Source organism: Pseudomonas sp. SO81, from assembly GCF_030374125.1.
In the GTDB taxonomy this organism is placed as follows: domain Bacteria; phylum Pseudomonadota; class Gammaproteobacteria; order Pseudomonadales; family Pseudomonadaceae; genus Aquipseudomonas.
The window spans coordinates 4,427,461-4,485,131 of sequence record NZ_CP126126.1 but is presented as its reverse complement, the minus strand read 5'-3'; the positions used below and the strand labels follow the sequence as shown (position 1 = coordinate 4,485,131).

The following is a 57,671-nucleotide window of genomic DNA, read 5'->3' as shown; positions in this document are numbered from 1 at the left end:
GGGTCTCGCGGTGGAATAGGATCTTCAGCATGCCCACCGGCTCGTGGGAGATCTGCGCCCGCGCCATGCCCTTGAAGAAGGCCTTGCCAACCTCGTAGGGAATCTTGGCCTGGGTCAGCTCCTTCTCGTTCTTGCCGATCGAGCTGATCTCCGGAATGGTGTAGATGCCGGTCGGCACGTCGTCGACGAAGCGCCAGCTGTCGTTCTCCACCGCGCTGCCGGCGGCCGACCGGCCTTGGTCGTAGGCGGCACTGGCCAGGCTCGGCCAGCCGATCACGTCACCGGCGGCGAAGATGTTGCTGATCTGCGTGCGGTACTGCTGGTCGACCTCGATCTGGCCGCGGCTGTTGACCTTGATGCCAATGTTCTCCAGGCCCAGCCGGTCGGTGTTGCCGGTACGGCCGTTGCACCACAGCAGGCAGTCGGCCTTGATCTTCTTGCCCGACTTGAGGTGCAGGATCACACCGTTCTCCAGGCCCTCGATGCGCTCGTACTCTTCGTTGTGGCGAATCAGCACGTTATTGGTGCGCAGGTGATAGCTGAGCGCGTCGGAGATCTCGTCATCCAGGAAACTAAGCAACTGGTCGCGGTTGTCGATCAGGTCGACCAGCACGCCCAGGCCGCTGAAGATCGAGGCGTACTCGGAGCCGATCACGCCGGCGCCGTAGATGATGATGCGGCGCGGGGTGTGGGTCAGGCTGAGGATGGTGTCGCTGTCATAGATGCGCGGGTGGTGGAAGTCCACGTCCGCCGGGCGATAGGGACGCGAGCCGGTGGCGATGACCACCTGCTTGGCCACCAGTTTCTCGACCACGCCGCTGGGGCAGACCACTTCCACGGTCTGCTCGTCGGCGAAGCTGGCGGTGCCGAAGAACACGTCGATGCGGTTGCGCGCGTAATAGCTGGTGCGCGAGGCGACCTGCTTGGAAATGACCCGCTCGGCGCTCTTCAGCACGTCGGGGAAGGAGAACCAGCGCGGCTCGCCGATCTGGCGGAACAGCGGGTTGGTGTTGTACTGCATGATCTGCCGCACCGAGTGGCGCAGCGCCTTGGACGGGATGGTGCCGAGGTGGGTGCAGTTGCCGCCTACCAGCGGGCGGTTGTCGACCACCGCCACCTTGCGCCCGGCCTTGGCCGCGTTCATTGCCGCGCCCTCGCCCGCCGGACCGGAACCCAGCACCACCACGTCGTAGTTGTAGACCGCCATGCTTACTCCTCATCGCGCACCGGGCCACTCGATAGAGATCGGCAAGGCCCGGATCGACCGCGCCCCCATGGCCGCGGCTCTCGAAACTCTTCACACAGCTTAGCCGTGCAATTTTGCCCGGCACATTAGCGCTTGGTCGCGGCGTAGGCGAGCTTTCTCTCCACTACATGCCCGCGCCAGGCGCCTGCGGGTCGCCGAAGCGGCGCACGAAAGCCGTGCTCGCCTGGGTGACGAAGCGCTCACCGGCGCGCCGGATAAACAGCGCGGCGACGCCCTCGCGCTCGGCGTAGGCCATGCCCGCCTCGGGCCCCAGCACCATCAGGGCGGTCGACAGGCCATCGGCGCGCAGCGCCGAGGCATCCACCACGCTGACCGAGGCCAGGTCGTGGCTGACCGGCCGCCCCGTGCGCGGGTCGAAGGTATGCGAATAACGCTGGCCGCCGGCCTCGAAGTAATTGCGGTAATCACCGGAGGTGGACACGCCAAGACCATCCAGAGCCAGGCGCAACTGCTCCTCGCGGCTCTCGTCGCGCGGAGCCTCGATGGCCACCGTCCAGGGCGAGCCGTCCGGCTTGCGCCCGACCGCCTTGAGCTCGCCGGTGACCTCCAGCAGGAAGCTGCGCACGCCCAGCTCGCTCAGGCGCGCGGCGATGTGATCCACCGCGTAGCCGGCGGCGATGGCGTCGAGATCGAGACGCACGGCGGCGTCCTTGCACAGCCTCCGGCCGTCGATGCGCAGATGACGCTGGCCGATGGCGGGTAGCACCGCGGCGATTTCCTCGGCGGCCGGCACGCGCCGGCCGCGCGATTGCGCGCCGAAGCCCCAGAGGTCCATCAGCGGCTGCACGGAGAGATCGAAGGCCCCCTCGCTGCCGGCGGACAGCTGGGCGCCGAAGCTCACCAGCTGCAGCACCGACTCGGGCATGGCCATGCAGGCCCCCGCCGGCAACTGGTTGAAGCGCGACAGGTCGGAGTCCGCGCGCCAGGACGACATCTGCCGGTCGATCTCGGCCAGCAGGCCTTCCACCTCGGCCTGCAGACGCTCGCGCGGCGGCACGCCTTCGGCTTGCACGTACTTCAGCGAGTAATGGCTGCCCATGGTCGGCCCGCCGAACTCCTGCAGCGCGTCACCACAGCCGCTCAGCAGCAGGATCAGGAACAGCGCGGAGAATCTGGCCACGAGGAAATTCCGTTGCAGTCAGGCGCAAGCCTAGGCACAGAAAACGAAAACGGGAGCCGAAGCTCCCGTTTGCGTATTGCCCTGCGCTTAGCGCGGGAAGGCCGGCGGGTTGACCCCAGCCATCTCTTCCATCACGCGAACCACCTGGCAGCTGTAGCCGAACTCGTTGTCGTACCACACGTACAGCACGACGCGGTTGTCGTTGCAGATGGTGGCTTCGGCATCGACCACACCGGCGTGGCGCGAGCCGACGAAGTCGGTGGACACCACTTCCTGGGACTGGACGAAGTCTATCTGCTTCTGCAGGTCCGAGTGCATGGCCATCTGGCGCAGGTACTCGTTGATCTCTTCGCGGGTGGTGGCCTTCTCCAGGTTCAGGTTAAGGATGGCCATCGAAACGTTCGGCGTCGGTACGCGAATGGCATTGCCGGTCAGCTTGCCCTTCAGGGCCGGCAGGGCCTTGGCAGCGGCAGTGGCGGCACCGGTCTCGGTGATCACCATGTTCAGCGGGGCGCTGCGGCCACGGCGATCGCCCTTGTGGAAGTTGTCGATCAGGTTCTGGTCGTTGGTGTACGAGTGAACGGTTTCGACGTGGCCGTTGACGATGCCGTACTGATCGTTGACGGCCTTCAGCACCGGCACGATGGCGTTGGTGGTGCAGGAAGCGGCCGAGATGATCTTGTCGTCAGCGGTGATTTCGCTGTGGTTGATGCCGTGCACGATGTTCTTCAGCGCGCCCTTGCCCGGTGCGGTCAGCACCACGCGGTCGACACCCGGGCAGGCCAGGTGCTGGCCCAGGCCATCGGCATCGCGCCATACGCCGGTGTTGTCGACCAGCAGGGCGTTCTTGATGCCGTACTGGGTATAGTCGACTTCGGTCGGCGACTTGGCGTAGATCACCTGGATCAGGTTGCCGTTGGCGGTCAGGGTGTTGTTTTCCTCGTCGATGGTGATGGTGCCATCGAACTTGCCGTGTACCGAGTCGCGACGCAGCAGGCTGGCGCGCTTGACCAGGTCATTGCTGGAACCCTTGCGCACGACAATGGCGCGCAGACGCAGGCCGTCGCCACCACCGGTTTTCTCGATCAGGATGCGCGCCAGCAGGCGGCCGATGCGGCCGAAACCGTACAGAACCACGTCGGTGCCTTCGCGGGCAGCGCCGTTCTGCTTGCCGACCACGTCGGCCAGCTCGTCCTTGACGAACTGCTCGACGGCGCGGCCGTTGCCTTCGGTCTTGAACTTGCTGGCCATCTTGCCCAGGTCCACGGAGGCGGCGCCCAGCTTGAGCTCGCTCATGGCCTTGAGAATCGGGAAGGTATCGTGAACCGACAGCTCGCTGCCTTCGTCAGCCAGGCGGTGACGGGCGAAGCGATGGGCTTTGAGAATGTCGATCACCGAACGGTTGATCAGACCACGGCCGTAGATCGAGGTCACCACGCTGTTGTTGCGGTAGAGCTGACCGATCATAGGAATCATCGCTTCTGCGAGGGCTTCACGATCAATCCACTCACCGAGACACTGGTCGGGCTTCTGGGTCACGGGCAATTACCTTCCACATGTAGGGGCTGAAAAAAGGGGCTACATTATGACGGCGCCCACTGCACTGAGCAATGTGCGCCCGTCGTAACTGACAGTAGATACCTCCGCTCGTTACAATCGCCCCCTTCTTTTCGCCTGGGGCCGTGACACCCGTGTCCGTACTGCACTTGCCGAAACTGCCGGGCGCCGCCGGCAAACAGCACTGGGGCAACCTGCCCGGGGCCGCGCTGAGCCTGGCCGTGGCCGAGGCCGCCAGCGCCGCCAAGCGCTTCACCCTGCTGCTGACCGCCGACAGCCAGAGCGCCGAGCGCCTGCAGGAAGAGCTGGCGTTCTTTGCCCCGGACCTGCCGGTGCTGCACTTCCCGGACTGGGAAACCCTGCCCTACGACGTGTTCTCGCCGCACCAGGACATCATTTCCCAGCGCATCGCCACCCTCTACCGCCTGCCGGAGATCAAGCACGGCGTGCTGGTGGTGCCGATCGCTACCGCCCTGCACCGCCTGGCGCCGACCCGCTTCCTGCTCGGCTCCGGCCTGCTGCTGGACGTCGGCCAGAAGCTCGATGTGGAAGAGATGCGCGCCCGCCTGGAAGCTGCCGGCTACCGCTGCGTGGACACCGTCTACGAACATGGCGAGTTCGCCGTGCGCGGCGCGCTGATCGACCTGTTCCCCATGGGCAGCGACACGCCCTACCGCATCGACCTGTTCGACGACGAGATCGAGACCCTGCGCACCTTCGACCCGGAGACTCAGCGCTCGGTGGACAAGGTGGAGTCGATCCGCCTGCTGCCGGCCCGCGAGTTCCCGCTGGAGAAGAAGGCCGTCACCGACTTCCGCGGGCGCTTCCGCGAGCGCTTCGACGTCGACTTCCGCCGCTGCCCGATCTACCAGGACCTGGCCTCCGGCATCACCCCGGCCGGCATCGAGTACTACCTGCCACTGTTCTTCGAGGAAACCGGCACCCTGTTCGACTACCTGCCGGGCGACACCCAGGTGTTCTCCCTGCCGGGCATCGAGCAGGCCGCCGAGCAGTTCTGGCTTGATGCGCGCAACCGCTACGAGGACCGCCGCGTCGACCCCGAGCGCCCGCTGCTGCCGCCGGCCGACATCTTCCTGCCGGTAGAAGACTGCTTCGCCCGCCTGAAGAACTGGCCGCGCGTAGTAGTTAGCCAGGAAGACGTGGAAGTCGGCGTCGGCCGCGAGCGCTTCGACGCCCGGCCCCTGCCGGACCTGGCCATCCAGGCCAAGGCGAGCGAGCCGCTGGCCGCGCTGCGCCGCTTTATCGAGGAATACCCGGGCCGCGTGCTGTTCAGCGCCGAGTCCGCCGGCCGCCGCGAAGTGCTGCTGGAACTGCTGGCGCGGCTCAAGCTCAAGCCCATCGAAGTGGCCGGCTGGAAGGAGTTCACTGACAGCCGCGAGCGCCTGGCCATCTGCATCGCCCCGCTGGACGAGGGCCTGCTGCTCGACCAGATAGCCCTGGTCGCCGAGAGCCCGCTGTTCGGCCAACGGGTGATGCAGCGCCGCCGCCGCGAGAAATCGCGCGATGGTGGCGACAATGTGATCAAGAACCTCACCGAGCTGCGCGAAGGCGCGCCGGTGGTGCATATCGACCACGGCGTCGGCCGCTACCTGGGCCTGGTGACCATGGAGTTCGACGGCCAGGCCGCCGAGTTCCTCGCCCTGATGTACGCCGAGGAAGCCAAGCTCTACGTGCCGGTGGCCAGCCTGCACCTGATCGCCCGCTACACCGGCAGCGACGACGCCCTGGCGCCGCTGCACCGCCTGGGCTCGGAGACCTGGCAGAAGGCCAAGCGCAAGGCCGCCGAGCAAGTGCGCGACGTCGCCGCCGAACTGCTCGACATCTACGCCCGCCGCGCCGCCCGCGAAGGCTATGCGTTCAAGGACCCGGCCGCCGACTACGCCACCTTCAGCGCCGGCTTCCCCTTCGAGGAGACCCCGGACCAGCAGGCCGCCATCGACGCGGTGCGCGAGGACATGCTGGCGGCCAAGCCGATGGATCGCCTGGTCTGCGGCGACGTCGGCTTTGGCAAGACCGAGGTGGCCATGCGCGCGGCCTTTATCGCCGTGCACAGCGGGCGCCAGGTCGCGGTGCTGGTGCCGACCACCCTGCTCGCCCAGCAGCACTACAACAGCTTCCGCGACCGCTTCGCCGACTGGCCGGTAACGGTCGAGGTGATGAGCCGCTTCAAGAGCGCCAAGGAAGTCAACGAGGCGGTGGCCAAGCTGGCCGAGGGCAAGATCGACATCGTCATCGGCACCCACAAGCTGCTACAGGACGATGTGCGCTTCAAGGACCTGGGGCTGTGCATCATCGACGAGGAACACCGCTTCGGCGTGCGCCAGAAGGAGCAGCTCAAGGCCCTGCGCAGCGAGGTGGATATCCTCACCCTCACTGCCACACCGATCCCGCGCACACTGAACATGGCGGTATCGGGCATGCGCGACCTGTCGATCATTGCCACCCCGCCGGCGCGCCGGCTGTCGGTGCGCACCTTCGTCATGGAGCAGCACGATTCGGTGATCAAGGAGGCGCTGCTGCGCGAACTGCTGCGCGGCGGCCAGGTGTACTACCTGCACAACGACGTGAAGACCATCGAGAAGTGCGCCGCCGACCTGGCCGCACTGGTTCCGGAAGCGCGCATCGGCATCGGTCACGGGCAGATGCACGAGCGCGATCTGGAACGGGTGATGAGCGACTTCTACCACAAGCGCTTCAACGTGCTGGTGGCCTCGACCATCATCGAGACAGGCATCGACGTGCCCAGCGCCAACACCATCCTCATCGAGCGCGCCGACAAGTTCGGCCTGGCCCAGCTGCACCAGTTGCGTGGCCGGGTCGGCCGTAGCCACCACCAGGCCTACGCCTACCTGCTGACCCCTCCGCGCAAGCAGATGACCGAAGACGCGCAAAAGCGCCTGGAAGCCATCGCCAATGCCCAGGACCTGGGCGCCGGCTTTGTCCTGGCCACCCATGACCTGGAAATCCGCGGCGCCGGCGAGCTGCTCGGCGACGGCCAGAGCGGGCAGATCCAGGCGGTCGGCTTCACTCTCTACATGGAGATGCTCGAACGCGCGGTGAAGGCCATTCGCAAGGGCGAGCAACCGAATCTGGAGCAGCCGCTGGGCGGTGGCCCGGAGGTCAACCTGCGGGTGCCGGCGCTGATCCCCGACGACTACCTGCCGGACGTGCACAGCCGCCTGATCCTCTACAAGCGCATCGCCTCGGCCGCCGACGAGGACGGCCTGAAAGAGCTGCAGGTGGAGATGATCGACCGCTTCGGCCTGCTGCCGGAGGCGACCAAGAACCTGATGCGCCTGACCCTGCTCAAGCTGCAGGCAGAGAAGCTCGGCATCAAGAAGATCGACGCCGGTCCCCAGGGCGGGCGCATCGAGTTCGCCGGCGACACCAGCGTCGACCCGCTGGTGCTGATCAAGCTGATCCAGAGCGCCCCGGCCCGCTACAAGTTCGAGGGTGCCACCCAGTTCAAACTCCAGGTGCCGATGGAGCGCCCGGAGGAACGTTTCAATACCCTGGAGGCGCTGCTGGAGCGCCTCGCCCCGCAATCCGCCTGAAAGGACTGACTCAATGCGCGCGTTTCGCCACCTCACCCTGCTGCTCTGCCTGCTGGCCCCCCAGGCCTTCGCCGACGGCCTGTTCCAGATCGAAGTGCTGGTCTTCCGCCAGGGCGGCGAAGCCCTCTCTTCCAGCCAGCCGGCGCCGGACGACTGGGCCGTGGGCGCCGCGCCCATCGCCGGCAACGAGCGCGGCACCGCGCTGAACGACGAGGCTGCCAAGCTCAACCCCGGCAATGGGTACGAAGTGCTGCTGCACCAGGCCTGGGCGCAGAACCTGGCGGCCGTGCCGAGCAAGTCCGCGCTGAGCACCGGCAACGAGCAGTTCGGCCACTTCCCGGTAGAAGGCGTGGTGTCCTTGAGCGAACAGCAGCGCCTGATCGACCTGGAGGCGGACTTCTGGATCAACCGTTTCGATACCGACGGCCTGCTCAGCGGCAGCGAGCGCGTACGGCAGAAGACCCGCCTCAAGCTGGGCGAGCTGACCTACCTGGACAACGGCAGCCTGGGCGTACTGGTGAAAGTCACCCAGCCCTGATTGTCAGCGCTGAATGAAAAAGCCCCGCGATGCGGGGCTTTTTTGTTTCTGGCCTCCAGGCTCAGGCGCTCAGCACCTGCCCCAGCACCGCGCGTACCTTGTCGATGCCACGGGCCAGCTCCGCCTCGATCTCTGCCATGGTGATGATGCCGCTGGACTTGCCCGCCGCCGGGTTCACCACCAGCGCCAGGCAGGCGTAGGGCAGTTCCAGCTCGCGAGCCAGGGCGGCTTCGGGCATGCCGGTCATGCCGACGATGTCGCAGCCATCGCGCTCCATGCGAGCGATCTCCGCCACGGTCTCCAGGCGCGGGCCCTGGGTGGCGCCGTACACACCGTGGCTGCTGTGCGGGTAGCCGCACGCCTGCAGCGCGGCGATCAGCCGGCCGCGCAGCGCCTCGTCGTAGGGGTAGCTGAAGTCGATATGGGTGACGTGGTCGATCTCACCCTCGAAGAAGGTGTGCGCCCTGCCCCAGGTGTAATCGATGATCTGGTGCGCCACGCACAGGTGACCGCTGCCCATGGCCGGGTGAATGCCACCCACCGCGTTGACCGCCAGGATCGCCTCGGCGCCGGCCTGTTTGAGCGCCCACAGGTTGGCGCGATAGTTCACCTGGTGCGGCGGAATGCGATGCGGATGGCCGTGGCGCGCGAGGAACAGCACCTCATGGCCGGCGTATTCGCCGCTCAGCACCGGCGCCGAAGGGGCACCGTAGGGCGTATCGATGTTCTGCGCCTGCTTTAGAGTCAGGCCTTCCAGCTGGGTGAGGCCGGTGCCGCCGATGATGGCGTAGGTGGTCATGGTGCTTCCTTAAATCAATCGATCAGCTGCGCCGCGCGCAGGGCGGCAATGGCCTGCAGCCAGCGCGGCTGCTCACGGTAATCTGTGCGAGCGAAGCCGCGGCCGCGCATGCGCGCCAGCCCCTTGGGCGGCTGCACATTGAGGCGCTGCAGGGCGCCGAGGGCCAGCTCGGCGGAGCCGCGGTCGTTGCACACCAGGCCCATGTCGCAGCCGGCATTCAGCGCCGCCTCGATGCGGCTGGCGGCGTTGCCCACCACATGGGCGCCGGCCATGGACAGGTCGTCGCTGAAGATCACCCCAGCGAAGCCCAGCTCGCCGCGCAGGATCTCCTGCAGCCAGCGCCGCGAGAAACCGGCCGGGCCGGCGTCCACCTGCGGGTAGATGACATGGGCAGGCATCACCGCCGCCAGCTGCTGGCTCAGGCGCTGGAACGGGATCAGGTCCCTGGCACGAATCTCGTCCAGGCTGCGCTCATCCACCGGGATGGCCACGTGGGAGTCGGCCTCGGCCCAGCCGTGACCGGGGAAATGCTTGCCGGTGGCGGCCATGCCCGCCGCATCCATGCCGCGGATGAAAGCACCGGCCAGGCGAGTCGCCAGCTCGGCGTCGCCCTCGAAGCTGCGGCTGCCGACCACGGCGCTGCGCTGGTGGTCCAGGTCCAGCACCGGGGCGAAGCTGAGATCCAGGCCCACGGCCAGCACCTCGGTGGCCATCAGCCAACCGCAGTGCTCGGCCAGCTGCTCGGCGTCGTCGTTGTCGGCCAAAGCACGCATGGCCGGCAGACGCACGAAACCGTTGCGCAGGCGCTGCACGCGGCCGCCTTCCTGGTCCACCGCCAGCAGCAGGTCCGGACGCACGGCGCGGATGGAGGCGCACAGCTCGCGCACCTGGCGCGGGTCTTCGATGTTGCGGGCGAACAGGATCAGGCCACCGACTTCCGGCTGGCGCAGGATTCGGCGGTCTTCAGCGGTCAGCCAAGTGCCCTGGATGTCCAGCATCAGGGAGCCGTAGAGAGGTGTAGTCACGAAGAGTCCTTAACAGAGTTCGGCGGTCGCCCACTCGGGGCGCGGCGCCTCGTCGATCAGCACCGCGCAGTGCGGCGGTACACGGGGAAAGAGATCCAGCAGGTCGGCGTTGCGCAGGCGCACGCAGCCGTGGGAAAGCGGCACGCCCATGGGCTGGGTATCCGGCGTGCCATGCAGGTAGATGTAGCGGCGGAAGGTATCGACCTTGCCCAGGCGATTGATGCCCGGTTCACAGCCGCTGAGCCAGAGGATGCGGGTGAGAATCCAGTCGCGGCCTGGGAACTGCGCATCCAGCGCCTCGGACCAGACCTCGCCGGTCCAGCGCCGCCCACGCAGTACCGCGCCGAGCGGCAGGCCGTCACCGATCTTCGCCCGCACCTGATGGCGACCTCGCGGCGTGCAGTTGGAACCACTCTGCTCACCGGCACCATTCAGCGCGGTGGATACGGGCAGGCGCACGATCAGCTGCCCATCGGCGAAGCCGTACAGGCGCTGATCGGCAATGGAGATATGCAGGAAATCGAGCGGGCGCATGGGCCGCTAGCTTAGCCCATCGGCCTGCCCTGGCACAGGGTCAGACGGCCTTGGCGGTGACCGGCGACTTGGTTCTCGGCTTGAATTGGGCGGTGGCCAACGTCTCGTCATTCAGCCCGCTCTCGGCACGCATGCCGGCGGCTAGGAACGGCACCATCAGACGCATCACCTGCTCGATCGAGGTATCCACGCCGAAGTCGTTCTCGGCGATGGCGCGCAGGGCCTTGATACCAGACATGCTGAATGCCGCGGCGCCAAGCATGAAGTGCACGCGCCAGAAGATCTCCAGCGGCGGCAGCTTGGGCGCCACCTCGTTGAGCAGCAGCATGTAGCGGCGGAAGACCTTGCCGTACACCTCTTCCAGATACTTGCGCAGGTGACCCTGGCTCTGGCTGAAGGCCAGGCCAAGCAGGCGCATGAAGATGGACAGGTCGTTGCCACTGCGCGGCTTCACCGCCAGGGCCTGCTCCACCAGCATCTCCAACAGCTCTTCGAGGCTGGCCTTGGCATCCGGCTTGGCCAGGCGACGATCCAGCTCACGCTCGAGACTGATGCAGAACGGCCCGAGGAAGCGTGAGAACACTGCCTGGATCAGCGCCTTCTTGGAGCCGAAGTGATAGTTGACCGCCGCCAGGTTGACCCCGGCCTTGCTGGTAATCAGGCGCAGAGAAGTCTCGGCGAAGCCCTTTTCCGCGAACAGCTGCTCGGCAGCATCCAAAATGCGCTCAACAGTTTCTGATTGAGCCATGACATCCCCACCTGACAAACACTTGTTTGAAACATACGTTTCAGGCTGGCGCCCTGTCAAGTCTGACAAGACCTTTCATGGCTGCTCGGTCACGTATTTAACCATAGGTGAAATAAGGAAAAGCCAGAGCCGCTCCGCTGGACGGCAGAAATGGCCATTTCACCCTCGAAACGACACAGGGGTTGCCAGCACCGAATCACTGTATATAATCACAGCAACTGTATAAACAGACAGACCGCCAGCATGCTCAAACTGACGCCGCGCCAATCCGAAATCCTCGCCTTCATCAAACGCTGCCTGGAAGACAACGGCTATCCGCCAACCCGCGCGGAGATCGCTCAGGAACTGGGCTTCAAGTCGCCCAACGCCGCCGAGGAGCATCTTAAGGCCCTGGCCCGTAAGGGTGCGATCGAGATGACTCCTGGGGCGTCCCGCGGCATTCGCATCCCCGGCTTCGAGCCGGCAGCTGCCGAAGAAGAAGGCCTGCCGGTAATCGGCCGGGTCGCCGCCGGCGCGCCGGTTCTGGCTCAGCAGAACGTCGAAGACTCCTGCAAGATCAATCCGGAGTTCTTCCACCCCAAGGCCGACTATCTGCTGCGCGTACGTGGCATGAGCATGAAGGATATCGGCATCCTCGATGGCGACCTGCTGGCCGTGCACACCACCCGCGAGGCCCGCAACGGCCAGATCGTGGTGGCCCGCATCGATGACGAGGTGACCGTCAAGCGCTTCCAGCGCAATGGCAGCAAGGTCCTGCTGATCGCCGAAAACCCGGAGTTCGCCCCGATCGAGGTGAACCTGGAAGAGCAGGACCTGGTGATCGAAGGTTTGAGTGTCGGCGTCATTCGCCGCTGAGCATTAGGAGAGCTTCATGCAGTTCCCACAGTCGCTGAATCGTTCGCAACTTCCGCTGTTTGAAGCCTTCCTCGGCAATCCACTGACGCCGCTGCTCGACGATGTCGTAGAAAACCCCTGGCTCGACGAACCCGAGCCGTTCAGCGAGCTGCGCCTGTCAGGCTCGCTCGGCAACTGCCGCCATCTGCTGGGGCCGGTGCTGCGCGAGCTCAGCCTGAATCAGGATGCTCGCTGGCTGACCCTGATCGCCCCGCCCGCCTCCCTCACCACGGCTTGGCTGCGCAGCGTCGGCCTCAACCTGGATCGCCTGCTGGTACTGCAACCCAGCACCGGCCAGGAGGCTTTGGATCTTGCTCGCGAAGCACTGCGCCTGGGCCGCAGCCACACCGTAGTGAGCTGGATCGGCCTGCAGCCCAATCAGCGGGCGAGCCTGACCAGCGCCGCACGCCTGGGCAGCGCACAGAGTCTGAATATTCGTCTGGATTAAGGGTTACAGGAGGCGCAGACGGATAGCGCCTTCGAATCAAGCGCCCCTCGCGGGCGCCCGACAATCAATGCAGCACGCGCGGCTGCTCATCCTGCTCGATCTCACCTTCGGCCAGTCGGCCGGCCATCTGCACGCCGACATTGAGCATGGCCTTGGCCACCTCGACATGATGACCCTGCAGGAAGGCCTTGGCATCCGCCGAGAAGTCCAGGGTCACCAGCACTTCCTCATCCTCGGCACGGCGCAGAATGATGCGGCCGTCGGGCAGTTCGACAATTTCGAGGAAGGAAGTGGGCATAACATCGATCTCCTAGCGGGCTGTCAGTGTAACAGCCCTGACTTGCCGGCCCTAGCCTCAGCACTCGCTGAGCGACTCGCGGTAACGCAGCACCAGTTGCTTGAGCTGCTGCCGCCAGCTCTCCAACTCGTCACGGCTCAGGGGGGCAACTTCTTCCTCGACACTGACCGCTGCGATCAATGGCAAGGTCGGATCGACCTTGGCGGTTTTCGGCGCCTGCGGTGGCAGGAACAGCGCGGCGTAGGCGGCCAGTAGGCGGGCGAGCCAGCTTTCCGGCTGCTGGGCAATCTCCACCATTTCCGCCAGCTCGGGAGTCGGAGAAGACTGCAGCACCGCCTGGTTCAGCAGCAGCTCCACACGCGGAGCATTGGCCTCGGCCAGCTTGTAGTAGCCGGCAACCTCATGGCACAGGCCGAGCACCGCTCCGTACAGGTGGAACAGCGCAGCCTCGCGTTCGGCATGGACCAGCGCCTGGGCATTCGCTGCCTCACCGGCTTCGGCCTTGCGCAGACTATCCAGGGCCAGACCGGCGAAGAATATCTTCTGATTGGTACGGGTATAGAGTTCGTGGGCCATGACAATGCCTCGCAAGCGGTGTTGCTGATACTCGGAGATGGGTAGCCGGCGCCCTCACCGGGGCGCGCGACTGCAACGCGATCAGCGCTTGTCTTCCACCTTCCACTTGCCGCCGTCGAAGAAGGCGCGCCAGCCGGTGGGCTTGCCGTCCACCTCGCTCTGCACATACTGCTCCTTGGTCTTGCGGCTGTAGCGGATCACCGCCGGACGGCCTTCCGGATCCTTCTGCGGCGCCTCCAGCAGGAAGTGGTACTTGGGATCGATCTCGTCCTTGTGCGGCACCAGCTCCAGCACCAGCGGCGCGCGGGTCTCGCGGTTCTTGGGGAAACCGCTGGCGGCGAGGAACAGGCCCGAGGCGCCATCACGCAGCACGTAGGTGTCGTCGACCTTCTCGCACTTGAGCTCGGGCATCTTCACCGCATCCATCTTCGGCGGCGCCGCCTCGCCGCTCTTCAGCAGCTTGCGGGTGTTCTTGCAGCTGGGATTGGTGCAACCGAAGAACTTGCCGAAACGACCGGTCTTCAGCTGCATCTCGCTGCCGCACTTGTCGCACTCCAGGCTCGGGCCTTCGTACCCCTTGATGCGGTATTGGCCCTGCTCGATCTCGTAGCCGGTGCAATCCGGGTTGTTGCCGCAGATGTGCAGCTTGCGGGTCTCGTCCAGCAGGTAGGCATCCATCGCCGTGGCGCAGATCGGGCAGCGGTGCTTGTTCAGCAGCACGCGCGACTCGGACTCGCCCTCGTCGTCCGCGGCGATCTCGTCGCCCGGGATCAGGTTGATGGTGGCCTTGCAGCGCTCTTTCGGTGGCAGGGCGTAGCCCGAGCAACCGAGGAACACGCCCGTGGAGGCGGTGCGGATCATCATCGGCCGGCCGCAATCGCGGCAGGCGATATCAGTGGGGGTCGGCTGGTTGGCGCGCATGCCCTTGTCAGCCTCGCCGGCCACTTCCAGCTTCTTCTTGAAGTCGCCGTAGAACTCGTCGAGCAGATGCTTCCAGTCGCGCTCGCCCTGGGCCACATCGTCCAGATGCTCTTCCATGGCGGCGGTGAAGCCGTAGTCCATCAGGTTGGCGAAGCTCTCGTCGAGGCGCTCGGTGACGATGTCACCCATCTTCTCGGCGTAGAAACGGCGGTTCTGCACCGCCACATAGCCACGCTCCTGGATGGTGGAGATGATCGCCGCGTAGGTGGACGGACGACCGATGCCACGCTTCTCCAGCTCCTTGACCAGGCTGGCTTCGGAGAAGCGTGCCGGCGGCTTGGTGAAGTGCTGGCTGGGGTCGAGCTTCAGCAGCTTGAGCGCCTCGCCCTCCTTCATCTCCGGCAGCACGTCGTCATCGCCCGGCTTGCCCTGCTGCGGCAGCACCTTGGTGTAGCCGTCGAACTTGAGGATGCGACCCTTGGCGCGCAGCTCGAAGCCGCCGGCAGCCACGCTGACGCTGGTGGACAGGTATTCGGCCGGCGGCATCTGGCAGGCCACGAACTGGCGCCAGATCAGCTCGTACAGGCGCTCGGCGTCACGCTCCATGCCGGACAGCTGGGTCGGGCGCAGGTTGACATCGGACGGGCGGATCGCCTCGTGCGCCTCCTGGGCGCCCTCCTTGCTCGAATAGAAATTCGGCTTGGCCGGCAGGTACTTCTTGCTGAACTCGCTGTCGATGAAGCCGCGCACCATGTCGATGGCGTCGTTTGACAGGTTGGTCGAGTCGGTACGCATATAGGTGATATAGCCCGCCTCGTAGAGACGCTGGGCCATCATCATGGTCTTCTTCACGCCGAAGCCGAGGCGATTGCTCGCCGCCTGCTGCAGAGTGGAAGTAATGAACGGAGCGGTCGGCTTGCTCGAGGTCGGCTTGTCCTCGCGCTTGACCACGCTGTAGCTGGAGTCCTTGAGCTTGGCCAGGGCGGCCATGGCCTGGGCCTCGTTGAGCGGCTTGAAGGCCTCGCCGTTCTCGCGGACCACCTCGAAGCGCACCTTGTCGTTCTTGGCGGTGCCAAGGTCGGCGTGGACTTCCCAGTACTCTTCCGGGACGAAGGCGCGGATTTCCTTCTCGCGCTCTACCACCAGTTTCACCGCCACCGACTGCACACGACCGGCGGACAGGCCGCGGGCGATCTTGGCCCACAGCAGCGGCGAGACCATGTAACCCACCACGCGATCGAGGAAGCGGCGCGCCTGCTGGGCGTTGACGCGGTTGATGTCGAGCTCGCCGGGCTGGGAGAAGGCCTCCTGGATGGCCTTCTTGGTGATCTCGTTGAACACCACGCGCTTGTAGCGGCTGTCGTCGCCGCCGATGGCTTCGCGCAGGTGCCAGGCAATGGCCTCCCCCTCGCGATCCAAGTCGGTTGCGAGATAGATGGTGTCGGCGTCCTTGGCCAGGCGGCGCAATTCCTCGATCACCTTTTCCTTGCCGGGCAGGATCTCGTACTTGGCCTTCCAGCCATGCTCCGGATCGACGCCCATGCGCGAGAACAGCTGACGCTTGGCCTTCTCCTTGGGCGACAGGGCCGGCGCCTCGGCTGCAGCGGCCTTGCCGCGCTTGACCGGCTCTTTGCTGGCGCTGGCGGAACCGCTGGTGGGCAGGTCACGAATATGGCCGATGCTCGACTTCACCACGTACTGGTTGCCCAGGTACTTGTTGATGGTCTTGGCCTTGGCCGGGGATTCCACGATGACCAGCGATTTGCCCATGGATTGGAGAATTCCTGAAACTAAAAAGGAAGAATAAGAGGCGGGAGCCTATAAAGGCACCGCTATATATAGTGGCTGTCGACTCGCGGTCAAGCGCGAGTCCCAGCGGAGTCCTGTCCGATCACTGCCGGTTCGGCCTCGATCAGAGCAAAGCGCGGGACCGTCTCGCCGTCCAGTTCGACCGTGCCGCAGAACATCTCCAGCGGCCTCACCCACAGGCCGTACTCGCCGTAGAGCGCCTGGTAAATCACCAGCCACTCCTCGGTTTCCGAGTGCCGCGCGGTGCCAAATACACGGTACTGCGGCCCCTTGTAGTGACGATAGAGCCCTGGTTGCAGCTGCATGAACACCCCTCCTGAAAAAACAAAAACCGGGGCACAGGGCCCCGGTCTTCGCATCTGCGAGCGCTTAGACGCGTTCGAAGATGGTGGTGATGCCCTGGCCGAGACCCACGCACATGGTGGACACGCCCAGAGTACCGCCGTTCTGCTTCATCACGTTCAGCAGGGTGCCGGAGATACGCGCACCGGAGCAGCCGAACGGGTGACCCAGGGCGATGGCGCCGCCGTGCAGGTTGACCTTCTGCTCCATCTTGTCGAGGAGTTTCAGGTCCTTCAGCACCGGCAGAGCCTGGGCGGCGAAGGCTTCGTTCAGCTCGACGAAGTCGATGTCATCCATGCTCAGGCCGGCACGCTTGAGTGCCTTCTGAGTGGACGGCACCGGGCCGTAGCCCATGATCGCCGGATCGACACCGGCCACGGCCATGGCGCGAACCACGGCCATCGGCTGGATGCCCAGGTCCTGGGCGCGCTGGGCGCTCATGACGATCATGCAGGAAGCGCCGTCGGTGATCTGCGAGGAAGTACCCGCAGTCACGGTGCCGCCTTTCGGGTTGAACGCCGGCTTCAGGGCGGCCAGGCTCTCGATGGTGGTCTCCGGACGAATGGTTTCGTCGAAGTCGAACACCTTGAGGAAGCCGTTCTCGTCGTAGCCTTGCATCGGGATGATCTCATCCTTGAACTTGCCTTCGACGGTGGCTTTGTGCGCCAGACGGTGAGAACGCTCACCGAAGGCGTCCTGCTGCTCGCGGCTGATGCCGTGCATCTTGCCCAGCATTTCGGCGGTCAGACCCATCATGCCCGAGGCCTTGGCGGCGTACAGGGACAGGTGCGGGTTCGGATCGACGCCGTGCATCATGCCGACATGGCCCATGTGCTCCACACCGCCGACGACGAACACGTCGCCGTTGCCGGTCTGGATCGCCTGCACGGCGGTGTGCAGGGCGCTCATGGAGGAACCACACAGGCGGCTGACGGTCTGGCCGGCAGAGGTGTGCGGGATCTGGGTCATCAGCGACGCCATGCGCGCGATGTTCCAGCCCTGCTCCAGGGTCTGGTTTACGCAGCCCCAGATCACGTCTTCCACTTCGGCTGGGTCCAGCTTGGTGTTGCGCGCCAGGACGCCGCTGATCAGGTGTGCCGACATGGTCTCGGCACGGGTGTTGCGGTGCATGCCGCCCTTGGAACGACCCATCGGGGTACGACCGAAGTCGACAATGACCGCGTCTCTCGGATTCAGGCTCATATTTCTACTCTCGCTCTGTTCGCTGCGCGATTAACCGAAGAACTTCTGGCCCTTGGCGGCCATTTCACGAAGCTTGGCGGTCGGGTGGTACAGGCCGCCCAGGTCGGCATACTTGTCGGCCAGGGCGACGAACTCGGCGACACCGATGGAATCGATGTAACGCAGAGCACCACCGCGGAAGGGAGGGAAGCCGATACCGTAGATCAGGCCCATATCGGCCTCAGCTGCGGTCTCGACGATGCCGTCTTCCAGGCAACGAACGGTTTCCAGGCACAGCGGGATCATCATGAAGTTGATGATGTCTTCGTCGGTCAGCTCGCGCTGCTCCTTGACGATCGACTTCAGCAGCTCGTAGGCGACCGGGTCGGAGACTTTCTTCGGCTTGCCGCGCTTGTCGGTCTCGTAGGCGTAGAAGCCCTTGCCGTTCTTCTGACCCAGACGATTGGCGTCGTACATCACGTCGACGGCGGTCTTGCCTTCAACGGCCATGCGGTCCGGGAAGCCTTCGGCCATCACGTCACGGCCGTGGTGGCCGGTGTCGATGCCGACGACGTCGGAGAGGTAAGCCGGGCCCATGGGCCAGCCGAACTTCTCCATGACCTTGTCGATGCGCACGAAGTCGACACCGAATTCCAGCAGCTTGGAGAAGCCGCCGAAGTACGGGAACAGTACGCGGTTGACCAGGAAGCCCGGGCAGTCGTTGACCACGATCGGGTTCTTGCCCATCTTCTTGGCGTAAGCCACGGTGGTGGCAACGGCCACGTCGCTGGACTTCTCGCCACGGATCACTTCCACCAGCGGCATCATGTGCACCGGGTTGAAGAAGTGCATGCCGACGAAGTTTTCCGGACGCTTCAGGGCCTTGGCCAGCAGGTTGATCGAGATGGTCGAAGTGTTGGAAGCCAGGATGGCATCTTCACGCACCACGCCTTCCACTTCGGCCAGAACGATCTGCTTGACCTTCGGGTTCTCGACCACGGCTTCGACGACGATGTCGACGTTGCCGAAATCACCGTAGGACATGGTCGGGCGAATGGCGTTGAGGGCTTCGGCCATCTTGGCCGGAGTCATGCGGCCTTTCTCGACACGCTTGCCGAGCAGCTTGGAGGCCTCGTTCAGACCCATCTGGATACCCTCTTCACGGATATCCTTCATCAGGATCGGAGTGCCTTTGGAAGCCGACTGGTAGGCGATGCCGCCGCCCATGATGCCGGCGCCGAGTACGGCAGCCAGTTTCACGTCGCGAGCGATCTCGTCGTGCTGCTTGGCCTTCTTCTTCAGCTCCTGGTCATTCAGGAACAGACCGACCAGGCTCTCGGCAACCGAGGTCTTGGCCAGCTTGACGAAGCCGGCGGCTTCCACTTCCAGGGCCTTGTCGCGACCGAAGTTGGCGGCCTTCTGGATGGTCTTGATGGCTTCGACCGGAGCCGGGTAGTTCGGGCCGGCCTGGCCTGCAACGAAACCTTTGGCGGTTTCGAAGGCCATCATCTGCTCGATGGCGTTGAGCTTGATCTTTTCCAGCTTGGGCTGACGCTTGGCCTTGTAGTCCAGCTCGCCGGAGATGGCGCGCTTGACCAGGTCCAGAGCGGCGTCCTTGAGCTTGGCGGGAGCGACAACGGCATCGACCGCGCCCACTTTCAGCGCGTCGGCGGCCTTGCTTTCCTTACCGGAAGCGATCCACTCGATGGCGTTGTCGGTACCGATCACGCGCGGCAGACGCACGGTGCCGCCGAAGCCCGGGTAGATGCCCAGTTTAACTTCCGGCAGGCCGATCTTGGCGCTCTCGGAGGCGACACGGTAGTCACCGGCCAGGCACATTTCGAAACCGCCGCCCAGGGCGATGCCGTTGATGGCGATGACGGTCGGAACGGCCAGGTCTTCGAAATCACTGAAGATCTTGTTGGCTTCGAGGTTGCCGGCAACCAGCTCTTCGTCGGGCAGCTTGAAGTTGTCGACGAATTCGGTGATGTCGGCGCCGACGATGAACACGTCTTTGCCGCTGGTGACGATTACGCCCTTGATCGAACCGTCGGCCTTGATGGCGTCGACCGACTGGCGCAGCTCGCTCAGGGTCAGACGGTTGAACTTGTTAACGGACTCACCCTTGAGGTCGAAATTCAATTCGACGATGCCGCCCTCAAGAGCCTTAACCGTGATGGCTTTACCTTCGTAAATCATCAACTGATCTCCACGGTATGGAAGCTGAACTGTACACGTCGGAGCTAACCTGCCTGGGGCACCCGCGGCACAGGCCGTCGAGCATAGTCCCAATCGGTGCAGCACACCCACCAACGCGATAATCGGGCTGTAAAGGCGCTGCCACCGAGGGCAGAGCGCTCAATTCATACGCCCGTTTGATTTGGGTGGGCGTACATTCAGTGAAAACCCGGCAATTGTCAATTGCCCGTCGCAGGCGCCCCGAATGGGTGCAACGTCACAGAATGACCGAAGATGGGAACATTGCTCAGAAAAGCCACCGCAACCCATGCGCCAGAGCGGTTGGTGCGAGTAAGCGGCCGGTGGAATCAGGCTACCGCCGCCAGCACTTCGGCGACCCGCCGCAGCTCCTCTTCGCCGCCGCGCTCCCCCCAGTACAGCGCCACCATCTGCGGCCCGGCCTCGACCTTGTAGACATCGGCCGGCAGGCCTTGCAGACGCTCGAGCATGACCGCATCGCTACAGGGCTCGCGCCACTGGTTGCACCACTGCCCCGGTGCAACCTGCCAGTACAGCCAGCTGTCAGCGCGGCCGGCGCGGCGAGCGCGATGATATTGCGCGCAGCTGCCCGGCGGCGAGCCCGCCAGCCAGTGCGGCCAGTCCTGCTGGCTGAGCTGCATGCCCAAGCCCAGGCGCCGTGCAGCCAGGCGCAGCTCCATCTGGCCGCGCTGGCGCGGCGAGGGACGCAGCCACACCAGCGGACTGAGCGCCGCACCAACGAGTAAAAGCACGATCCACCAGGTCATATCTGTCACTTGCAAGGAAAGCCTGTGTTATGAAGTGAGCAAAGCCATACTGCAAGCATGACCACTCAGTGGAGGAGACTCAGATGCCCTACCAGCACATCCTGATCGCCGTCGACCTGACCGAGGAATGCCATCCGGTAGCCGAACGGGCCTTAGCCATCGCTGCCGGCGGCGCAGCCAGGGCCTCTCTGGTCCATGTCGTCGAGCCGATGGCCATGGCCTTCGGCGGCGACGTGCCGATGGACCTGTCGATGCTCCAGCAGCAGCAGTTCGACCAGGCCCGCGAACGCCTGCAGAGCTTCGCCGGCCGCTACCCGCAACTGGGAGAAGAACAGCGCCACCTGACCTATGGCCAGCCACGCCAGGAGATTCACCGCCTGGCCGAGGAACAGGGTTGCGATCTGATCGTGGTCGGCAGCCATGGCCGCCATGGCCTAGCCCTGCTGCTCGGCTCCACCGCCAATGACGTGCTGCACGGTGCGCCGTGCGACGTCCTGGCGGTGCGCCTGAAGAAACCCAAGGAGTAAACCGAGGGCCCGGCGACGGGCCCCGTCACTTATTCCTGGCCGTCGCCCGCGCTCATCACCAGCGGGCGAATCTTCTGCAGCTGGGTCTCCATGGACACGGTCAGGCTCGACGACATGGAGAAGAAGGTAAGGAAGGCCTTGAGGTTGGAATCACCCTCGCAGACGTCGAGGATGCGCTGCCAGAACGCCTGATTGACCAGCTGCAGCTGCTGGAACTGCTTGACCAGCCCTTTCAGCTCCCAGTCCGGACGGCGCCCTTCGCGGAAGTTGAAGTACTGCCGGGTCAGGTACAGCGAAATGGTGCGCAGGATGAACTCCTGGCTGCTGGCGAACGGCAGGTGGTTTTGTGCCATCGGCTTCAGCCGGCCGAGCACCGGACAGGCGCTGGTGGCCATGATCACGCCGAGCAGCGAACGCAGGCCCTCTTCCAGGCCAACCTGCTTGTTGTACTCACGCTCGGGGGTACGCACCCACACCTGCGCCTTCTTGACCGCCGGCAGGCCCTGGAAGTCCTCGATCACCTTGTGCAGGTCGACCGCCGCCGGGCAACGGCTGAATTCGTCTTTCTTCAGTGGGCAGTTGCTGCACTGATTGTGTTCGAGGCGCGTCCACTTCGGCGTCGCCTCGGCACCCTGGGGATCGTACTGACGGTCCAGCTCTATCCTGTAGCTGAACTGATGGTTGTCATCCAGGGTGATGCGGTACTCAATCGCCATGCATGTCTCCGACAGGCTTCTCAGGCTTCCAGTTCGGCCCAACGCTCCAGCAGTTGGTCCAGTTCTTCTTGTAGGCGTTGCAGGCGTTCCAGGGCGGCGCCGGTGATGGCCGGGGCCTGCTGATAGAAGGCCGGTTCGGCGATCTGTGCCTGCAGTTGTGCCAGCTGGACCTCCAGGGCGTCGATCTGCCCGGGGATGGCTTCCAGCTCACGCTGCAGCTTGTAGCTGAGCTTCTTCGCGGCGGCCGGAGCCGCCTCTTTCACTGTCTCTTTCACCGGCGCAGCGGGTGCCACTGCGCTCAGTTCCGCTTTGCCCGACCTGCTTTCGCCAACGCCCAGCAGGCGTGGCGAGCCGCCCTGGCGCAACCAGTCCTGATAGCCGCCGACATACTCGCGCACCCCGCCCTCGCCCTCGAAGACCAGCGTGCTGGTCACCACGTTGTCGAGGAAGGCCCGGTCGTGGCTAACCATCAGCACGGTGCCGGGGAAATTCAGCAGGACCTCTTCGAGCAGCTCGAGGGTTTCCACGTCCAGGTCGTTGGTCGGTTCGTCCAGCACCAGCAGATTGGCCGGCTTGCTGAACAGCTTAGCCAGCAACAGGCGCGCCCTCTCCCCGCCGGACAATGCCTTGACCGGCGTGCGGGCACGCTGCGGACTGAACAGGAAATCCCCGAGATAGCTCAGCACGTGACGGCTCTGGCCATCGATGGTGATGAAGTCGCGCCCCTCTGCGACGTTGTCGATTACCGTCTTTTCCGGTTCCAGCTGATGACGCAGCTGATCGAAATACGCCACCTCCAACTTGGTCCCTGCCACTATCGTGCCACTATTTGGCTGCAGATCGCCAAGCAGCAGTTTGAGCAGGGTGGTCTTGCCGGTGCCATTGGCCCCGAGCAGGCCGATGCGGTCGCCGCGTTGCAGCACCAGCGAGCAGTCGCTGATCAGCGCAGGTCCCCCTGCGTGCGCAAAACTGACATTTTCCGCCACTATCACCTGCTTGCCGGATTTCTCCGCCGCATCCAGCTGGATGCTCGCCTTGCCCTGGCGCTCGCGGCGCTCGCTGCGCTCCTGGCGCATGGCCTTGAGCGCACGCACGCGGCCTTCGTTGCGAGTACGACGGGCCTTGATGCCCTGGCGAATCCACACTTCTTCCTGGGCCAGACGCTTGTCGAACAGCGCGTTGGCCGTCTCCTCGGCGGCCAACTGCTGCTCCTTGTGCACCAGGAAGCTGGCGTAGTCGCCGTTCCAGTCGATCAGACCGCCGCGGTCCAGCTCGAGGATGCGGGTAGCCAGGTTCTGCAGGAAGGAGCGGTCGTGGGTGATGAACAGCACGGCGCCGCCGAAGTCCTTCAGCGCCTCTTCCAGCCAGGCGATGGCGCCAATGTCCAGGTGGTTGGTCGGTTCGTCGAGCAGCAGCAGGTCCGGCTCGGAGACCAGCGCCTGGGCCAGCAGCACGCGGCGGCGCCAGCCACCGGAGAGCTCGGCCAGGGTCTTATCGGCCGGCAGCTGCAGACGGCTCAGGGTGCTGTCCACCAGCTGCTGCAGGCGCCAGCCGTCCTTCGCTTCCAGCTCCTGCTGCACGTGCATCAGCTGGTTGAGGTCTTCGTCGTTGTGGATGTTCTGGCTCAGGTGGTGATAACGGGCGAGCAGCTCGCCCACGCCGGCCAGCCCCTCGGCGACCACGTCGAACACGGTCCGCTCGTCGGCACGCGGCAGTTCCTGTGGCAGTTCACCGATCTTCAGCGCCGGCGCGCGCCAGATCTCGCCGTCGTCGGGCATTTGATCGCCCTTGACCAGGCGCAGCATGCTCGATTTGCCGGTGCCATTGCGGCCGATGATGCACACCCGCTCCCCCCGGGCGATCTGCCAGGACACATTGTCCAGCAGGGGCATGGCGCCGTAGGCCAGGGAAACTTCGGAAAACTTGAGCAGGGTCATGACTACTACCTTGGAAAACAGGCGCGCATTCTAACCGAGTTGAGCTGGCCCAATGCTGGCGCGTTTGTCGCAGGCGACCCGGCATTCTCGTGCCACGCGCAACAGGCTAAGCTAGGCGCATTTTTGGAAGCACCCCGCTCCATTTCGTTCCCTTTGCCCGGATGTGTCATGCGCCGCCCTCTGTTCTGCCTGCTTTCCGCGATCCTCTCCTGCACCCTCGGCCTATCCAGCGCTCAAGCAGCCAGCCTGGCCCAGCAGCGGCAGATGTATGACGAAGCCAAACGCGCCCTGGCCAAGGGCGACAAGGGCCCGTACCAGCGCTATGCCAACGCCCTGCGCGACTACCCGCTGACGCCCTACCTGGCCTATGACGAGCTGACCGCCCGCCTGAAATGGGCCAGCAACGACGAGATCGAAGCCTTCCTCACCGAGCACGGCGACCTGCCCCAGGCCGGCTGGATGAAGCTGCGCTGGCTGCGCTGGCTGACCGAGCGCGGCCAGTGGCAGACCTTCGCCAACCATTACGATCCCAAGCTCAACTTCACCGAGCTGGACTGCCTCTACGGCCAGTACCTGTACAAGCAGGGCATGAAGGCCGAGGCGCGCGTCGCCGCGGAGAAACTGTGGCTGATGGGCAAGTCCCAGCCCGAGGCCTGCGACACCCTGTTCGGCCTGTGGCGCGCCGATGGCCAGCTCACGGAGGAGAATCGCTGGAAGCGCGCCAAGCTGGCCGCCGAGGCTCGTAACTATGGTCTGGCCAGCTACCTGGTGAAGGGCCTGCCGACCTACGGCAAGCAGGGTCAGCTGATGATCGAAGCGGCGCAGAAGCCGCAGATGATGAGCCAGACCGCGCGTTTCACCCCCGCCGACCGCCATATGGCCGATGCCGCGGGTCTCGGCCTGCGCCGCCTGGCCCGCCAGGACCCGGAGAAGGCCCTTAGCCTGCTCGAGGTCTACGCGGGCAAGCTGCCCTTCTCCGCCGAGGAGAAGGTGGCCATCGCCCGCGAGATCGGCCTGACCCTGGCCAAGCGCTTCGACGTGCGCGCCCTGCAGGTCATGGCCCAGTACGACCCGGAGCTGCGCGACAACACCGTGTCCGAATGGCGCGCCCGTCTGCTGCTGCGCCATGGCCGCTGGGACGAGGCCTACCAGCTGACCAGCCGCCTGCCGGCGGACCTGGCCACCACCAGCCGCTGGCGCTACTGGCACGCCCGCAGCCTGCAGCTGGCCCAGCCCCAGGACCAGCAGGCCCTCGCCCTCTACCAGCCGCTGGCCAAGGAGCGCGACTTCTACGGCTTCCTCGCCGCCGATCGCATCCAGGCGCCCTACAGCCTGAACAACCGGCCGATGGCCCTCGACCCGCAACTGGTGCAGAAGGTGCGCAACACCGCCGGCATCCGCCGAGCCCTGGAATTCCACGACCGCGGCCAGATCGTCGACGGCCGCCGCGAGTGGTACCACGTCAGCCGCCTGTTCAGCCGCGAGGAGCTGGTGGCCCAGGCCAAGCTGGCCTACGACAAGCAGTGGTACTTCCCGGCCATCCGCACCATCAGCCAGGCCAAGTACTGGGACGACCTGGATATCCGCTTCCCCATGGCGCACAAGAGCAGCCTGACCCAACAGGCCAAGCTGCGCGGCCTGCATTCCAGCTGGGTGTTCGCCATCACCCGTCAGGAAAGCGCGTTCATGGCCGACGCCCGCTCGCCGGTCGGCGCCATGGGCCTGATGCAGCTGATGCCGGGCACCGCCAAGGAAACCGCGCGCAAGTTCGGCATCCCCCTGGGCAACCCGCAGCAGGCCCTGGTGCCGGAGAAGAACATCCAGCTCGGCGCCGCCTACCTCAGCCAGGTGCACGGCCAGTTCAACGGCAACCGCGTGCTCGCCTCCGCCGCCTACAACGCCGGCCCGGGGCGCGTGCGCCAGTGGCTGAAGGGCGCCGACCACCTGGCCTTCGACGTGTGGGTGGAGAACATCCCGTTCGACGAGACCCGCCAGTACGTGCAGAACGTGCTGTCCTACTCGGTGATCTACGGCCAGAAGCTCGGTGCTCCACAACCGCTGGTGGACTGGCACGAACGTTTCTTCGACGACCAGTGAGAACCAGTCCACGAACACGCTGCGCGTCGGAAAAACTGCGTTGGGAGCAGCTTCGGAATGCTCATTGACCATCAGTCAACTCCGCTTCCTTAGCTCCTCCCGCCTGGTTTTTCTCTAGCTCGCTAGCTCGTGAACAGGTTCGAACAAAAAAGGGCGCCCATGGGCGCCCTTCTCGTTTCTGCTACGGTCCTACTCCAGCACTTCCACCGGCAGGCCCACGCGCAGCTCACCCACGCCGCGCGGCAGCAGGTTCTGCCCGAAGTACACCTCGCCATTGCGCTCGCGATAGGTCTTTAGGGTAGTGAGCGGCTCGCGGTCGGCGTTGCGCTCGCCGGTCTGCGGGTCGATGGTGGTGAGGATGCAACGACTGCAGCCCTTGGCCACCTCGAACTCCAGCTCGCCGATGCGAATGCGCTTCCAGCCGTCCTCGGCATAGGCTTCGCTGCCCTGCACCACCAGATTGGGGCGAAAACGCAGCATCTCCAGCGGCCGCCCGACCCGCGCGGACAGGTCCTCCAGCGACGCCTGACCGATCAGCAGCAAGGGGAAACCGTCGGAGAACGCCACCTTGTCGCCAGGCTGGGCGTAGCCGGTGTCGACCTGGCGCGCTCGCGCCTCGGGCACCTGCACCAGGCGGCAGGGCCGGCCGATAAAGGCACTCAGCCATTCGGCCGCCGCATCGCCGGCATCCGGCACGCGCAGGCTGTCGCGCCACACGGTCACCCCGCGCAGATCCTGGTCCTTCTCCGGCAGCGCCACCTCGAGGCTACCGAAGCCAGGCGCACTCAGGCTCAAACCACCAGCCTCGTTGTACAGCGCGCTCAACTGGCTCATCTGCGGCAACAGACGCTGGGTGAGGAAGCGCCCGTTCTCCGGCTCCACCAGCATCCAGCGCCGGTCGCCGCGCAGGCCCAGCGCCTCTAGCGGCGAACTGCTCAGGCTTTCACCACGGGCGGATTTGAGTGGGTAGCGATAGAGGGCGGACAGCTGCATGAAAGCCTCGCGTAGGAAGAAAGGATTAATCGCGCGTTCAACCGAAGGAGCGATGTGCTCGGCGTCACACTATTTGCAACCATGCCCGCGCGAGTTCAAGCCACATAAAACCAATAACAGTGCTGCAGGTGTACTCATGCCCGCCCATCAGATTGCTGCCATCCCGGCCGAGCCGGCCCGTTCAACCCTTCCCGGTGCCTACCCGCTGCTGGTGTTCTGCCAGCTGTTCCTGATCGCCGCGGTGCTGACCCAGGCGGGCAACGGCCTGCGCCTGGTGGCGCTGGCCATGGCCCTGCCGATCTTCGTCCTCGGCTGGCGCCTGCACAAGGCGCAACGAGTGAACATACTGAGCGAGCGCCTTGCCGCAATCAATGGCAGCCTGATCGACCTGACCGGCCATGCCACTGCGGAGTCGCCGGATGGCAGCGCCCAGGTCCTGCAGAGCCTGACCGGACGCCTGCGCGACAGCATCGCGCGCCTGCAGCAAAACAGCCTGCAGGTCGCCGCCACGTCGGCCGGCAGCCGCCTGCAATCGGAACGCGCGGCGCAGGACGCGCATCAGCAGCAGAACCTCTCCGAGCTGATCTTCCAGGCCAGCGAGCAGACCACCAGCGCCCTGCAGGACATTTCCGCGCGCACCGGCGGCATCACCGAGATGAACAGCCGCAACCTGGACCTGGCGCGCCAGTCGCAAGGCCAGCTCGGCGACGCCTGCCGGCACATGCAGGCGATCAGCCAGACCATGGACGGCTTCCAGCACAACATCGCGGCGCTGGAGAACACCTCCACACGGGTGCGGGAGATCCTCGCCACCGTGCAGGACTTCTCCGCGCAGACCAACATGCTGGCCCTCAACGCCGCCATCGAGGCGGCGCGGGCCGGCGAACAGGGCCGCGGCTTTGCCGTGGTCGCCGACGAGGTTCGCAATCTCTCGCTCAAGGTCGGCAGCGCGGCCCAGCAGATCGGACAACTGATGGAGCAGATGGCCAGCGCCATGTCCGGTGCCGAACGCCAGACCCGCGACATGCACGAGCAGAGCACCACGGCGGGCGCGGCGGTAGGCGTCGCCGCCGACCAGTTCGCCACCATGGTCGAGGATTTCCAGCGCGCCAACGACGATCTGCTGATGGTCAGCAGCGCCCTCGAGGAGCTGACCGCGACCAATGCCGAGACCCACCAGCACAGCAGCCGCATTCGTGACCTCAGCCTGACCATCAGCGCCTGCATGGAGCAGAGCTTCACCCAGGCCGACCGCACCCGCGACAGCGCCAACCTGCTACTGCAGGAACTCAGTGGCTTCCGCCTGGGCCACGGCCGCCTGGAGGCGATTGTCGACATGCTCATGCTGCGGCGCGCCGATATCGAGGCTCGGCTGGACGCGCTGCAGGCCTCCGGCGTCGACCTGTTCGATCACAACTACAAGGCCATCGCCAACAGCAACCCGCCCAAGCACAACGTGAGCTGGGCCGAACCCTATCGCCGGCAGATCCAGCCGCTGCTTGACCAGTGGGATACCGGCGGCAAGGACGGCGTGCTGTACATCGTGCCGGTCAACGACCGCGGCTACCTGGCCGCCGCACGCAGCGCGGCCTCGCAGGAGCCCTGCGGCGATCCGGCCATCGATGCGGCGAAGAGCACGCACCTGCGCTTCTTCGGCTCGGCGGTGGAGCACGAGAACATGCGCAAGTGCAGCCATGTGAGCATGGGAACCTTCGTCCTGCCGGGCACCACGACGGTGATCTTCGTGATGTACGTGCCGCTCATGGTCGGCGGGCGCCGCTGGGGCACCATGAGCGCAGGCGTGTTGCCGGCGGCGATCGGCGTGTGAAGGAGAGACAGGGCGCCGAGCGCGCCCTGCCGGAACGCGTCAGGCGTCGAGTTCGAGACGCTGACGGATCACGTCGACCAGCTTGTCCGGCTGGAACTTGGAGAGGAAGTTGTCGCAGCCAACCTTCTTCACCATCGCCTCGTTGAAGCTGCCGGACAGCGAGGTGTGCAGCACCACGTAGAGATCCTTGAGGCGCGGGTCGTTGCGGATCTCGGTGGTCAGGCGGTAGCCGTCCATTTCCGGCATCTCGGCGTCGGTGAAGATCATCAGCAACTTGTCGGTCATCACCTCGCCGGCATCGGCCCACTTCTTCAACTGTTGCAGGCCCTTGAGGCCGTCGCTGGCACTGTGGGTCTTGATGCCCAGCTGCGACAGAGTCTCGCGCAGCTGATTGAGGGCCACGCTGGAGTCGTCCACCAGCAGTACCTCGCGGCCGACGGCCTTGGCCAGCAGCGGGTCGGCCAGCTTCTCGTCGGAGACCTTGGTGCTCATCGGCGCGATTTCTGCCAGCACCTTCTCCACGTCGATGATCTCGACGATCTGATCGTCCACCTTGGTGATGGCGGTCAGGTAGTGCTGGCGCCCCGCTCCGCCGGGCGGCGGCAGGATGGATTCCCAGTTGAGGTTGAGGATGCGGTCCACGCCGCCGACCAGGAAGGCCTGCACCGAGCGGTTGTACTCGGTGACGATGATGGTGCTGTTCTCGCTCGGCGTGATCGGACGCATGCCGATGGCCTGGGACAAGTCGATCACCGGCAGGGTCTGACCACGCAGGTTGACCACCCCGCAGACGTACGGGTGGCGGTGCGGCATCAGGGTCAGCTTGGGCAGTTGCAGGACTTCCTGCACCTTGAACACGTTGATCGCGAACAGCTGGCGACCGGCCAGGCGGAACATGAGGATTTCCAGACGGTTCTCGCCCACCAGTTGGGTGCGTTGATCCACCGTATCGAGAATGCCGGCCATCGCCTACTCCTATTGTGTTTCATCAGTCTAGCCGAGCCCTGCGCTAGGGGCTCTGCCAGATATCGGCCGACCGCAGCGAGACTGGAGGCGGCCGAGTGCCATCATGCCAGCGACTGCGTGGTCATACCAGGCACGGGTATCGGAGCCCCCCTTAGGGGCTTCTAGGGGAAGCCCTGATTTCGTCGATGCGTCTGCGCTTCTATCGTTCGCAGCATTCAGTCGACCACCCCGAGGCCTCCGCCCAGTGCTTGTCTATTGCCTACTCTGGTTCGGCCTGGCACTCGCCAGCGTCGGCACCCTGTTCACCCAACCGTGGCTGGCCGGGGCCGGCCTCCTGCTCGGTGCCGGGGCCGCTCTTCCATTGAGACCCAGGCTCAGCGCAACCAGTCTCGCAGATATCGAGGCGATACCCGCGCAGGCCGAGCCGCCCGCTTACCCACAGCTGCTGCAGGCGGTGTTGCCCGCCTGGGCCGACAATCTCGGCCAGGTCCGCCACGTGCTGCAGGACAACATCGGCCGCCTGTTCGAACGCTTCGCCAGCCTGAGCCAGCGCCTCGAACACACCCTCGGGCACTCCGAGAGCGTGATCGGCGGGGGCGGCATCACCGAGGGGCTGCGCCACGCCAATCAGCGCCTCGACGAGGTATCCGAGGCTTTCCATACCGCCGGCGAGCGCAAACGCCAGCTGCTCACCACCATCGGCAACCTCAATCAGTACGCCAGTGAGCTGCAGACCATGTCCAAGCACGTGCAGGACATCGCCAGCCAGACCAACCTGCTGGCCCTCAACGCAGCCATCGAGGCGGCTCGGGCCGGAGAGTATGGCCGCGGCTTCTCGGTGGTCGCCGACGAAGTGCGCAAGCTGTCCAGCCTGTCCGCCGAGACCGGCCAGCGGATGGTCGAGAAGGTTGGCGAGATCAATGGAGCTATCCGCGGCACTGTCACCGCCGCCGAGGAATTATCCGGCAGCGAAGAAAGCAATTTGCGCTACCTCGACCAGGTCACCGGCGAGCTGATGCAGGGCCTGACCGGAAGCCTCGACGAGCTCACCGAAACCACCCGCCGGCTGCAGCAGGACGTGCGAGTGACTCAGGCCGACATCCAGGAAATCGTCGTCAGCCTGCAGTTCCAGGACCGCGCGGACCAGATGCTCGACCACCTCCAGGCCGATCTCCACCGGCTGCAGCGAACCGCCCAGGAAGACCAGCCAGACCTCCATCCCGAGCGCTGGCTGGCTGACCTGCGCCGCCAGTTCACCACCGCCGAGGAGCGCCACGGGCGCCGCGGCGCGATGGTGGCAAGGCAAGACGACATCACCTTCTTCTGAGCATTTCCCTTTTCAGCGAGACCACCATGAGCAAGACCATTCTGATCGTCGACGACTCCACGTCCATGCGCCAACTGGTGAAGATGACCCTCACGAATGCTGGACATCAGGTCATCGAAGCGGTCGACGGCCGCGACGCCCTGAGCAAACTCAACGGCCAGAAGATCAACCTGATCATCAGTGACGTGAACATGCCCAACCTCGACGGCATCGGCCTGGTCAGGGAGATCAAGACCCGCAACGAGTACCGCTTCACCCCCATCGTCATGCTCACCACCGAGAGCGAACAGGGCAAGAAGGCCGAAGGCCAGGCTGCCGGCGCCAAGGCCTGGATCGTCAAGCCGTTCCAGCCCCAGCAGTTGCTCTCGGCCGTAGAGAAACTGGCCAGCTGAGATGTTTGACCTGAGCCAGCCCGCCCCTGCCCGCCTGAACCTCGGCGGCAGCCTGACCATCTACGAGGTGGCCGAGGCGCGCGATGCCCTGCTCTCCGCCTTTGCCGGCGGCCGCGATGAGACCTGGCAGCTGGACTTGACCGCGCTACAGGAAATCGACAGCGCTGGCGCGCAGCTGCTCCTGGCGGCACATCGGCACCTGCGTGCAGCGGGTGGCGACCTGCGCCTGGCAGAGCCCACCGAGCCGGTACGCGAGCTGTTGGGCCTGCTGCGCCTGGACGACCTCTTGCCGGCGGGAGAAAACCATGTTCGATGAAGAGCAGTGGAGCCAGTTGCTGCGCGGCTTCATCGAGGAGGGCCGCGACCTGGCCAAGCAGGCGGAGGAATACCTGCTGGTGCTGGATCAGGCGCCGGACGACCAGCAAGCCATCAACGGCCTGTTCCGCGCCATGCACACGCTCAAGGGCTCGGCCGGGCTGTTCACCCTTACCCCGCTGGTGAACTTCACTCACCACCTGGAAAATCTGCTGATGGCGGTGCGCGACGGTCAGCGCCAGCTGAGCCCGCCAATGGTCTCGCTGATGTTGCGCTGCCTCGACGAGATCAGCTCGATGCTCGAGCTGATCGACCCGGACAGTGGCGAGCTGCCGGTGGATGAAGCTCACCAGGGCCAGTTGCTCGATGCCCTCGCCGAGCAGACCGGTGCCCCACGACTGATCGCCACCCGGGACAGCGATGACGATTGCGCAAGCCGCGGCAGCCTGGAGCGCTGCGCCACCTGCGATTCCGCCGGGGCCTGGCACATCTCCCTACGTTTTCACCCGGATTTGCTGCGCAACGGCTTCGACCCTGCCTCGTTCGTCCGCTACCTGGGGCGCCTGGGCGAGATACTGCACCTGGAGACCCTCGCCGAGCAGATGCCCGATCTGTCCGAAATGGACCCGGAAAGCTGCTACCTGGGCCTGGAAATAGCCCTGTGCAGCTCGGCCAGCAAGGCCGAGATCGAGGACGTCTTCGAGTTCATCCACGACTTCTGCACCCTACGCATCCTGCCGCCAGAGAGTGCGCTGGACGAATACATCCAGCTGATCCAGGACCTGCCGGAAACCGACGAGCGCATCGGCAGAATCCTTATCGCCAGTGGCCTGCTCACCGAACACGAACTGGCCGAAGGCCTGAGCCTGCAGAACGATGTGCAGGACGGGCTCAAGTCACCACTCGGTTCAGTGCTGGTCGAAACCGGCATGGTGCCACCCAAGGCGGTCAACGCCGCGCTGGCCAAGCAGCAGTCGGCGCGCGAAAAGGCGCCGCGCGAGAGCAGCCATATCCGTGTCGCCGCCAACAAGCTGGACGAGCTGATCAACCTGGTCGGCGAGCTGGTGATCAGCGCCGCCGGCGCGCAGCTACAGGCACAACTGCAGGGCAGCACCGACTGCATCGAGAGCAGCCAGACGGTCAACCAGCACGTCGAGGCCATTCGCGAAGCGGCACTGAAACTGCGCATGATCGAGATCGGCGACACCTTCAACCGCTTCCACCGCGTGGTGCGCGATGTCAGCCAGCAGCTCGGCAAGCAGATCCGCCTGGAGATTCACGGTGCCGACACCGACCTGGACCGCTCGGTAATCGACAAGCTGGCCGATCCCCTCACCCACCTGGTGCGCAATGCCATCGACCACGGCATCGAATCCGCCGAGCAGCGCCTGGCCGCCGGCAAATCGGCCGAAGGCCGCCTGAGCCTCAATGCCTACCACGACTCCGGCATGATCGTGATCGAGGTGGAGGATGACGGTCGTGGCCTGAATACGGAGCGCATCCGCGAGAAGGCCATCGAACGCGGTCTGCTCGACCCGCAGACCAGCCTCAGCGAAGCGGACACCCACATGCTGATCTTCGCCGCCGGCTTCTCCACTGCCGATGCGGTGTCCGATCTGTCCGGCCGGGGGGTCGGGATGGACGTGGTACGCAGCGCCATCGACGCCTTGCGTGGCAGCATCGAGATCGAATCTCGCCCAGGCCTGGGCTGCACCTTCCGCATCCGTCTGCCGCTGACCCTGGCGATCATCGATGGCTTCCTGGTCGGCATCGGCGATGAGCACTTCGTCATTCCCCTGGAATTGGTCACCGAATGCCTGGAGCTGGACGTCAGCCTCGACGGCCGCTACGGCTACCTCAACCTGCGCGGCAAACCGCTGCCATGCATCGACTTGGCCGCCCATTTCGAATTGCCATCGCCCGCCCACGGCCGACGAAACATTCTGGTGGTCAGCCTGGGTCGGCAACAGGCCGGGCTGATCGTCGACCGCCTGCACGGCGAACTGCAGACCGTGATCAAACCGCTCGGCCTGCTGTTCCAGCACCTGCAGGGCATCAGTGGCTCGACCATCCTCGGCTCCGGACAGATCGCCCTGATCCTCGACATCCCCAGCCTGCTGCGCCAGTTGCAACAGCACATCGAAAGCGAATTCCGTTCCCCCCAACCGCGACCCGACCTGATGGGGTCGTAGGAGATCCACCATGCAATTCATCCGCAATATGAAGATCGGCGTACGGCTGATCGCCGGATTCACCCTGGTGGTGCTCCTCACCGCCCTGGTCGGCGCGCTCGGCATCATCAATCTGGCCAAGGTCAACGAGCTGTCGGACAGGATGTACAGTCGCGAGATGCAGGCGCTGGACAGCATGATGAGCGCCAACATGGACCTCATCTACCTGGGCCGCCACCTGCGCAGCAACCTGCTAGCCACCTCGCTGCCGGAGCGCGAGAGCACTGCCGCACAGGTGCACGAAGCGATCAAGGCACTGCACATGAACCTGGACAGGGCCCGCGCCAGCTTCAACAGCGAGCAGTCGCTGGCCAAACTGGCGGCGCTCGACACCCAGCTCGGTGAATACGAGAAAACCGCGCTGCAGATACTGGAAGCCAACAAGAACACCGACCTGACCCAGAACAGCGCCTTCACTGCCCTGATGCCACAGCTGCGCGCTCATGGCAGTGCGGCCGACGCCACCATCGCCGAACTGGTAGGCCAGAAGAAGGCCCGCGCCAAGGAGGCCAACGACAGCATCACCGAAATCTACACTGGCTCGCGTACCCAGATGATCGTGCTGATCCTGATCGCTGCCGGCCTCGGCTTCACCATCGGCATGCTGGTCACCCGCTCCATCACCCGCCCGTTGAACCGCGCCGTGAGCGTCGCCGACAGCCTGGCCGAGGGCGACCTGAGCGTGACGGTAGAAGCCGACAGCCGCGACGAGACCGGCCGCCTGCTGGCCTCGATGAAGCATATGACCGAGCGTCTGCGCAGTGTCATGGCCGATGTACGTAGCGCCGCCGACTCGTTGTCCTCGGCCTCCGAGGAAGTCAGCGCCACCTCGCAGTCGTTGAGCCAGGCTGCCACCGAGCAGGCCGCCAGCGTCGAGGAGACCAGCGCCTCGGTCGAACAGATGTCCGCCTCGATCGCCCAGAACACCGACAGCGCGCGGGTCACCGACGGCATCGCCGGCAAGGCCGCCAACGATGCCGTGCAGGGTGGCAACGCCGTGCGCGAGATGGTTCAGGCGATGAAGCAGATCGCCGACAAGATCGGCATCATCGACGACATCGCCTACCAGACCAACCTGCTGGCGCTCAACGCCGCCATCGAGGCCGCCCGCGCCGGCGACCACGGCAAGGGCTTCGCGGTGGTCGCCGCCGAGGTACGCAAGCTGGCCGAGCGCAGCCAGGTGGCCGCCCAGGAGATCGGCGGCGTGGCCGGCAGCAGCGTGCATCTGGCCGAACAGGCCGGCGCCCTGCTAGACGAGATCGTACCGAACATCCAGAAGACCTCGGACCTGGTTCAGGAGATCACCGCCGCCTCTCAGGAGCAGAGCAGCGGCGCGGCGCAGATCAACATCGCCATGGGCCAGATGAACCAGATCACCCAGCAGAACGCTTCCGCCTCCGAGGAGCTGGCCGCTACCGCCCAGGAAATGAACTCCCAGGCCGGTCAATTGCTGGAACTGATCGGCTACTTCCGCCTGGATAACCAACCCGCCGGCTTCGCGCCGCGCCGCGCCGAGCCGCCACGGCAGAGCAACCTGCGCGAGCTGCGCCGCACCGAGCGCCGCCCGCAGCAAACAGTGCCGGACGAAGGCCAGTTCGTCAGCTTCAACTGATGGGGGTTGCATGAACGCCATCACCGCCACCCGCAGCAACGAGGTACTGGACGACAGTGTCCAGCACCTGTCATTCCGCGTGCGCCAGGCGCGCTATGCCCTGCCGATCGAACTGGTGCGGGAGATCATCGAGTACGGCCAGGTCACGGCCGTGCCGATGATGCCTGCGTTCATCCACGGCGTGATCAATCTGCGCGGCAACGTGGTGCCAGTGCTCGACCTGGCGGCACGCTTTGGCCTCGACCTGACCGAGCCGGGCAAGCGCACCTGCATCGTCATCATCGAGCTGGAGCTGGATGGCAACGGCCAGGCCCAGCGCATCGGCCTGGTGGTCGATGCGGTGGATGCCGTGCTCGATATCGACCCGCGCGACGTGGAACAGGCCCCGCCGTTCGGCACCGGCATTCGCACCGACTTCATCGCCGGCATGGCTCGCGACGATCAGGGTTTCACTATTATCGTCGACGTGCGCCGGGTGCTGTCGCTGGACGACATCCGCCAGCTGAGCCTGGCGCAACAGGCGGGCTAATGGTCCATCGGCACCTGCCCAAGCTGTCCGACGGCGAGTTCCGCTACCTGCAGCAGATGATGGTGGAGGTGTCCGGCATCCACATGGCCGACAGCAAGCGCATGCTGGTGGCCGGACGCCTGATGTCGCGCCTGCGCGAGCTGGACCAGGGAGACTTCTACGAGTACGTCAACTTCCTGCGCCAGCCGGCCAACCAGAGCGAACGCCGGCTCGTGATTGACCTGCTGACCACCAACGAGACCTATTTCTTCCGCGAGCCCAAACACTTCGACTTCCTTGGCGAGTGGGTCGCCAGCCAGCGTGGTCCGATCCACCTGTGGAGCGCCGCCAGCTCGTCCGGCGAGGAGGCCTACAGCATGGCCATGACCCTGGCCGAACATGCGCGCACCCCGCACTGGTCGATCTTCGCCAGTGACCTCAGCCAGCGCGTGCTGGAGCGCGCACGCCAGGCCATCTACCCACTGGAACAGTCCGCCCAGCTCCCTGCCGGTTGGCTGCAACGCCATTGCCTGCGCGGGGTCGGCGACCACGAGGGCAGCTTTCGCATCGGCCAGCCCCTGCGCCACCGGGTGGCCTTCGCCGAACTCAACCTGATGCGCGACCTGCCGTCGGAAGTCGGCCCCTTCAACGTGATCTTCCTGCGCAACGTGTTGATCTACTTCAGCAACCCGGACAAGCGCGCCATCGTCGAGCGCCTGGTCGGGCGGCTGCGCCCGGGAGGCCTGCTGTTCATCGGCCATGCCGAGAGCCTGCACGGCTTCCAGCTGCCGCTGCGCAACGTGCGCCCTTCCGTGTTCGAGCGAGTCTGAGGCTGCCATGATCAAGGTCTTCATCGTCGACGACTCGGCCCTGGTCCGTCAGGTGCTCACCGCCTGCATCGACGGCCACCCCGGCATGCGGGTGAGTGGCCAGGCCGCCGACCCGCTGTTCGCCCTGGAAAAGATGAACAGGGATTGGCCCGACGTACTGGTGCTGGACGTGGAGATGCCGCGCATGGACGGCATCACCTTCCTGCGCAAGATCATGGCCGAGCGCCCTACGCCGGCGATCATCTGCTCCACCCTCACCGAGGCCGGCGCCAATATCACCCTCGAGGCGCTGGCCGCCGGCGCGGTGGGCGTGTTCACCAAGTCCCGCCTGGGCCTGAAGGACAGCCTGCAACAGATTTCCGGCGACCTGATCAAGCAGATCGAAACCGCCGCCCGCAGCCACCCGCGCGCCATGCCACGGACCTCGGCGACACAGACCAGTGCCGCTGGTCCAGCCCCAGCTGCAGGAACAGCCAGGGTTGAGCGCAGCGGCAGCGCCGGCTTCGCCACCACCGACCGGGTGGTCGCTCTCGGGACGTCCACAGGGGGCACCCAGGCTCTGGAGGTGCTGTTGCGCCAGTTGCCGGTGGACTGCCCAGGCATCGTCATCGTCCAGCACATGCCGGAGAAGTTCACCGCCGCGTTCGCCCAGCGCCTCGACAGCATCTGTCGCATCGAGGTGCGCGAGGCCAAGCACATGGACCGGGTGCGCATCGGCCTGGCCCTGGTAGCGCCAGGCGGCCGCCACATGCAGATCAAGCGCAGCGGCGCGCAGTACTTCGTCGAAGTGCTCGACGGGCCACCAGTGAACCGGCACAAGCCGTCAGTGGACGTATTGTTCCGCTCCGTCGCCCGCCACGCCGGCCCCAACGCCTTGGGCGTGATCATGACCGGCATGGGCGACGACGGCGCCCGCGGCCTGCTGGCCATGCGCGAGGCTGGCGCCCGTACCGTCGCCCAGGACGAGGCCAGTTGCGTGGTCTTCGGCATGCCCAAGGAAGCTCTGCGCCTGGGCGCGGCACAGAGCAGCGAGGCGTTGCAGAGCCTACCGGCGCTGATCGTCCAGTACGGACGGACATGACCGTAGGTCTTTTCGACAGAACCTTGACCAATCGGACGAATCCTTAGCTAGAGTGAAATCACCTAGCCCCGACGTCTACCTCTGGTCGACGCCCTGTCGGACACGGGGCAGAACGGGAGGGAACCGAACGATGCTTCCCCTTTTTGCGCCTTGCGCAGCCTGCCACAGAGCAGCTCTTGGGGCGCGGCCATGAGCTGCCGCGTCCTTCTCGCGGACGACCACGCGCTGATCCGAATCGGTGTGCGCGCGATGGTGGATGAATTGCCCGGCTTCGAGATCGTCGGCGAGGCCGAGGATGGCCAGCAGGTGGTCGAACAGGCCCGCGAACTGAAACCGGACATCATCCTGCTCGACATCTCCATGAAGGACGTCAGCGGCCTGGACGCCATCAAGCCGCTGGCCGAGGTGGCCCCCACCAGCAAGGTGTTGATGCTCTCCATGCACAACGAGGCCGGAGTGGTACTCGACGCCCTGCGCCGCGGCGCCCATGGCTATTTGCTGAAGGACGCAGCCATGGCCGAGCTGCACCTGGCGCTCTGCGCCATCGGTCGCGGCGAACGCTACCTGAGCTCGGCCATCGCTCAACCGGTGATCGAACAGGCGCTGTCCAACGAACATCCCTCGAGCGACCACGACCTGACCCAGCGTCAGGTGGAGATCCTGCGCCTGATTACACGCGGCACCTCGACCCGCGCCATTGCCGAAGGCCTCAGCCTCAGCGTGAAGACGGTGGAAGCGCACCGCGCGCAGATCATGAAGCGCCTGGATATCCACGACGTGCCGGGGCTGGTGCTGTATGCCCTGCGCGAAGGCATCATCCACGCCGACGATTAGCGGTCCTGCAGCAGCGGCGAGATATTCGGCAGGTGCAGGCGCAGCGCCCCGGTGCGCGCGGCAAAGCGCAGGCGATGGCTCTCCAGCGGCTCGCCATCCAGGTTGATGTCCAGCCCTTCCGGCGCCTCCACTTCCAGCCACGGCAGGCGCGCGCTGATCGACACCGACTCCAGGCCGAGGATGCCGCCGGACAGCAGCGTGCCCAGGGTACCGACCACGTCCTGCGGCGCCGGCACGATGCAGATATCCAGCAGGCCATCGTCGATACGCGCCTGCGGGCACATCACATGACCACCGCCGGCCTGGCGCCCGTTGCCGATGCCGAGGGCGAGGAAATCCCCTTCCCAGGTGAAGCCCGGCCCGCTGAAGCGGCCGAAGGCGGCATGCACCTCGGGAAAACGCGTCAGCCCGGTGAGGAAATAGGCGGCGCCGCCGAGCATCTTCTTCAGCTCTTCCGAGGTGTTGGCGGTGACCTTCGAGCCGAAGCCGCCGGTGGCCATATTGAGGAACAGCTGGCCGTCCACCTCGCCCAGGTCGATCGAGCGCGGCTCGAACTCCAGCAGGGACAGGGCCTCCGCCGGCGGCAGCGGAATGCCGGCGGCGCGGCAGAAGTCATTGGCGGTACCCAGCGGCAGCAAGGCCAGGGAGGCGTCGCTGCCCGCCAGCGCCATGGCCTCGGCCACCTCGCGCAGGGTGCCGTCGCCGCCACCGGCGATCAGAGTCGGATAGCCGGCGGCCAGCGCCTCATCCACCAGCCGGGCGGCATCGCCGCCCTCCCAGGTCAGGCGCACGGCCAGCTCCCAGCCATTCTCGCGCAGCGCCATCACCGCGGCCCGCACTTCCTCGTTCTGCGCCTGCTTGCCATGCAGGATCAGCAGTGCCTTGCGCTCGCTCATGCTACGCCCCCTCTCCCTTGTGGTTCGTCCGAGTACAGCAGACCGCGGCGTAGAGGGGAAAGTGCCGACTACCGTTACGCTTGGAAAACGCTAGGCGGGATACCCCGTGATCTCACGAATGCTGCCGTACAGCGGTTTGAGCTGCTTGTACATGCGCAGGTAGACCTCGCGATACAGCCGTTCGTAGACCGCCACCGCCTGCGGGTTGGGCTGGAACACCTTGCCGACCCGGGTCATGGCGGCGATGGCCGTGGGGAAGTCCGGGTGCAGGCCGAGGCCGACGGCGCAGTCGATGGCCGCGCCGAGGCCGGAGGTTTCGTACAGGTGCGGGCGCTCGGCCGGCAGGTTGAAGATGTCGGCAGTCAGCTGCATGGCCGCATCGCTCTGCGAGCCGCCGCCGGAGATGCGCAGGCGCTCGATGCGCGTGCCAGAGCGCTTCTCGATGCGCTCGCGGCCCTGGCGCAGGGCGTAGGCCAGACCTTCGAGAATCGCCCGGTACAGGTGCGCGCGGGTGTGCACGTCGCCGAAGCCGATGATCGAGCCCTTGGCTTCCAGCCCCGGCTCGCGGATGCCCGGCGACCAGAACGGCTGGAGGGTCAGGCCCATGGAGCCCGGCGGCACGCTGTTGACCAACTCGTCGAACAGGGTCTCGGCCTCCACGCCCAGCTCCAGGCCGCGCTGGCGCTCGGCATGGCCGAACTGTTCCTTGAACCAGCTGACCATCCAGAAGCCGCGGAAGATCATGACCTCGGTGTTGAAATGGTCGGGAATCGCCGCCGGGTACGGCGGGATCAGCGGGATGGTCTCCAGGTACTTGGCGCGGGTCGTGTTGATGGTCGCGGTGGTGCCATAGGACAGGCACGCCGTGCTCGGCTCCACGCCGCCGGCGCCGATCACCTCGCAGGCCTTGTCCGAGGCCGCGGCGATCAGCGGCAGCCCTTCGGGGATGCCGGTGTGGGCACTGGCCGCGGCGGTGATGCTGCCGATGCGCTCGCCCGGCTTGACCAGCTCCGGCAGCATGTCCGGGCGCACCGGGATGGCCTGCCACTTCCAGTCGCTGGGCTTGGCCCAGCACAGGCGCTTGTAGTCGAACGGCAGGTAGGCCACGCAGCTGCCCACCGAGTCGACGAAGCGGCCACTCAGGCGGTGGCTGAGAAAGCCCGAGAGCAGCAGGAACTTGTGGGTGCGGGCCCAGATATCCGGCTGCTGCTGTGCGACCCAGTTGGCCTCGGCCTGGGCGCGGAAGTAGTCCACCGTCGCCTCTTCGCGGATCAGCTTGAACAGCCAACCCCAGGGCCCGGTGATGCTGCCCGCTACCTCGGCGCGGCGCTGGTCCAGCCAGAGAATGGCCGGGCGCAGCGGCTTGCCGGCCTCGTCCACGTTGATAAGGGTGCCGCGCTGGGTGGTGACCGAAACGCCGGCGATCTGGCTTCTGTCGATTTCGACGCTGGCCCACAGCCGGCGGCAGGCCTCGCCGAGGCTGGCCCAGTAGTACTCCGGGTCCTGCTCGGCCCAGCCGGGGTGCTCGGAATAGTAGGGTTCGAGCTCCACCTTGCCCTTGCCGACCAGGTTGCCGGCCAGGTCGAAGAGCAGCGCGCGTACGCTTTGGGTGCCGTTGTCGATGGCCAGCAGGTAGCGTTGTTCGGTCACGTCGGTTTCCAGGCAGTTCAGGGCAGGCTGTAGCAGCTACGCCACAGCTCAAGATAGCGTTGTTGTTCTTGTTCCCAGCGTGCATCGCTCCAGCCCAGGCGCGGCTGGCACAGCGCGCGGATGCGCGGCAGCTCGCCCTCGGCACCGCCCGCCAGCAGCAGGCCGATACGGGTGCGGCGCAGCAGCAGGTCGTCCAGGTGCAGCACCAGCTCCTCGTCACAGGCCAGGGCCAGCTCGGCCCACAGCGTGTTGCTGGCGTCGATGCAGGCGCCGCCGAGCTCGTCGATCAGTCGAGCCAGACGTGGCAGTGCCAAGCCATGGCGACCGGCCAGACGGCGCTGCTGGGCCACGCCCAGGCCGGGCAGCGCACACGGCTCGGCGCTACGGAACACCTGCTGGCCGGCATCCGTTACCTCGCGATCGACCATGGGCGCACAGGCGCGCAGCACTTCCAGGGCCAGCAGGCGGAAGGTGGTCAGCTTGCCGCCGGCCAAGGTCACGCAGCCGGGCTCGACCCACAGCGCATGCTCGCGTTTCTCGTCCGACGGTTTCTTGCTGGAGCTCTCCCCCTCGCTGACCACCGGGCGCACGCCGGCCCAGGTGGACAGCACATCGGCATGCCCGATGCCGGCATGGGGGAATACGCTGGCGCAGGCCGCCAGCAGGTAATCCACCTCCTCGGCGCTGATGCGCGCGTCCTGGCCCAGCGACTCGCCGTGGTCCAGGTCGGTGGTGCCGACCACCGTGGCGCCTTCCCAGGGAAACACGAAGACGGGCCTGCCATCTTTCGGGTGCATAAAGCTTATGGCCTGGGCCACCGGCAGGCGCCAGGCCGGCAGCAGCAGATGACTGCCGCGCAACGGGCGGATATGTTCCAGGCCAACCTTCTGCCGCAGCCCGTCGGCCCAGGCGCCAGTGGCCTGGGCCACGGCGCGGGCACGGAAGGCCAGGCGCTGACCGCTCTCCACCTCTTCGGCGACCAGCCCGACCACCCGACTGTTGTCGCGGCTCAGCTCGACCACCCGCACGCCGTTGAGCGCCTCGCCGCCGTCGGCGCGCGCTTCGCCCAGCACGCGCATGACCAGCCGCGCATCGTCGGTGACCGCATCGGTGAAACGGGTCGCACCGAGCAGCGTCTGCTCCTGCAGCCCCGGCGCCAGGTAGCGCAGCTCGGCCAGCGGGTGATAGCGATGCAGGCGCTGGCCGGCCAGGGCGTCGTACACACCGAGCAGGCCGCCAAACACCTTGGGGCCGGGGAAGCGGCCACGGTAATGCGGGAACAGGAACGGCAGCGGGTCGACCAGGCCCGGCGCCTCGCCGAGCAGGCGCTGGCGCTCGCGCACCGAGTCGCGGGTCAGGCCCAGCTGGCCCTTGGCGATATAACGCAGGCCGCCGTGGACCATCTTTGACGAACGACTGGAGGTGCCCCAGGCGAAGTCGCGCTGCTCCAGCAGCAGGCAGCTCCAGCCGCGCCGCGCCGCCTCGCGCAGGATGCCGGCGCCGGTGATACCGCCGCCGACCACTATCAGGTCCCAGTCGCGTGCCGCCAGTTCCGGCAGCGCGGTTTCACGCCAGGTGGCGTTCCAGCTCATCTCAGTCTTCCAGCAGTACGCCAGGTGCCAGGCGCTGCTCGGGATCGAAGTGCTGGGCCATGGCCTTGAGCGCCGCCATGCCCAGCTCTCCCTTCTCCGCCACCAGGTACGGCGCGTGGTCGCGACCGACGCCGTGCTGATGGCTGATGGTGCCGCGGTTGCCGGCGATGGTCTGGCAGGCAGCGTGCTTGAGCTTGCTCCAGCGCGCCAGGGTCTGCTCGTAGCTGATGCCCGGGCGGAACACGTAGGTGGTGTAGATGCTCGAACCCTCGCCATAGACGTGGGACAGGTGGGTGAACACGTGGACCTGCTCGCCCTCGTCCGCCAGGCCCTGACGCAGACTGGCCTCGACCTTGTTCAGCAGGTTGTCGACGTTGCTCCAGTCGGTCGCCGTCTCCAGGGTGTCCACCGCATAGCCGGCCTCCCACAGGCCGTGGCGCAGGTAGGGAAAGCGGAAGCGGTTTTCCGCCCACTTCTTGCCCAGCAGGGTACCGGTGAACACCCCGCCTTCGGCGCGCAGGATGCGCTTGGCCTGCTTGACCGACAGGGCGTTCTGCGCACGATTGCCGGTGACGCCGAAGGTCAGCATGCACTTGCCGGCGCGGGGGCCACGCAGAGCCAGGTACTTCTCCAGCAGAGCGATCTGCTCCGGATGGCCGGCCAGGGCCAGTTGGGTCTCGGTTTCGATGGCGTTGGACAGGCGCAGCATCGACAGCGGCACGCGCGCCTGGGTCAGGGCACGGATGCCGGCCAGGGCCTGCTGCCAGCTGGGCAGGAACACGGCGAAGAACTTCTCCTGCTCGGCCAGTCTGGTCACGCGCACGCGCACTTCGGAGATCACCCCGAAGCGCCCTTCGCTGCCGAGGATCAGCTCGCGCAGGTCCGGGCCGGCGGCCGAGGCTGGGAAAGTCGGAATCTCCAGGGTGCCGGCGAAGGTCTCGACCTTGCCGCCGGCGAACAGCTGCTCGATGCGCCCATAGCGCAGCGACTGCTGGCCGCTGGAACGGCTGGCGACCCAGCCGCCAAGGGTGGACAGTTCCCAGGACTGCGGGAAATGGCCGAGGGTATAGCCGCGAGCGCGCAGCTGCGCCTCCACCTGCGGGCCGCTGGCACCAGGGCCGAAGGTGGCGATCTGGCTCTGCTCGTCGAGGTCGAGCAGTTGGGTCATGCGCTCCAGCGACAGGGTCAGCACCGGTTTATCGGACTCGACCGGGTTGATATGGCCGGCCACCGAGGTGCCGCCGCCGTAGGGGATGACAATGGCGTCCTGCTGCTGCGCCCAGATCAGCAGCTCGCGAATCTGCGCGGCGGTTTCCGGCAGGGCCACGCCATCGGGGAACACGCCGAAATCGCCGGAGCGCATGGCCAGCCAGTCCGGCAGGCTCTGGCCGCGGGCATGGCGCACGCGCACCTCGGCATCGACGCTGACCAGCGGATGACGAGTGCCCAGGCGCGTCTGCGGCACGCGCGCCAGTACCTGCTCCAGGCTGGCGTCCGCCAGGCGCTGGCCGGCGCCGACGCGCTCGGCCAGGAAGGCGCCGCCATGGGCTGGCAGTTCAACCTGGGTGGCTTCGTCGCCCCATCCGTTCCAACGTCGCATCCGTCCTTTCCTCACAGTTCCGCTGATGATCGATGGCTGCCTATACTAGCCAGCCGCCCGCTGCGGTCACTGTCGAATCGGGACAGCGGCTGTCGCCAATCAAGACAAGCAGAACAACAAGAATCGACCATGCTGACCCTCGGCTATACCTCGGTCCCCGCCCTGCTCAAGTATCTGCGTCACGCCGAACACCTCGGCCTGGACGTGGAGGCCGCTCGCGCCGTTGCCGGCATCAGCGCCGAGGACCTGGCGGACAACGGCAAGCGCCTGCCCAGCGAGGTACACGAGCGCCTGCTGGAGCACCTGATGCAGGTTTCCGGCGACCCGCTGTTCGGCCTGCATGCCGCGCGCTACGTACAACCCGGCTCGTGGAGCGTGCTCGGCTACATCACCATGAACTGCGCCACCCTGGGCGAGGCGATGAGCCGCATCGTGCCCTACGAGAAACTGGTCGGCGACATGGGCACCAGTCAGCTGGAACTGGCCGGCGACCATGTGCGGCTGATCTGGAACTGCCGCCACGAGCACCCGGGCATCCGCCGGCACATGGTGGAGAACGTGCTGGCCTCGTGGATGCTCTACGCGCGCTGGATCGCCGACATGGACCGCTCGCCGCGCGAGGTGTGGTTCGAGCACGCGCGACCCACCGAAGCCGAGCAATCGGCGTATGAAGAGGTGTTCGGTTGCCCGGTGCGATTCGAGCAGCCGAGCAATGCCCTGCTGGTGCCGCTGGACTACTTGAGCATTCCCCTGCGCCAGGCCGACGCCAACCTGCTGCGCACCCTGGAAGAACACGCGCTGACCATGATGGCCGGGCTGGACGACAACGAGCCGCTGCCGCAACGGGTGAAGAACGCCCTGCGCCTGCTGCTCAAGGACGGCCTGCCGCGCAAGGAAAAGGTCGCCGAGAAATTCCACATGACGGTGCGCACCCTGCAGCGCCACCTGCAGCAGGCCGGCACCAGCTACCAGGAGATCCTCGATCAGCTGCGCCAAGAACTGGCCGAGCACTACCTGCTGCGCAGCGACCTGGCGATCCAGGATATCGCCAGCTACTTGGGCTTCACCGAGTCGCGCTCGTTCCACCGCAGCTTCAAGGCGTGGACCGGGATGACCCCGGGTGAATACCGCGAAAGCCGCAAGGGCGCGCCGCTCTAAAGCAGCACGCTCAAACTCAGGCCAGCAACTCGCTCAGCGGGATGAAGCGCAGCGAGTCGCCTTCGGCATAGGTTCGATCTTCCAACACCTCCACCAGACCATCGGCCCAGGCGGCGCTGCGCAGCACCCCGGAGCTCTGGTTCGGGTAGAGCACGGCGCGACCGCCCTCGATTCGCGCGCGCAGGTATTCGCGGCGCTTGCCCGCCTTGCTCCAGGCGAAGCCGGCCGGCACCTGGAACGCCAACGGCTCGAACCGCTGCACGCCGAGGCGACGCAGCAGATAGGGACGCGCCAACAGGCCGAAGGTCACCAAGGTGGAGGCCGGATTGCCCGGCAACCCCAGCACCGGCACTCCGCGGAAATGGCCGCAGGTCAGCGGCTTGCCCGGCTTGATCGCTAGCTTCCACAGGGCCAGCTCACCCTCCTCGTGCAGGACCTGGCCGAGGCAGTCGGCCTCGCCCACCGAAACGCCGCCGGTGGACAGGATCAGATCGGCATCACCTAGCGCCGCCAGGGCCTCGCGGGTGCGCTGCGCATCGTCCGGCAGGATGCCAGCATCGCGCACCTCGCAGCCCAGGCGCTGCAGCCAGGCGCAGAGCAGGCTGCGGTTGCTGTTGTAGATCTGCCCCGCGCCGAGCGGTTGGCCGGGCTCGACCAACTCGTCTCCAGTGGAGATCACCGCCACTCGCGGCTTGCGCCGCACCGCCAGAACCGCGTTGCCGAGCGAGGCGGCCAGACCCAGCTCGACCGGGCCCAGACGGGTGCCGGCGGGCAGCACCACTTCGCCGGTGCGGGTCTCCTGGCCTTGGGGGCGGACGTTCTGTCCGGCCTCGAGCGGTTCGCGGAAACGTACTCGGCCATCGGCCAGCAGCTCGACGTTCTCCTGCATCTCCACCGTATCGGCCCCCACCGGTATGGGCGCGCCGGTGAAGATCCGCGCGCAGGTGCCAGGCTGCAGCGGCTCGGGAGCCTGGCCGGCGAGGATGCGCTGACTGATCGGCAGCGGCTCGCCCTGGCTATCGGCCAGGCGCAGGGCGTAGCCGTCCATGGCGCTGTTCGGCCAAGGCGGCAGATCGAGGCCGGCCACCAGATCGGTGGCCAGCACGCGAGCGTCGGCAGCGGCCAGCGCGATTATTTCTCGACCATGAATAGGCGTGGCCTCGGCCAGGGTCAGCAGGCGCTGCAGCGCCTCTTCGACCGGTAGCAGGCTCATCCGCGGCTCTCGCAGGCGGCGGCCTGCTTCAGGTGCGGGACGAAATTGCAGGGGCGGTGGCGGTTGTCCAACTGCTCGCCGAGGATGCCGTCCCAGGCGGTACGGCAGGCATTGGTCGAGCCCGGCAGGCAGCACACCAGGGTGCCGTTGGCCAGGCCAGCCAGGGCACGGGACTGAATGGTGGAGGTGCCGATATCGGCCACGGATATCTGCCGGAACAGCTCGCCGAAGCCATCCACCTGCTTGTCCAGCAGGCAGCGTACCGCCTCGGGCGTGCTGTCGCGGCCGGTGAAGCCGGTGCCGCCGGTGATCAGGACCACCTGCACCTCATCCTCGGCGATCCACTGCGCCACCTGGGCACGAATGCGGTACAGATCGTCCTTCAGTAGCACCCGCGCGGCCAGGTGATGGCCCGCGGCGGCGAGGCGATCGACGAACAGCTGGCCGGAGGTGTCGGTTTCCAGCGAGCGGGTGTCGCTGACGGTCAGAACGGCGATGTTCAGCGGCACGAAAGCCGCCTCGGCCTTGTGGCTCATGGCGTGATCCGGTTGTGGCGAAAACTGGCCGGTGTTATATCACAGGCCCCGACCCAGAGCCCTGCCATGACCACGCCTGCGCTTCCACCCTGCTCCATCCTGCTGCTGGCCGGCGGCCGCGGGCAGCGCATGGGCGGCCAGGACAAAGGGCTGCTGGAATGGCGCGACCGACCGCTGATCGCCCATCTGCATGAACGGGTACGGCCGCTGACCGATGACCTGATCATCTCCTGCAACCGCAATGCCGAGCGCTATGCGCGGTTCGCCGATCAACTGGTGAGCGACGCCGAGCCGGACTTTCCCGGCCCCCTGGCCGGCCTGCTGAGCGGCCTTGCCGCAGCGCGCCACGAACAGTTGCTGGTACTACCCTGCGATGCGCCGCTGGCGGACGAGAGCCTTCTGGCGGAGTTGCGCCGCCTGGCTCGGGAGCACCCCGGCAAGCCGGTGATGGTCCGCCAGGGTGAGCAATGGCAACCGCTGTTCTGCCTATTGCCACGCGCCCTGCTGCTGCCGCTGCAGCAGATCTGGCAGAACGGCGAGCGCAGCCCGTTGCGCGCGATGCTGCAGCTCGACCCGCGGGAGTTCTCCTGCGAACCGGGCGACGCTCGCCTGGCCAATTTCAATACGCCGGAACTACTGCGCGGCTGATCGGGAACCGCAGCGGCAAATCCTCGTCTTACGTACCCCATGACTACCGGAGGTACCCATGACCCAACGGACCCTGACCGCCCTGCTCGCCACCGGCTTGCTGGCACTGGCCGGCTGCTCGACGCCCAGCGTCATCACCCTCAATGACGGCACCCAGATTCAGACTACGGACGTGCCCGAGTTCGACGAGGAATCCGGCTTCTACGAATTCGAACAGCTCGACGGCAAACCGACACGGGTGAACAAGGACCAGGTCATTACCGTCAAAGAGCTCTGAGTACACCGCGCCACACGGAATCGTGGCCGCAAAAATCTTCCAGCTAACCCCTTGTGCCGCAAAACTTTTTCGGTAAAATGCGCGCCATCCTTCGGAGCGTAGCGCAGCTTGGTAGCGCGTCTCGTTCGGGACGAGAAGGTCGCTGGTTCGAATCCAGTCGCTCCGACCACCTCCCGATCTCAACATGCCTCATGTTGTGTCAAACCCCAGGAAAGCCGGCCACTTGAGCCGGCTTTCTTGTTTCAGCCTGTCTCACCCTATCCCATGCTATCTCTACACACGGTGTATGCCGGTGTGTATGCTGCCGAGCTATTCGAACCCGGCATACAGGACAGCATGAAAAGGACCGAGATCAAGCGCCGCCCGCTGAGCGACACCACCCTGGCATCCCTGGAAGCCGAGGAGAAAGTCTACCGTGAGCACGACGGCAACGGCCTGTATTTCCGAGTGAAACCCACCGGCCAGAAGCTTTGGGAGTTCCGCTACAAGAAGCCAGCCACCGGCGCCTGGTCGTGGCTTGGCCTCGGCCCCTACCCGACTGTCACCGGAGCGATCGCCCGGGAGAAAGCCCAGGATGCTAGGGCGAAGGTAGCCCAGGGCATCGACCCTTCCACGCACAAGAAAGCCGCTGCCGCGGCGGAAAAAGCCAAGGCCGAGAACACCTTCGAGCCATTGGCCCGGGAATGGTTTGATGCACGAAAGGCCGGCTGGAGCGAGGGCTACCGCATTCGTGTCATGGGCGCCCTGGAGCTGCACGTTTTCCCGAAGATGGGCGCTCGCCCCTACGTCGACATCACGCCGATGGAATGGATGGAGTTCTTCCGGGCAATGGAGAAGAAGGGGATCATCGATCAGACCGGCAACGTCCGCCGGTACGTGAAGGAGATCTATGACCTGGCCCGTGTCACTGGCCGCTGCACTCACAATCCGGTCGACGGGCTCCACCGCTTTCTCCAGACCCGCCCCTCGGAGAACTATGCCCACGTAACCGAGGACGAACTACCCGCCCTGCTCCGCGCGATCGATGCCTACTCTGGCGACCGCGCCGTCAAGATCGGGCTGCGGCTGCTGATCCTCAACGGGTTGCGCCCGAGCGAAGTCCGGGAAGCCCGCTGGAGCGAGTTCGATCTGGCCAATGCCCAGTGGGAGATCCCGGCCGCCCGCATGAAGAAGAAGCGACCGCACGTCGTGCCACTCTCCAGCCAGTCGATGGCACTGCTCGAGGAGTTGTATGCGTTGTCTGGCGCCTACGACCTGCTGCTGCCGGGCCGGGTCGACCGCAAGAAGCCTATGAGCAACATGGTATTCAACATGGCGCTGCGCCGCATGGGCTACCAGGGCCAGCAGACTGGCCATGGCTTCCGCCACGTCGCGAGCACCCTGCTGAACGAGGCTGGCTTCGACGAGAACCACATCGAGGCCCAGCTATCGCACAAAAAGGAAGGCGTCGCCGGCGTCTACAACAAAGCCCAGTACCTGGATCAGCGGCGCAAGATGATGCAGTGGTATGCCGACCACCTTGATCAACTCCAAACTGGCAACATCATACAAGCCAAATTCAACAAATCTGCCTAAGTTCGCTGGAGCGCTGATGATCCTCTATAAATATATGTCTATCGAAGGCCTATTGGCGTGCATAAATAACAGGACGCTGCGCTTCACCCGCCCCGCCACGTTCAATGACCCGTTCGACTGCTTAGGCTCCGTAACTACTCCCCCCGTAACAATTCAACAAGACGATTTCTTTCAATCAAACCATACCAGGCTAATGTTATTGCGCCACAACATGGGCGTCTTGTCACTTACGAGAAATCCGCTCAACTTATTGATGTGGGCGCACTACGCCATGAACCATACGGGCGGAGTAATCGGCATCGACACCGAGCTTGCCGGCCTTGAAGACCAAGAAGAGAACATAGTCACTTGCGGTAACGGCAGCATCATATATACGTCAATCCGCCCAAACCTTGACGAAGTGGAATTGTATTATCCGAGCGGATTTCCCAGCAAAAGAGATAAAGCGACTATAGAAAAGATATTTCTCCACAAGTCAATACACTGGAGCTATGAGGAAGAAGTCAGAGCAGTTCGGCAGATGACAAACGATGCGCTCTCTGACTATCAAGACTTCGAATTCCCCATTTCCTCGATAAAGGAAATTTATTTTGGCGCTCGCTTTAGCCAAAACTATTTGCACGGGAAAAATATTGACCTGCAAGCATTGTTCAATCTGGATTTCTCGCTGTTTTACTGCGAGCTTGACCAGAACAAGTGGGAAGTTTCACCTCGCCTGTACGAATGACCATAGGCCCTGGAAAGGGCCTCGCGCCAGCCACGGGTCAACCCCTACACTGGAGCCGTCAATTAATAGGAGAGCTCGAATGCTCCAGGTGTATGCCGGCGGCATCCTGATGGTCCTCGGCATGGTCGCCCTGCTTGGCAACCCCGTGGTTGGCGGGGCGATGATCGGCATCGGCTTCGCAATGTACAAGTCGACCAGCAAGGCCACCCGCTCCGATGCCGCAAGCACCTTCTGGGGCTTCGGCATCCTGTGCGGTGCGGGCATCCTTCTGGTCGGCCTGGTCAACGTCCTCTTCTTCTAGAAGGCAGCCTCAGCTTTCTTCACCACCCTCTCCGCCACCTCATTGGCGCGCCGCTGCAGTTGGTCCAAGCGCCGGCGCTTCTCCTCCCCGCTCATCACCTTGTCACGGTAGACCGCATCCATCTGGTTGCGAATGGTGCCCAGCTGCCGCCTGGCCAGGCCCAGCGCCGGCCGCTGGCGGATCTTGTCACCGCTGCTATCCAGCAAATCCGCAGCCGCTTCCAGCCGTCCCTCCTCGCGGTAGGACTTCAGCGTCCGGTGCAGTTGGTCCGCCTCGGTCAGCATGTCGAAGAACTGCGCCTGGTACTTGCTCGTCCGCGGCGCGTCTCCCTGGTACATCACCTTGGCCACCGGCAGATCCTCCGCGCGCCATGCCGGCCCCTCGCCTTCGGTGAGGCCGGCGGCGACCAGAGAGGACATCCCCAGCACGTACCCACCGATGGTGCCGGTATAGCCCTGCACCAGGTGGTCGATCTGCTTGGGCGAGAGCCCGATGGTCGGCCCGGTCACTTGGCCCAGCACCTTGCCGATAGCGCTGGTCCGCTCGTCATAGCGCGCCTCGGGCAGCTTGCCCTCGTCGCCCATATCCTCGATCGGCGAATCGCGGAAGAAGTTGCGGTTGGCCTGCAGCTCGCGGATGGGCTGGTAGAACTGCGGTACCGGGTTGAACGCCAGGGTCTGGAACACGCCCTGCGCTACGGCCTTGGTCAGATCGTCGCCGCCCTGGCTGCCGGTCAGCGTGTGCAGGATGCGCTCCGGCACGGTACCGAACAGCAGGCCCAGCTCGAACGGCTTGGGAATGCGGAAGTGCTCGTCGCCCAGGAAGATGTGCCAGTGCATGTCCTTGTCCCAGTCCTGCAGGGCTTGGTAACGCTCGTCGTCATCGTTGATCCCGGCGAGCAGCAGGGAGAACAGGGCAATGTAGGCGCCCTTCATGGCCACTTCCTTGGCCAGCAGCCCCTTGTCGCCCTTCACTGCACGGCCGAGCTTGTACAGGCCCTGCAGCCGCGCGTTGAGGAACGGAACGACGTCGGTGAACCACTGCGCCGCGGCGAAGTTGCCGCGCAGGCTGTAGTCCATCAGATCCTTGGCCTCGAATGAGGCCTGCCGCCGACTCTTCCCGGCGCCGCGTGCCGCCTTGTAGGTGCTCAGCCGGTTGGCGTTCTCGACCTTGTCGCCCAGCTCGCGATACTTCTGCCAGCCCTTGCCCAGCATCGCCGCGGCTTTCGCCGGGGTGTTCACCAGGCTGCCAAGGTAGGCTTCCTGCTGGCTCTTGGTGAATCCCTTTTTCTCCAGCGCCCGGCGGATAATCTGCGCTGAGGCCTCGGGATCAGCACCGTGCACGTAGCCACCCTGGAAGCTGCCGCCGGCGAACATCAGGTCACGGTAATCCTGGTCCTCGCGAAGCGCATCGCGCATTCCCTTGATCGAGTCCTTGCCCAGGGTGAACCCGTCCTTGTTGATCATCCAGGCATGGGCCGCGTCGCGGATGAAGTTGCGCAGGATGAAATCCGGCGAGGCCGTCACGCCGGTGGTGAGCAGCCGTTTGAAGGCGCGGCCGATCTTGGTGATTGGGTCGTTGAACACGCTGCCTTCAACGAACCGCAGCCCGCGCAACAGGCTCTCGTCGTTCACCCGGTAATACTCGTTCTTCCCGGCGCGCTGTACCCGGATGATGTCAGGATCGGTCGGCGCGACGCGGGTCCACAGCTGTTCGAAGCCCTCGTTCTCTGGCTTCATCAGCTTGTTGACCACCTTGATGGCGTTGGAGCCGGCCGGCAGGTCCAGCATCTCGGCGGCCAGCTGCAGCGCCTTGCGGTCCTTGCGGATCTGCGCGGCGATCTGGTCGCGCGACACCAGCACCTGCTGCCAGCGCGGGCTCTCGTCGGCGATGAAGTCGCTGCCCTTGAGGTTATCCACTACCTCCAGCAGCGCCTTGTTCTTCATCGAGGCGTCGATGCGCTTGGTCCAACCGGCCAGCATGTTGGCCAGCAGGTCGCTGGTCGGCAACTTGCCGCCCTTCAAGGCCTTGATAGCGGCTGACTGGTGGGAAAGGCCACGGTTCGTCCGCGGCGCAGTGAAGATGCCCTCCGCCTCATCCTGCCGGTAAAACGGCACGTAATAGTCGGTGAGCCACTTCGCCCGGGCGTCCTGGTCGATCAGCCCGGCTTCCTGCGCCAGATCCAGAACCGCCTCGTTCACCTGGGCATACTCGCGGTAGACCTTCTCGAACAGTTCTTCCTTGCCCTTGCCCATGGCCAGCAGCTCGGCGATATCGGCGTCGGTTAGATTGTTTTCCCGCCCCTGGGCCTTGAGCAGTTGGCCGCGCTTGCCGCCCAGCCAGGCAAGCCACGGAGTGAGGTTGTCGGCGCCCAGGTCGCCCAGGATATCGAGCACGCCACGGGTACCGGCCTTGCCGGAAACGATGCCATCACGCCACTCCGGCGCCGCATAGTGCAGCACCCCGTGCATTACGTCGGCGATGCCGCTGGCCAGCCTGGCGGACACATAGCCCTGCTGGTTGGGGTCCGTCACACCAGCGGCCTGCTCAGCTCGGCGAATGCCGGCCAGGCCGTCGAATACTCCCTCCTCCGACCTGGTAGCCCAGGAACGCATGCGCTCCTGCAGGCCTTCCAGCGTCAGGCCGCGCACGCGATCGAGCAGGTGCTGCGCCTCACCGCCGGCCAGGCCCAGCTTGCGCAGGGCTTCGGTATCGCGCTGGCTCGCGCGGGAGTAGCGAATATCCGGGTCGATCTCGTCGAAAGCCCCCGTGTTGTGGGTTGCCGACTTCACCTGCGTGTTGCTGAACACCACCCACACAGAGGTGCCCTTCAGCCGCACCCCATCATGGCCACGCTTTTCCAGCTCAGCCCGGAACGCCGCCGACTTCTGGATAGTGTCCAGCTTCTGCGACTCGGCCACTGTCATCTCGTAGGGGTTGCGCACACTGGCATACAGCGGCATCACCCTCGCAAGGCCCGGCATTCCGTCGCTGGCGTTGCGCGCGTATCCCTCGGCCATGTTCTTCTCGCTGGTCAGGAAGATCCCCAGAGGAGCTGAAGCATGCCCGGTGCTATATCCGGAGCGGCCCTGGTCGAAGATGTTGAAATCTTCGGCCGTACCGTGGAACAGCACCAACGGCTCGCCGTTGCCGTCGGTCGCCTTGGACACGGACTCCGGATTGACGCGCTGCAGGGGCTGGCGTACAAAGTCGGCTGGAGCCCTGGCATTGGCCGGTGACGATCTCTGAGCCTCGCTCATGTCGCCCGGAGAGACTGCCGGGGCTTCTGTTTTTCTGTCGACCGTAACGGCGTTGTAGAACATCCGCCCGTTCGCATCCTCCCGCACCGTGAACACCGCCACCACCGGCACGCCGTCGATATCGAGCGGCGCCAACAGTTTGTGGAAGGTCACCGGCGCCGGCCCACGCTGATCCAGCGCGCTGCTGGCATAGATGGAATGCTCAAAGCTCTGCTGTAGGCGGTCCAATACCGTGCGCTTCGCCGGGTCAGCAGCAGATGAGGCCGCCTTCTTCGCGCCAGCCATGCCGACTCTCACCTCACCCAGCTCGTCGTGCTGCATGGTCATACCTTCGCGCGCCAGCTGCTTCAGGCTCGCCTCTACCTTGCCCAGCCGGTCCTTGTCGCTCAACTCCCGCCAGGCCTCTGGCGTCTTGATGCGCAGCGGCTTCAGGGCATCCAGGCGCTCCTGCGTGGCCAGGGCCTGCCAGTCGCCAAACCAGCGCTTAAACTCCGGAGTCCGCACCTGGTGCCACTGCCGCTGGCTGAGCTTCGACTGCTTCCCGTTCGGGGCGACCAGTTTTCCATCCGAGTTGCGCACCTCGACCGATCGCCCAGAGCGGCCATCGCGCGAGAAGGCCAGCCGCCCCGAGCCTGTGTTTCCGGTACCGCTCTCGATATAGCGCCTGGCGTTCGCCAGCAGCGCCTGGATGTCGCCGGCTGTCCACTCCATCTTCCTGCCGAGGCGATCGCTGACCGCGCGCAGTGCAGCGCGCATCGCCGCCATCAGCCTTGGCCAGAAGGCCTGCTGCTGGATTGTGCCGTCGGCAGCCATGTCGGCCAGCACCTCCTCCACCGCCACCGCCGGCTGGTAGCCAAACTGCTGCACCAGCTTGTCGGCCTCAGCCTTGATGCTCGGGTTGCTGTTGTAGATGTTCATGAGCAGCGGACTCAGGCGCTTGCCGTAAGCGCCCTGCAGGCCGGAGTGGCCGAGTACTTCATGCTGCAGGACGAAGGTCGCATGCTGCAGGTCGCGCAGGTTGTCGGCTACCAGGAAGACCGAACCATCGCTCAGGATGCCCTCAACGTCGAAGGCTCCGTCACGCTCCACCGTCCGGCGCTGCTTGGCCGGCAGATCCTTGACCGACTGCACCACCTCGATCTTCGGGGCATTGCTCCAGCCCTTGGTGATGCCGGCAATATCGGCATTGAGCTTCGATGCCGTGAGCCCTCCCTGCCCGCTGGGCGCGCGACGATAGCTTGCGCGTGAATACAGAGCGACCCGACCTGCGGCATCAGGCTTGGTAGCCTCTACCACTTCCACCAGCTTGTCGAAGGCCTGGTTGATCGCCTTCCGCTCTGCGCCGGTGGGGAATGGGCGCTTCCAGCCCCAAGGCGTAGGAATGGCGGCCTGCTCGGGGCCGTAGTTCAGGAATGGGCTACTGCCGCCACGCTCCGCGATCATGTCCTCGACATAGCCCTGGAAGGCGCGTGCGGCCATCTCGTGCGGGGTAGTCCAATAGTCGGTACCGCGGCCTTGGTCCAGCTCCTTGGCGTCCATGGCAAAGCGCGTCGGCACGCGGCGGGTCTTCTCCGAGCCTCCCTGCGCATCCGCGAGCATCTTCAGGCGCGACGAATAGAGGCCCATTGCGCTGCGCAGGCTGTCCAGTACGCCGCTGCTCTCGGCGCTGAAGCCACTCCGGCCGCGCACAGCCTTGTAGATGGCGCTGATCTGCTCCAGTGCATCGTTGGTCCAGCGCATGCCACTAAAGGCATTGCGGCGCCGCACAGGAGCGTCAGGCTTGGTAGAGCGAAGCTCCGTCTCCAGCTGCACGCCGTCGAGGATCTGCTGGGCCACGGTATCGAAGCTGGCCAGCTGCTCGGCGCTCGCAGGCTTGTTGTGGCGCTTCCAGTATTTCGGGTCCTTCTGATCGGCCAGGTCGGCACGCAGGCGGTCCAGCCGGTCGGCTACCTCCTTGCGAGAGCGGGCCACGAAGTTGTCGGCTTGTGCAGTGTCCTCCATGTACTGCTCGGCCTTGTGCTGCATGGTATCCATCAGCTCGCTGTAGGCCTGCCGCACTTCCAGACGAACGCCGGATCCGGTGCGCTTGAATCCCGAGCTGACCGCCTCGCGCTCGAAGTTGCCAGAGGTCTTGAGCGAGCGGGTGCCATCCTCGTCGACCACCCACTCGGCCGAGGCCTTCCCATCCTGGCGGCCGAAATAGTGATCCAGGGCATGGAACCACTCATGGGCCAGGGAGCCGGCGCCGTTCATCTTGGTCAGGTTGATCGCGACCTTGCCCGGCTCATAGTGGGCACGGGCGCCGCTCAAGCCGTGGCCACGAGCACCGAAGGCCAGGGCCAGCTCACCGTTCAAGCTGATCGCCTTGGGTGGAATATCCATCACCTCGGCCAGATCGAGCAGGCCGTCGTAGGCGTCGTCGAGCAGCTGCTGCCGCTCCTCCTGGTTATTCCAGTTGCCGAACTCGACGCCGCGGAAACCAAAGGTGTCTATGAACGCCCGGTCCTTGACTGGGCCATCACGGCGAGCGGCACCGATGCGCTGGGCATTCTCCGGCCGCGGCAAGTCGGCTTCACCGAAAGTGGTATTGGTTTCGATGATCTTCTGCGCGTTGGCTGCCATGTACTCCATTGCGGCCACGCGAGTCGGGAACACCTGGTCGACCACCTTGACGCGCTTACGGTCGCTGACTGTCCGCCAGATCTCGAAGCCCTCTCCGTCGCCCTGGCGCTGCGAAAGGACGCGGTGCTTCTGGGCAACCGCGATCAGCGGCACAGCCTGCTCGGCTTCCTCGCGTGTAGCGTAACTGCCGACCCTCTTGGGCTGCTTCATCCAGTCCTTGAGGCGGCTGTCGCGTACCTCCCAGCGACCGACTTCCGAGGCATTGGTGCTACTGACCACCTGAGAGAGCTCGAAGCGGCGGGCCCAAGCCGGCCGCGCGTCGGTATCGCTTGCGCGCGCAGGCTTGGGGCCGGTCGGTACAGCGCGATCCTTGCGGGCACCGCCAATCTTCTCTCCGAAGTCCTTGATTGATGCAGTTGCGCCTGCCTGCTCCACACCAGGCCTAGCCGCACTCCCGCGGCGATTAGCCTGCCTCAGTGCACGCTGTCGGTCGGCCCCTTCATCTGCAGCAGGAATATCAGTTCCACCTTGCTCTGCTGCGGGTACGGGAGCTGCTGCCCGCTCAGCCACAGCTGTGCTTCCCGCCACGAGATCAGCCGGAGCTGATGCAGCAGGTAGATTGCCTGCTGCTCGGTCATCAGCAGCCCGTTGCCCACTATCAGCATCTTGCACCTCCTGCCGGCGCTGCACGCGCCATTCGCGAGGGGCGGTCTTTACGACCTCGAACTCCCCGGCTTGCGCCAGCCCGCGTAATGCCTTGTTGGCCGCCGGCACGCCGCGGTATACGGCAGCCATGGCTGCCTGC

47 protein-coding genes and 1 tRNA gene (2 of these 48 only partly in view) are annotated in these 57,671 nt (G+C 65.4%); 23 read left to right on the top strand and 25 right to left on the bottom strand.

Annotation, left to right across the window (positions count from 1 at the left end; translation table 11 throughout):
- The 3 genes from sthA to OH686_RS21405 form a co-directional block, all read right to left on the bottom strand.
- On the bottom strand, positions 1–1,207 hold the 5' portion of the coding sequence (sthA, locus tag OH686_RS21415) for a Si-specific NAD(P)(+) transhydrogenase (protein ID WP_137971796.1). It extends 188 nt beyond the left edge of the window; the window shows 1,207 of its 1,395 coding nt (coding positions 1–1,207); its start codon is at positions 1,205–1,207; the stop codon falls past the left edge of the window.
- A gap of 163 nt (positions 1,208–1,370) precedes the next feature.
- The gene (locus OH686_RS21410) at positions 1,371–2,387 is read right to left on the bottom strand and encodes an FAD:protein FMN transferase (RefSeq protein ID WP_289535089.1); all 1,017 of its coding nucleotides are present in this window, start codon (positions 2,385–2,387) and stop codon (positions 1,371–1,373) included.
- An 87-nt stretch (positions 2,388–2,474) separates the two neighbouring features.
- Complete coding sequence (locus tag OH686_RS21405; RefSeq protein ID WP_289535087.1) at positions 2,475–3,926, bottom strand: glyceraldehyde-3-phosphate dehydrogenase; 1,452 nt, start codon at positions 3,924–3,926, stop codon at positions 2,475–2,477.
- Positions 3,927–4,078: 152 nt separating this feature from the next.
- Here OH686_RS21405 and mfd point away from each other — a divergent pair, with 152 nt between their 5' ends.
- Together mfd and OH686_RS21395 are read left to right on the top strand one after the other, a co-directional pair.
- Positions 4,079–7,519 (top strand): transcription-repair coupling factor, encoded by a 3,441-nt coding sequence (mfd, locus tag OH686_RS21400; RefSeq protein WP_289535085.1) that lies wholly within the window; start codon positions 4,079–4,081, stop codon positions 7,517–7,519.
- Between the two features lie 13 nt (positions 7,520–7,532).
- Positions 7,533–8,057 carry a CsiV family protein gene (locus OH686_RS21395; RefSeq protein WP_289535084.1) on the top strand — a complete coding sequence of 175 codons (525 nt, stop codon included), beginning with the start codon at positions 7,533–7,535 and terminating at the stop codon, positions 8,055–8,057.
- 61 nt (positions 8,058–8,118) lie between these two features.
- Here OH686_RS21395 and OH686_RS21390 read toward each other — a convergent pair whose 3' ends face one another.
- The 4 genes from OH686_RS21390 to OH686_RS21375 are packed head-to-tail and all read right to left on the bottom strand — an operon-like array spanning position 8,119 to position 11,163.
- Positions 8,119–8,856, bottom strand: a complete 738-nt coding sequence (locus tag OH686_RS21390) for an S-methyl-5'-thioinosine phosphorylase (RefSeq protein WP_289535082.1) — start codon at positions 8,854–8,856, stop codon at positions 8,119–8,121.
- A 14-nt stretch (positions 8,857–8,870) separates the two neighbouring features.
- Complete coding sequence (nagZ, locus tag OH686_RS21385; RefSeq protein ID WP_289539111.1) at positions 8,871–9,854, bottom strand: beta-N-acetylhexosaminidase; 984 nt, start codon at positions 9,852–9,854, stop codon at positions 8,871–8,873.
- 36 nt (positions 9,855–9,890) lie between these two features.
- Positions 9,891–10,415: a L,D-transpeptidase gene (locus tag OH686_RS21380; RefSeq protein ID WP_289535081.1), complete on the bottom strand. Its 525-nt coding sequence runs from the start codon at positions 10,413–10,415 to the stop codon at positions 9,891–9,893.
- Positions 10,416–10,455: 40 nt separating this feature from the next.
- Positions 10,456–11,163, bottom strand: a complete 708-nt coding sequence (locus OH686_RS21375) for a TetR/AcrR family transcriptional regulator (protein ID WP_137971790.1) — start codon at positions 11,161–11,163, stop codon at positions 10,456–10,458.
- Between the two features lie 243 nt (positions 11,164–11,406).
- Here OH686_RS21375 and lexA point away from each other — a divergent pair, with 243 nt between their 5' ends.
- Both lexA and sulA read left to right on the top strand, forming a co-directional pair.
- Positions 11,407–12,018 (top strand): transcriptional repressor LexA, encoded by a 612-nt coding sequence (gene lexA / locus OH686_RS21370; protein WP_289535080.1) that lies wholly within the window; start codon positions 11,407–11,409, stop codon positions 12,016–12,018.
- Between the two features lie 16 nt (positions 12,019–12,034).
- A complete protein-coding gene (gene sulA / locus OH686_RS21365) occupies positions 12,035–12,505 on the top strand; it encodes an SOS-induced cell division inhibitor SulA (RefSeq protein ID WP_289535078.1) in 471 nt (156 codons plus the stop codon).
- A gap of 64 nt (positions 12,506–12,569) precedes the next feature.
- Here the strand turns inward: sulA and OH686_RS21360 are convergent, their stop codons facing one another.
- From OH686_RS21360 to OH686_RS21330, 7 genes are all read right to left on the bottom strand, one after another.
- Positions 12,570–12,803, bottom strand: coding sequence for a hypothetical protein (locus OH686_RS21360; RefSeq protein ID WP_137971787.1), 234 nt, complete (start codon positions 12,801–12,803; stop codon positions 12,570–12,572).
- Between the two features lie 57 nt (positions 12,804–12,860).
- Positions 12,861–13,379, bottom strand: a complete 519-nt coding sequence (locus tag OH686_RS21355) for a DUF6586 family protein (protein ID WP_289535077.1) — start codon at positions 13,377–13,379, stop codon at positions 12,861–12,863.
- Positions 13,380–13,460: 81 nt separating this feature from the next.
- Positions 13,461–16,070, bottom strand: a complete 2,610-nt coding sequence (topA, locus tag OH686_RS21350; RefSeq protein ID WP_289535076.1) for a type I DNA topoisomerase — start codon at positions 16,068–16,070, stop codon at positions 13,461–13,463.
- 89 nt (positions 16,071–16,159) lie between these two features.
- A complete protein-coding gene (locus OH686_RS21345) occupies positions 16,160–16,414 on the bottom strand; it encodes a DUF1653 domain-containing protein (protein WP_289535075.1) in 255 nt (84 codons plus the stop codon).
- A 64-nt stretch (positions 16,415–16,478) separates the two neighbouring features.
- Positions 16,479–17,654 (bottom strand): acetyl-CoA C-acyltransferase FadA, encoded by a 1,176-nt coding sequence (fadA, locus tag OH686_RS21340; protein WP_137971783.1) that lies wholly within the window; start codon positions 17,652–17,654, stop codon positions 16,479–16,481.
- 30 nt (positions 17,655–17,684) lie between these two features.
- Complete coding sequence (gene fadB, locus OH686_RS21335; RefSeq protein ID WP_289535074.1) at positions 17,685–19,832, bottom strand: fatty acid oxidation complex subunit alpha FadB; 2,148 nt, start codon at positions 19,830–19,832, stop codon at positions 17,685–17,687.
- Between the two features lie 347 nt (positions 19,833–20,179).
- Positions 20,180–20,617 (bottom strand): hypothetical protein, encoded by a 438-nt coding sequence (locus OH686_RS21330; protein ID WP_289535073.1) that lies wholly within the window; start codon positions 20,615–20,617, stop codon positions 20,180–20,182.
- A gap of 83 nt (positions 20,618–20,700) precedes the next feature.
- Here OH686_RS21330 and OH686_RS21325 point away from each other — a divergent pair, with 83 nt between their 5' ends.
- The gene (locus OH686_RS21325; RefSeq protein WP_289535071.1) at positions 20,701–21,144 is read left to right on the top strand and encodes a universal stress protein; all 444 of its coding nucleotides are present in this window, start codon (positions 20,701–20,703) and stop codon (positions 21,142–21,144) included.
- Positions 21,145–21,173: 29 nt separating this feature from the next.
- On the opposite strand, the gene OH686_RS21320 is transcribed toward OH686_RS21325, so the two are convergent.
- Together OH686_RS21320 and OH686_RS21315 are read right to left on the bottom strand one after the other, a co-directional pair.
- The gene (locus OH686_RS21320; protein ID WP_137971779.1) at positions 21,174–21,860 is read right to left on the bottom strand and encodes a DUF6901 family protein; all 687 of its coding nucleotides are present in this window, start codon (positions 21,858–21,860) and stop codon (positions 21,174–21,176) included.
- A gap of 20 nt (positions 21,861–21,880) precedes the next feature.
- Positions 21,881–23,797 carry an ATP-binding cassette domain-containing protein gene (locus OH686_RS21315; protein WP_289535069.1) on the bottom strand — a complete coding sequence of 639 codons (1,917 nt, stop codon included), beginning with the start codon at positions 23,795–23,797 and terminating at the stop codon, positions 21,881–21,883.
- Between the two features lie 168 nt (positions 23,798–23,965).
- Here OH686_RS21315 and OH686_RS21310 point away from each other — a divergent pair, with 168 nt between their 5' ends.
- Complete coding sequence (locus OH686_RS21310) at positions 23,966–25,894, top strand: transglycosylase SLT domain-containing protein (RefSeq protein ID WP_289535068.1); 1,929 nt, start codon at positions 23,966–23,968, stop codon at positions 25,892–25,894.
- Between the two features lie 189 nt (positions 25,895–26,083).
- Here OH686_RS21310 and OH686_RS21305 read toward each other — a convergent pair whose 3' ends face one another.
- Positions 26,084–26,887 (bottom strand): MOSC domain-containing protein, encoded by an 804-nt coding sequence (locus OH686_RS21305; RefSeq protein WP_289535066.1) that lies wholly within the window; start codon positions 26,885–26,887, stop codon positions 26,084–26,086.
- On the opposite strand from OH686_RS21305, the gene OH686_RS21300 reads away from it, so the two are divergent.
- A complete protein-coding gene (locus OH686_RS21300) occupies positions 26,886–28,715 on the top strand; it encodes a methyl-accepting chemotaxis protein (protein ID WP_502942756.1) in 1,830 nt (609 codons plus the stop codon). The two genes, OH686_RS21305 and OH686_RS21300, sit on opposite strands and share 2 nt — an antisense overlap.
- Positions 28,716–28,754: 39 nt before the next feature.
- Here the strand turns inward: OH686_RS21300 and OH686_RS21295 are convergent, their stop codons facing one another.
- Positions 28,755–29,681, bottom strand: coding sequence for a chemotaxis protein CheV (locus OH686_RS21295; RefSeq protein WP_289535063.1), 927 nt, complete (start codon positions 29,679–29,681; stop codon positions 28,755–28,757).
- A gap of 103 nt (positions 29,682–29,784) precedes the next feature.
- On the opposite strand from OH686_RS21295, the gene OH686_RS21290 reads away from it, so the two are divergent.
- From OH686_RS21290 to OH686_RS21250, 9 genes are all read left to right on the top strand, one after another.
- The gene (locus tag OH686_RS21290) at positions 29,785–31,008 is read left to right on the top strand and encodes a methyl-accepting chemotaxis protein (RefSeq protein WP_502942755.1); all 1,224 of its coding nucleotides are present in this window, start codon (positions 29,785–29,787) and stop codon (positions 31,006–31,008) included.
- 26 nt (positions 31,009–31,034) lie between these two features.
- Positions 31,035–31,400 (top strand): response regulator, encoded by a 366-nt coding sequence (locus tag OH686_RS21285; RefSeq protein ID WP_289535060.1) that lies wholly within the window; start codon positions 31,035–31,037, stop codon positions 31,398–31,400.
- A gap of 1 nt (position 31,401) precedes the next feature.
- Positions 31,402–31,716, top strand: a complete 315-nt coding sequence (locus tag OH686_RS21280; RefSeq protein WP_289535059.1) for an STAS domain-containing protein — start codon at positions 31,402–31,404, stop codon at positions 31,714–31,716.
- On the top strand, positions 31,706–33,907 hold the full coding sequence (locus OH686_RS21275) for a chemotaxis protein CheA (RefSeq protein ID WP_289535058.1): 2,202 nt from the start codon (positions 31,706–31,708) through the stop codon (positions 33,905–33,907). Before OH686_RS21280 ends, OH686_RS21275 begins: the two co-directional genes overlap by 11 nt.
- A gap of 10 nt (positions 33,908–33,917) precedes the next feature.
- Positions 33,918–35,558 carry a methyl-accepting chemotaxis protein gene (locus OH686_RS21270; protein ID WP_289535057.1) on the top strand — a complete coding sequence of 547 codons (1,641 nt, stop codon included), beginning with the start codon at positions 33,918–33,920 and terminating at the stop codon, positions 35,556–35,558.
- A gap of 10 nt (positions 35,559–35,568) precedes the next feature.
- Positions 35,569–36,087, top strand: a complete 519-nt coding sequence (locus OH686_RS21265) for a chemotaxis protein CheW (RefSeq protein ID WP_289535055.1) — start codon at positions 35,569–35,571, stop codon at positions 36,085–36,087.
- Entirely contained in the window at positions 36,087–36,896 is an 810-nt protein-coding gene (locus OH686_RS21260) for a CheR family methyltransferase (RefSeq protein WP_289535053.1), read from the top strand. Before OH686_RS21265 ends, OH686_RS21260 begins: the two co-directional genes overlap by 1 nt.
- A gap of 7 nt (positions 36,897–36,903) precedes the next feature.
- Complete coding sequence (locus OH686_RS21255; protein WP_289535051.1) at positions 36,904–37,977, top strand: protein-glutamate methylesterase/protein-glutamine glutaminase; 1,074 nt, start codon at positions 36,904–36,906, stop codon at positions 37,975–37,977.
- Positions 37,978–38,166: 189 nt separating this feature from the next.
- The gene (locus OH686_RS21250; RefSeq protein WP_289535049.1) at positions 38,167–38,811 is read left to right on the top strand and encodes a response regulator; all 645 of its coding nucleotides are present in this window, start codon (positions 38,167–38,169) and stop codon (positions 38,809–38,811) included.
- On the opposite strand, the gene yegS is transcribed toward OH686_RS21250, so the two are convergent.
- From yegS to OH686_RS21230, 4 genes are all read right to left on the bottom strand, one after another.
- Positions 38,808–39,707 carry a lipid kinase YegS gene (yegS, locus tag OH686_RS21245; RefSeq protein ID WP_289535047.1) on the bottom strand — a complete coding sequence of 300 codons (900 nt, stop codon included), beginning with the start codon at positions 39,705–39,707 and terminating at the stop codon, positions 38,808–38,810. The genes OH686_RS21250 and yegS overlap by 4 nt on opposite strands.
- A 90-nt stretch (positions 39,708–39,797) precedes the next feature.
- Complete coding sequence (locus tag OH686_RS21240; protein WP_289535046.1) at positions 39,798–41,357, bottom strand: FGGY-family carbohydrate kinase; 1,560 nt, start codon at positions 41,355–41,357, stop codon at positions 39,798–39,800.
- Positions 41,358–41,374: 17 nt separating this feature from the next.
- Entirely contained in the window at positions 41,375–42,949 is a 1,575-nt protein-coding gene (locus OH686_RS21235; RefSeq protein WP_289535045.1) for a glycerol-3-phosphate dehydrogenase/oxidase, read from the bottom strand.
- Position 42,950: 1 nt separating this feature from the next.
- Positions 42,951–44,549 carry an FAD-binding oxidoreductase gene (locus OH686_RS21230; protein ID WP_289535044.1) on the bottom strand — a complete coding sequence of 533 codons (1,599 nt, stop codon included), beginning with the start codon at positions 44,547–44,549 and terminating at the stop codon, positions 42,951–42,953.
- Between the two features lie 129 nt (positions 44,550–44,678).
- On the opposite strand from OH686_RS21230, the gene gliR reads away from it, so the two are divergent.
- A complete protein-coding gene (gene gliR, locus OH686_RS21225; RefSeq protein ID WP_289535042.1) occupies positions 44,679–45,707 on the top strand; it encodes an AraC family transcriptional regulator GliR in 1,029 nt (342 codons plus the stop codon).
- A 16-nt stretch (positions 45,708–45,723) separates the two neighbouring features.
- Here gliR and OH686_RS21220 read toward each other — a convergent pair whose 3' ends face one another.
- Together OH686_RS21220 and moaB are read right to left on the bottom strand one after the other, a co-directional pair.
- Positions 45,724–46,920, bottom strand: a complete 1,197-nt coding sequence (locus OH686_RS21220; protein ID WP_289535040.1) for a molybdopterin molybdotransferase MoeA — start codon at positions 46,918–46,920, stop codon at positions 45,724–45,726.
- Positions 46,917–47,456, bottom strand: coding sequence for a molybdenum cofactor biosynthesis protein B (gene moaB, locus OH686_RS21215; RefSeq protein WP_289535039.1), 540 nt, complete (start codon positions 47,454–47,456; stop codon positions 46,917–46,919). The genes OH686_RS21220 and moaB overlap by 4 nt, the downstream gene beginning before the upstream one ends.
- Before the next feature lie 66 nt (positions 47,457–47,522).
- Between moaB and mobA the strand changes: the two genes are divergently transcribed.
- The 6 genes from mobA to OH686_RS21185 all read left to right on the top strand — a co-directional run bounded on the left by mobA (position 47,523) and on the right by OH686_RS21185 (position 50,984).
- Positions 47,523–48,104 carry a molybdenum cofactor guanylyltransferase MobA gene (mobA, locus tag OH686_RS21210; protein ID WP_289535038.1) on the top strand — a complete coding sequence of 194 codons (582 nt, stop codon included), beginning with the start codon at positions 47,523–47,525 and terminating at the stop codon, positions 48,102–48,104.
- 58 nt (positions 48,105–48,162) lie between these two features.
- Entirely contained in the window at positions 48,163–48,381 is a 219-nt protein-coding gene (locus OH686_RS21205; protein ID WP_192397372.1) for a YgdI/YgdR family lipoprotein, read from the top strand.
- A 92-nt stretch (positions 48,382–48,473) separates the two neighbouring features.
- Positions 48,474–48,550, top strand: a tRNA-Pro gene (locus OH686_RS21200).
- Between the two features lie 167 nt (positions 48,551–48,717).
- Positions 48,718–49,956 (top strand): tyrosine-type recombinase/integrase, encoded by a 1,239-nt coding sequence (locus tag OH686_RS21195; protein ID WP_289535036.1) that lies wholly within the window; start codon positions 48,718–48,720, stop codon positions 49,954–49,956.
- 16 nt (positions 49,957–49,972) lie between these two features.
- The gene (locus OH686_RS21190) at positions 49,973–50,683 is read left to right on the top strand and encodes a DUF2971 domain-containing protein (protein WP_289535035.1); all 711 of its coding nucleotides are present in this window, start codon (positions 49,973–49,975) and stop codon (positions 50,681–50,683) included.
- A gap of 79 nt (positions 50,684–50,762) precedes the next feature.
- A complete protein-coding gene (locus OH686_RS21185) occupies positions 50,763–50,984 on the top strand; it encodes a hypothetical protein (RefSeq protein ID WP_289535034.1) in 222 nt (73 codons plus the stop codon).
- Here the strand turns inward: OH686_RS21185 and OH686_RS21180 are convergent.
- Positions 50,981–57,671, bottom strand: partial view of an LPD38 domain-containing protein gene (locus OH686_RS21180; protein WP_289535033.1) — the 3' portion only. It continues 1,703 nt past the right edge of the window; 6,691 of the gene's 8,394 nt are visible here — the last part of the coding sequence; its start codon lies beyond the right edge, outside the window; its stop codon occupies positions 50,981–50,983. The genes OH686_RS21185 and OH686_RS21180 overlap by 4 nt on opposite strands.

Excerpts from the sequence above, each read along its gene's own strand:
- OH686_RS21395 (WP_289535084.1), top strand. The coding sequence starts at position 7,533 with ATGCGCGCGTTTCGCCACCTCACCCTGCTGCTCTGCCTGCTGGCCCCC.
- OH686_RS21390 (WP_289535082.1), bottom strand. The coding sequence starts at position 8,856 with ATGACCACCTACGCCATCATCGGCGGCACCGGCCTCACCCAGCTGGAA.
- nagZ (WP_289539111.1), bottom strand. The coding sequence starts at position 9,854 with ATGCTGGACATCCAGGGCACTTGGCTGACCGCTGAAGACCGCCGAATC.
- OH686_RS21380 (WP_289535081.1), bottom strand. The coding sequence starts at position 10,415 with ATGCGCCCGCTCGATTTCCTGCATATCTCCATTGCCGATCAGCGCCTG.
- OH686_RS21375 (WP_137971790.1), bottom strand. The coding sequence starts at position 11,163 with ATGGCTCAATCAGAAACTGTTGAGCGCATTTTGGATGCTGCCGAGCAG.
- lexA (WP_289535080.1), top strand. The coding sequence starts at position 11,407 with ATGCTCAAACTGACGCCGCGCCAATCCGAAATCCTCGCCTTCATCAAA.
- sulA (WP_289535078.1), top strand. The coding sequence starts at position 12,035 with ATGCAGTTCCCACAGTCGCTGAATCGTTCGCAACTTCCGCTGTTTGAA.
- OH686_RS21360 (WP_137971787.1), bottom strand. The coding sequence starts at position 12,803 with ATGCCCACTTCCTTCCTCGAAATTGTCGAACTGCCCGACGGCCGCATC.
- OH686_RS21355 (WP_289535077.1), bottom strand. The coding sequence starts at position 13,379 with ATGGCCCACGAACTCTATACCCGTACCAATCAGAAGATATTCTTCGCC.
- topA (WP_289535076.1), bottom strand. The coding sequence starts at position 16,070 with ATGGGCAAATCGCTGGTCATCGTGGAATCCCCGGCCAAGGCCAAGACC.
- OH686_RS21345 (WP_289535075.1), bottom strand. The coding sequence starts at position 16,414 with ATGCAGCTGCAACCAGGGCTCTATCGTCACTACAAGGGGCCGCAGTAC.
- fadA (WP_137971783.1), bottom strand. The coding sequence starts at position 17,654 with ATGAGCCTGAATCCGAGAGACGCGGTCATTGTCGACTTCGGTCGTACC.
- fadB (WP_289535074.1), bottom strand. The coding sequence starts at position 19,832 with ATGATTTACGAAGGTAAAGCCATCACGGTTAAGGCTCTTGAGGGCGGC.
- OH686_RS21330 (WP_289535073.1), bottom strand. The coding sequence starts at position 20,617 with ATGACCTGGTGGATCGTGCTTTTACTCGTTGGTGCGGCGCTCAGTCCG.
- OH686_RS21325 (WP_289535071.1), top strand. The coding sequence starts at position 20,701 with ATGCCCTACCAGCACATCCTGATCGCCGTCGACCTGACCGAGGAATGC.
- OH686_RS21320 (WP_137971779.1), bottom strand. The coding sequence starts at position 21,860 with ATGGCGATTGAGTACCGCATCACCCTGGATGACAACCATCAGTTCAGC.
- OH686_RS21315 (WP_289535069.1), bottom strand. The coding sequence starts at position 23,797 with ATGACCCTGCTCAAGTTTTCCGAAGTTTCCCTGGCCTACGGCGCCATG.
- OH686_RS21310 (WP_289535068.1), top strand. The coding sequence starts at position 23,966 with ATGCGCCGCCCTCTGTTCTGCCTGCTTTCCGCGATCCTCTCCTGCACC.
- OH686_RS21300 (WP_502942756.1), top strand. The coding sequence starts at position 26,886 with ATGAAAGCCTCGCGTAGGAAGAAAGGATTAATCGCGCGTTCAACCGAA.
- OH686_RS21305 (WP_289535066.1), bottom strand. The coding sequence starts at position 26,887 with ATGCAGCTGTCCGCCCTCTATCGCTACCCACTCAAATCCGCCCGTGGT.
- OH686_RS21295 (WP_289535063.1), bottom strand. The coding sequence starts at position 29,681 with ATGGCCGGCATTCTCGATACGGTGGATCAACGCACCCAACTGGTGGGC.
- OH686_RS21290 (WP_502942755.1), top strand. The coding sequence starts at position 29,785 with ATGCCAGCGACTGCGTGGTCATACCAGGCACGGGTATCGGAGCCCCCC.
- OH686_RS21285 (WP_289535060.1), top strand. The coding sequence starts at position 31,035 with ATGAGCAAGACCATTCTGATCGTCGACGACTCCACGTCCATGCGCCAA.
- OH686_RS21280 (WP_289535059.1), top strand. The coding sequence starts at position 31,402 with ATGTTTGACCTGAGCCAGCCCGCCCCTGCCCGCCTGAACCTCGGCGGC.
- OH686_RS21275 (WP_289535058.1), top strand. The coding sequence starts at position 31,706 with ATGTTCGATGAAGAGCAGTGGAGCCAGTTGCTGCGCGGCTTCATCGAG.
- OH686_RS21270 (WP_289535057.1), top strand. The coding sequence starts at position 33,918 with ATGCAATTCATCCGCAATATGAAGATCGGCGTACGGCTGATCGCCGGA.
- OH686_RS21265 (WP_289535055.1), top strand. The coding sequence starts at position 35,569 with ATGAACGCCATCACCGCCACCCGCAGCAACGAGGTACTGGACGACAGT.
- OH686_RS21260 (WP_289535053.1), top strand. The coding sequence starts at position 36,087 with ATGGTCCATCGGCACCTGCCCAAGCTGTCCGACGGCGAGTTCCGCTAC.
- OH686_RS21255 (WP_289535051.1), top strand. The coding sequence starts at position 36,904 with ATGATCAAGGTCTTCATCGTCGACGACTCGGCCCTGGTCCGTCAGGTG.
- OH686_RS21250 (WP_289535049.1), top strand. The coding sequence starts at position 38,167 with ATGAGCTGCCGCGTCCTTCTCGCGGACGACCACGCGCTGATCCGAATC.
- yegS (WP_289535047.1), bottom strand. The coding sequence starts at position 39,707 with ATGAGCGAGCGCAAGGCACTGCTGATCCTGCATGGCAAGCAGGCGCAG.
- OH686_RS21235 (WP_289535045.1), bottom strand. The coding sequence starts at position 42,949 with ATGAGCTGGAACGCCACCTGGCGTGAAACCGCGCTGCCGGAACTGGCG.
- OH686_RS21230 (WP_289535044.1), bottom strand. The coding sequence starts at position 44,549 with ATGCGACGTTGGAACGGATGGGGCGACGAAGCCACCCAGGTTGAACTG.
- gliR (WP_289535042.1), top strand. The coding sequence starts at position 44,679 with ATGCTGACCCTCGGCTATACCTCGGTCCCCGCCCTGCTCAAGTATCTG.
- OH686_RS21220 (WP_289535040.1), bottom strand. The coding sequence starts at position 46,920 with ATGAGCCTGCTACCGGTCGAAGAGGCGCTGCAGCGCCTGCTGACCCTG.
- moaB (WP_289535039.1), bottom strand. The coding sequence starts at position 47,456 with ATGAGCCACAAGGCCGAGGCGGCTTTCGTGCCGCTGAACATCGCCGTT.
- mobA (WP_289535038.1), top strand. The coding sequence starts at position 47,523 with ATGACCACGCCTGCGCTTCCACCCTGCTCCATCCTGCTGCTGGCCGGC.
- OH686_RS21205 (WP_192397372.1), top strand. The coding sequence starts at position 48,163 with ATGACCCAACGGACCCTGACCGCCCTGCTCGCCACCGGCTTGCTGGCA.
- OH686_RS21195 (WP_289535036.1), top strand. The coding sequence starts at position 48,718 with ATGAAAAGGACCGAGATCAAGCGCCGCCCGCTGAGCGACACCACCCTG.
- OH686_RS21190 (WP_289535035.1), top strand. The coding sequence starts at position 49,973 with ATGATCCTCTATAAATATATGTCTATCGAAGGCCTATTGGCGTGCATA.
- OH686_RS21185 (WP_289535034.1), top strand. The coding sequence starts at position 50,763 with ATGCTCCAGGTGTATGCCGGCGGCATCCTGATGGTCCTCGGCATGGTC.